The organism is Streptomyces sp. NPDC040545 (assembly GCF_055595065.1).
In genome coordinates this window covers 634836-691484 of record NZ_JBVIWA010000001.1, presented here as the reverse complement: position 1 = coordinate 691484, position 56649 = coordinate 634836, and the positions used below count along the sequence as shown (strand labels likewise).

Here is a 56649-nt window from a genome sequence, read left to right as displayed (position 1 = left end):
CAGTTCGATGATCCGGCGCTCCTGCGGGGTGAGCGGCCCGTCCTTGCGCAGCAGCCGGGTGGGGACGCCGAGTTTGCCCACGTCGTGCAGGATCCCGGCGATGCGGACCGTCTCCAGCCGGTCGTCGGCCATCCCCAGCTCCCGGGCGATCATCGCGGAGGCCTGGCCGACCCGCTCGCTGTGGCCGCGCGTGTAGCGGTCCTTGATGTCGACGGCCTGGACGAGGGCGCGGATGGTCGCCTGGTGGGCGGTGCGCTCGCGGTGGTACTGGGCGAAGACCCAGCAGGAGATGTACATCGGCAGCAGGACGAGCAGCGCGGCCGGGGGCCCGTACGGGCTGCGCCACATGACGGCCATCATCAGGCCGGCGAGGCCGTGGACGCAGTGCGGGGTGAGGGAGGAGGCCGCGAGCCCGCGCCAGGCGGTGGCGGCCGGGCGGCGTTCGGCGGTGGCCAGGATGCCGCCGTCGAGGGCGGTGAGCACCAGGCAGAAGGCGACGGCCGCGGCCGTCGCGGGAAGCAGGGCGTAGGGGAAGTCGGCCGGCCCCGCGGGAGGCCCTGAACCGGCGGAGGGGCCGCCGCCGAGGGTGGCCGGGCCGCGCAGCAGCCCGTAGGCCTGCCCCGCGACCCAGGCGGCCGTCGCCTGCTGCGCGCCGTGCCACACGCGGCGCACCCGGGCGGGCCGCTCGACGACGGTGCCCGCGAGTCCCCCGGGCAGCGCCACGAGCGCGGCGGCGGCGGGCGGCAGCAGGAAGACGGCGGCGAGCACCACGGGGAAGAAGGGGCCGATGCCCTCGGGCACGCGGCGCCCCGGCGGCGGGCAGACCTTGACGAGTTCGCAGCCGAGGTAGAGCGCGGCGAGCAGGGCCACGGCCGTCCAGGGCGTAGCGGAATCCGTGAGGGCGGGGGTGACGCACGCGACGGCCGCGAGGACGGCGCACAGGATGTATCCGCGCGCCCCCGGCGGAAGTGCCCGCATGGTGCTCTCCTCCCCTGTGCCGTGCACACCTGTGCTGAATCGAGCCAGCACCGAATGGGGAGAATAGGTGGGGCCCGGAGCGAGGTGGGCCACATTTCCGCATTGGGCCATGCGGACGCCCCCGGATTAGCACATTCGGGTGAAGGAAGTGCTCTTCCGGGGGCGGCTGTTCCATCGTCCGGCCCGTGAACGGCGCGGGTCAGCCGGGCGCGGAATTGTCGGCGGTGACGTCGGCGGTGACATCGTGGTCGGGCACCGCCTGACCGGACCTGATCAGTTCGATCCGGCCCATCACCTTCGACCGCAGGTCGGTCGGCACGTCGTCCGACCCGCAGCAGCGCTTCACCAGCTTCTTCACGGCCTGTTCGAGGCCGTACTTCTCCAGGCAGGGATTGCACTCGCCGAAATGCGTCTCGAACTTCGTGCAGTCACTGTCCGGCATCTCCTGGTCAAGGAACTCGTACAGGTGGTCCAGGACCTCAGAGCACTCTGTCTCGTGCGGCTCTCCGCAACTCATGAGTCCGAGCCTTTCCGGTCGTTCGGCTCTCCCGCGCCCGCGGGAACCAGCCCGCGCTCACGGGCATAGTCCTCCAGCATTCCGCGGAGTTGACGGCGGCCACGGTGCAGTCGGGACATGACCGTACCGATGGGTGTACCCATGATGTCCGCGATCTCCTTGTACGCAAAGCCCTCTACGTCGGCAAGGTAGACCGCGATGCGGAACTCCTCCGGAATGGCCTGCAGGGCTTCCTTCACGTCCGAATCCGGCAAGTGGTCGAGCGCCTGCGACTCGGCCGAACGCAGTCCGGTCGACATGTGCGACTCGGCGCGCGCCAGCTGCCAGTCCTCGATCTCCTCCGCCGCGCTGCGCTGCGGCTCACGCTGCTTCTTGCGGTAGGAGTTGATGAACGTGTTGGTCAGAATGCGGTAGAGCCACGCCTTCAGGTTGGTGCCCTCGCGGAACTGGTGGAAGGACGCGTACGCCTTCGCGTACGTCTCCTGGACCAGGTCCTCGGCGTCGGCCGGATTGCGCGTCATGCGCAGCGCGGCCGAGTACATCTGGTCGAGGTAGCCGAGGGCGTCCCGTTCGAAGCGCGCGTTGCGCTCCAGGGTCGTCTCCTCCGCGTGGCCTTCGTCGGTCCCAGCGACAGGACCCACCTCCTCCGACAGCGTGGCGGCTCCGAAAGCGGATCCGCTCGAATCGGAGAATAGTCGACCTTCCCGGCCCTCCGCCGCCCGAAGCGAGCTGCGCTTGGGCGCAGGCAGCACGGTCCAGTCCAGGTCAGCGGCCTGCCGACGGTTCTGGCTGATGACCTGGGTCATGCGCTCCCTCTCCTCCGACGAGTTCCCCTACGTTCCGACATCCGGGACAACAGAAGGGGCGGGCGGCGCATTCCCGGGCTCCCGGGAGTTTTCGGCTGTCGCCGGGACGCGGCCGGCGGGCCTCACACGGGGAGCCGCGCGAGCCACTCCGCCACCGCTTCGGTGATCGTCGAGAGCGCTTCCTCCTGGGTGGTGTCCGCCTTCTTCGGCACCGCGAAGCCGTGATCGGCGTACGCCACCTCCACGAGCTCGTACGGGTCCTGCCCGCCCGGCGGCGGGAACTCCTCGGGCCGCCCGAAGGGGTCCCGGCCGCCCTGGACCACGAGGGCGGGCCGGCCGGCCCCGGTGAGCTCACCGGCGCGGGACTTCTCCGGCCGGCCCGGCGGGTGCAGCGGGAAGGCCAGTGCCAGGACCCCGGCGGCCCCCAGTGCGGCGGCGGTCCGGCAGGCGACCCGGGCCCCGGCGCTGCGCCCGCCCGCGACCACCGGCAGCCCGGGCCCGACGAGCGCCGGCCACAGCCCGCGCCACCCCTCGTCCAGCACCTTGGGCGCGGCGGCGACCTTCTTCCCGGCGACCCGCCAGGGCTGTTCGACCAGGGCCACCGTGATCCCGCGGGCGGGCAGGGCGGCGGCCAGCGCCTGGAGGTCCCGGGCTTCGATGCCGCCGCCGGCGCCGTGGCTCACGGCGAGCACGAGCCGGGGCTCCGGCGCCCGGTGCCAGGTGATGCGGGCCTCGCCCGCCGGGGTGTCGACACTCTCGGTACGCGTGGTCATGCGTCCCATCCTGCCCGGGTCAGAAGAGGGTGCCCTCCTCCGGCGCGGCCAGCTCGGTCAGCAGCTCCGGGCCGTTGTTGCGCACACTGCTCACCGCCGTCGACACCGGGTAGGCCCGCATCAGTCCGCCGGGCGGCGGGGCCAGCAGCTCCCGGAGCGAGCCCTCGGTGTCGGTGTTCGCCGGGTCCAGCCAGGCGTCCCAGCGGTCCGGGGTCAGCATCAGCGGCATCCGCGGGTGGATGTCGGCGAGCGAGCGCGGCCCTTCGGCGGGGGCCACGCCCAGGGGACCGGTCTCGGCCTCCGTGGTGATCACCGAGCAGGTGACCCACCAGGAGAGCGGGTGCTCGTCGGGCAGGGTCCGGTCGCGCCAGAACTCGTATATCCCGGCCATGGCGAAGACGGAGCCGTCGGAGGGGAGCACGAAGTAGGGCTGCTTGCGGGCCCGTTTCTTCTTGCCCTCCACCTCCAGCTGCCGCTCGTCATGGGCGGTGACCCACTCGTAGTAGCCGTCGGCGGGGACGATGCAGCGGCGCTGCGCGAAGGGCCGGCGGAAGGAGGGCTTCTCGTGCAGGGTCTCGGACCGGGCGTTGATCATCCGGGCGGCGCCGTCGGGATTCTGTGCCCAGGAGGGGACCAGCCCCCATTTCAGGACGCGCAGCTGGCGAACCGGACGCGGGTGCGAGGCGTCTTTGAGGGGACGGTCGAGGACCACGTGGACCTCTTTCGTCGGCGCCACGTTGAAATCGGGGGCCAGGGCCTCCTCCGGGTCCCACCTCTCGATGCCGAAGGCCTCCACGAGGTCCTCGGGTCTACGACTCGCCGCATACCGTCCGCACATGGCTGTCACACTGCCATGCCGCCCCCAGCTACCGCTGGGTGGTGCCCCCGGAACACCACCGCAAGGAGTCCGCCACCTTATGGACAGCAGCACGACGGCCGGTCTCTGGGACCGGCTCACGGGCATACAGACCACGCCCGACCTGTGGCTGGTGATCGTGACGGGGCTCGTCGCACTGGCCGCGGTGGGGCCCCGCCCGCTGTGGCGGCTGTCGCGCAACGCCATCACCATCGCGCACGAGGGCGGGCACGGCCTGCTGGCGCTGTTCACCGGGCGCCGGCTGAGCGGGATACGCCTGCACTCCGACACCAGCGGGGTCACCGTCAGCCGGGGCAAGCCGACGGGGCTGGGGATGATCCTGACCGCTGCGGGCGGGTACACGGCGCCCTCGCTGCTCGGCCTGGGCGGGGCGGCGCTGCTGTCCGCGCACCGGATCACGCTGCTGCTGTGGGTGGCCACCGCCCTGCTGCTGGCGATGCTGGTGATGATCCGCAACGCGTACGGGGCCCTGACGGTGGTCCTGACCGGCGGAACCTTCGTTCTGGTGTCCTGGCTGGCCCCGGCCGGGGTGCAGGCCGGTTTCGCGTACCTGGTGGTGTGGTTCCTGCTGCTCGGCGGGGTCCGGCCGGTCTTCGAGCTGGGGGCCAAGCGCCGGGGCGGCGGGGCACCCGATTCCGACGCCGACCAGCTCGGCCGGCTCACGCATCTGCACCCGGTGGTGTGGCTGCTCTTCTTCCACGTCGTCGCGCTGTGTGCGCTGATCGGCGGCGCCCGCTGGCTGCTCGCCCTGTGACCGCTCCCTGAGACGGGACCGGGATCAAGATCTGGCATCGGGGGAAGCCACTAAAGTGGGGGCCATGACCGAGACCCCCGCGCTCCCTGCCCTCTGGCCCGCTCCGCTCGCCGATGGGACCGTCCACGCCACCGTCACGGTGCCGGGGTCCAAATCGGTCACCAACCGGGCCCTCGTGCTCGCCGCGCTCGCCGCCGAGCCCGGCTGGGTGCGCCGCCCGCTGCGCTCGCGCGACTCCCAGCTGATGTCCGACGCGCTGCGTGCCATGGGCGTGGGCATCGAGGAGACCGTCTCGTCCAGCTCGGCGAGTTCCACCAACGGCGCAGCGGGCGGCGAGGCCTGGCGGATCATCCCGGCGGCCCTGCACGGCCCGACGACCGTGGACGTCGGCAACGCGGGCACGGTCATGCGCTTCCTGCCGCCCGTCGCCACCCTCGCCGACGGCGACATCCGCTTCGACGGCGACCCGCGCTCCTACGAGCGCCCGCTGGGCCAGGTCATCAGCGCCCTGCGCACCCTCGGCGCCCGCATCGACGACGACGCCCGCGGCGCGCTGCCCATGACGGTCCTGGGCGGCGGGGCCCTGGAGGGCGGCGCGGTCGAGATCGACGCCAGCAACTCCTCGCAGTTCGTCTCCGCGCTGCTGCTCTCCGCCCCGCGCTTCAACCAGGGCGTCGAGGTGCGGCACGTGGGCGGGAACCTGCCGTCGATGCCGCACATCCGGATGACCGTGGAGATGCTGCGCGCGGCGGGCGCCCAGGTCGACACCCCCGAGGCGGGCGGCGAGAAGGACGTCTGGCGGGTCACGCCCGGCGCGCTGCTGGGCCGCGACATGGTCGTGGAGCCGGACCTCTCCAACGCACAGCCCTTCCTGGCCGCGGCTCTGATCACCGGCGGCACGGTCACCGTTCCGGACTGGCCGCACCGCACCACGCAGCCGGGCGACGCGCTGCGCCAGATCTTCACCGAGATGGGCGGCTCCTGCGAGCTGACCGACGCGGGCCTGGTCTTCACCGGCACCGGCAAGATCCACGGCATCGACGTGGACCTGAGCGAGGTCGGCGAGCTCACCCCGGGCATCGCGGCCGTGGCCGCGCTGGCCGACTCCGAGTCGGTGCTGCGCGGTGTCGCGCACCTGCGGCTGCACGAGACGGACCGGCTGGCCGCGCTGACCAAGGAGATCAACGCGCTCGGCGGCGATGTCACCGAGACCGCCGACGGCCTGCGCATCCGGCCGCGCCGGATGCACGGCGGCGTGTTCCACACGTACGACGACCACCGGATGGCCACCGCGGGCGCGGTGATCGGCCTGGCGGTGGAGGGCGTACAGATCGAGAACGTGGCGACGACCGCGAAGACCCTGCCGGACTTCCCGAAGATGTGGACCGACATGCTCGCCGGGGGCGCCGGTGACTCCGGGGCGCCCGGAGCGGGTGCGGGAGCGTAGGGCCCGTCATGCGCAGGTACGGCAAGCACACCGACGAGGACGACATCCGCCAGCGCCCGAACCCCAAGGGCAACCGGCCGCGGACCAGCATCCGGCCCAAGCACGAGGACGCGGCCGAGGGCTTCGTCCTCACCGTGGACCGCGGCCGGCTGACCTGCCTGGTCGAGGGCCGTTCCGTGCACGCGATGAAGGCCCGCGAACTGGGCCGCAAGGCCGCGGTGGTCGGCGACCGGGTCTGGATCGTCGGTGACCTGTCCGGCAAGAAGGACACCCTGGCCCGCATCGTGCGGATCGAGGAGCGCAGGTCCGTCCTGCGGCGCACCGCCGACGACGACGACCCGTACGAGCGGGTGGTCGTCGCCAACGCCGACCAGCTGGCCATCGTCACGGCCCTGGCCGACCCGGAGCCCCGGCCCCGGATGATCGACCGCTGTCTGGTGGCGGCGTACGACGCCGGGCTGGAGCCGCTGCTGGTGCTCACCAAGTCCGACCTGACCTCCGCGGACAAGATCCTGGAGATCTACGCGACGCTCGGCGTGAACTACGTGGTGACCAACCGCGAGGAGCTGGCCACGGGTGACGCGGCCGACCGGGTGCGCGAGCGGCTCGACGGCCGCATCACCGCCTTCGTCGGGCACTCGGGCGTCGGCAAGACCACCCTGGTGAACTCGCTGGTCGCCGAAGGCCGCCAGCGCGCCACCGGCCATGTCAACGCGGTGACCGGCCGCGGCCGGCACACGACCACCTCGGCGCTCGCGCTGCCGCTGCCGAGCGGCGACGGCTGGGTCATCGACACCCCGGGCGTGCGCTCCTTCGGCCTGCACCACGTGGACCCGTCCCGGGTGATCCTGGCCTTCCCGGACCTGGTTCCGGGCACCGAGGAGTGTCCGCGCGCGTGCAGCCACGACGAGCCGGACTGCGCGCTCGACAAGTGGGTGGAGGACGGCCACGCGGACCCGGCCCGGCTGTATTCGCTGCGCCGGCTGCTGGAGACGCGCGAGCGGCGCGAGGGCGACTGACCGTCCGGCGGCGGTGCGGCCGCGTTTGTCGAGGGCCCTGTCTGGATAAATGCATAATCGCACCAAGTGACGCGATGTCACCTGACGCGGGGAGGCATTCGACATGGCGTGGCTGCTGGTCGTGGTCGCGGGACTCCTGGAGACCGGTTTCGCGGTCTGCCTCAAGCTCTCCCACGGATTCACCCGGCTGGGGCCGACCGTCGCCTTCGCCTGTTTCGCGCTCGGCAGCTTCGGTCTGCTGACCCTGGCGCTCAAGAAGCTGGACGTGGGGCCGGCGTACGCGGTGTGGACGGGCATCGGCGCCGCCGGGACGGCGATCTACGGCATGGTCTTCCTCGGCGACCTGGTCTCCACCCTCAAACTCGTCTCGATCTCGCTGGTCATCCTGGGCGTCATCGGGCTCCAGCTGTCCGGGTCGGCGCACTGAGCAGCCTGCGCAGTTCGCCCGGCCCCGGCTCCTCCCCCGGGGCGATCACGTAGGAGAGGGCGAGGCGTACGGCGAGTTCGCAGCGCTGCGGGCCCTCGCCCGGCGTCAGCGCGGCGGCCGCCCGGTCCCGGACGGCCCGGGCCAGCTCGCCGGGCCCGGGTGCCCGGCCGCCCGCCGCGGGCAGGCCCGCGTCCCAGGCGCCGGTGAGCAGGGCCCGTACGAGGGGCTGGGCGCGCGCCGCGCGTACGATCCACTCCGCGACGGCGGCGAGCCGCTCGGCGGCCTGGGCCGGGGCGGACAGGGCCCGGTCGACCCCGTCGAGGTAGCGGTCGGCCTCGCGGCGGACCAGCGCGCGGCCCAGGCCCGCCTTGCCGCCGAACTCGTTGTAGAGGGTCTGCCGGGACACCCCGGCGGCCGCGGCCACGTCGACCATCCGCACGTCCGGCCAGGGGCGCGCCGAGAGCGCCGCTCCCGCCGCCTCCAGCAAGGACTCCCGGGCTGCCGGCATCCGCGCCTCCCCGTTCGGCTCTGTCCGGTCAGAGTTGACGGGCCGCCAGATCCTGTCAAGGGCGCATCGATGCCGCACTGTGGACAGCGTTGGTCGGGCTCCGGGAGTCTCGATACTGTTCGGACATGCCCGAGTATGACGATGACCTGCGCCTTGCCCTCGAACTCGCCGACGCGGCGGACGCCGCCACGATGGAGCGCTTCCGCGCCCTCGACCTCCAGGTCGAGACGAAGCCGGACATGACCCCGGTGAGCGAGGCGGACAAGGCTGCCGAGGAGATCATCCGGGCCGGTATCGCGTCCGCGCGGCCGGACGACGCCATCCTGGGCGAGGAGTACGGGCTCCAGGGCAGCGGTCCGCGCCGCTGGGTGGTGGACCCGATCGACGGCACGAAGAACTACGTGCGCGGGGTCCCCGTCTGGGCGACCCTGATCTCCCTGATGGCCGAGGACACCGACGGCGAGTTCCGCCCGGTGGTCGGCGTGGTGTCCGCGCCGGCGCTGGGCCGCCGCTGGTGGGCGACCAGGGGCGGGGGCGCGTACGCGGGCGGTGCGCTCGGCGAGACCGGCGCGATCGGCGTGTCCAAGGTGGGCGGGCTGGGCGACGCCTCGTTCGCGTACTCCTCGCTGAGCGGCTGGGAGGAGCAGGGCCGGCTGGCGGGGTTCCTGGACCTGACCCGGGCGTGCTGGCGGACCCGCGGCTACGGGGACTTCTGGCCGTACATGATGGTCGCGGAGGGCTCGCTGGACCTGTGCGCCGAGCCCGAACTCAACCTCTGGGACATGGCGGCCATCGCGGTCGTGGTCCAGGAGGCGGGCGGCCGCTTCACCAGCCTGGACGGTGTGGACGGGGTGCACGGCGGGAACGCCGCGGCCTCGAACGGACTGCTCCACGAGGAGATGCTGGACCTGCTGCGCCCGCGCGCCTGAGCCCGCCGAGCGCTGTCCGCGCTCCGTTGCGCGCCTTCTTGTCGGCCCTGCGGGTCCATGGGAATCTGATACTCCCCACGCTTGTGCGCTTGTGAACCGTTTCTCTTGAGGCGGCTCTCGGGCGCACCCACCCAGGCGGGGGGACTCACCCCAGGAGGTGGCTCTCTTCATGCTCGTCCGCGACGCCATGAGCACCGTGATCCTCACCCTCGGACCCGCACACACCCTCCGGCAGGCGGCCTGCCTGATGTCCGGCCGGCGCGTCGGCGCGGCCGTCGTCCTCGACCCCGACCACAGCGGAATCGGCATCCTGACCGAGCGCGACATCCTCAACTCGATCGGCGCGGGCCATGACCCGGACCGGGAGTCCGTGGGCGCGCACACCACCAACAACGTCGTGTTCTGCACCCCGGAAGCCACGGTGCAGGAAGCCGCCGAAGCGATGGCCCACGGCGGCTTCCGGCATCTGATCGTGCTGGAGCACGGCGGACCCGTCGGCATCGTGTCCGTGCGCGACGTCATCCGCTGCTGGGTCCCGGCGCGGCGCACGGTCCCCGCATGAAACGACGCCGGGCCGCAGTCCTCCGAGGAGGTCTGCGGCCCGGCGTCCTGCTACGGCAAGCGCTCCGTGTCAGCCGCGGAGGGCCTGGACCGCGGCTTCGAGCCGCTTGCCGAAGTCACCGTCCGCCTGGCGGAAGTTGTTGATCGCGCGCTCGACGATGTCGTCGCGGGAGACCTTGGCGATGAAGCCGGACAGGTTCTCGATCAGGCGGGACTTCTCGTCCTCCGAGTACAGGCGGTAGAGGTTGCCCGCCTGGACGAAGTCGTTGTCCTCCCTGTGGACGGCGGCGGCGTGGTTGCCCGTGCCACCGGTCACGCCGATGGGCTGCCACAGCGGGCGGTCCGTCTGGTGCGGGCCGCCGAAGCTGTTCGGCTCGTAGTTCTTCGCGCCCTTGTGACGGCCGTCGTACAGGTAGCCGTCGCGGGAGTTGGTGCGCGCCTCGGTGGCGTGCGGGCGGTTCACCGGCAGGTGGTCGGCGTTGATGCCGACGCGGTAGCGGTGGGCGTCACCGTAGCCGAAGAGGCGGCCCTGGAGCATCTTGTCCGGGGACGGACCGATGCCGGGGACGAAGTGCGCCGGGCTGAAGATGCTCTGCTCGACCTCGGCGAAGACGTTCTCCGGGTTGCGGTTGAGCTCCAGCTTGCCGATCTCGATCGGCGGGTAGTCCTCGTGCGGCCACACCTTGGTGAGGTCGAACGGGTTGAAGCGGTACTCGGCCGCCTCGGCCGCGGGCATGATCTGGACCTGCACGGTCCAGGTCGGGAAGTCGCCGCGCTCGATGGACTCACGCAGGTCGCGCTGGTGCGAGTCGGGGTCCTCACCGGCGAGCCGGTTGGCCTCGGCCTGGGTGAGGTTCTTGATGCCCTGGTCGGTCTTGAAGTGGTACTTGACCCAGAAGACCTCGCCGGCCTCGTTGTTCCACTGGAACGTGTGCGAGCCGTAGCCGTTCATGTGCCGGTAGGACGCCGGGATGCCGCGGTCACCGAACAGCCAGGTCACCTGGTGGGTCGACTCGGGCGACAGACCCCAGAAGTCCCAGACGTTGTCCGCCTCCTGCGAGCCCGTGTACGGGTCGCGCTTCTGGGTGTGGATGAAGTCGGGGAACTTGATGGCGTCCTTGATGAAGAACACCGGGGTGTTGTTGCCGACGAGGTCGTAGTTGCCCTCTTCGGTGTAGAACTTCAGCGCCCAGCCGCGGGGGTCGCGGACCGCGTCGGCGCTGCCGAGGTTGCCGGCGACGGTGGAGAAGCGCAGGAAGGTCTCGGTCTCCTTGCCGACCTCGGACAGGAACTTGGCCCGGGTCCACTGCGAGACGTCGCGGGTCAGCGTGAAGGTGCCGTACGCACCGGCGCCGCGGGCGTGCACCACGCGCTCCGGGATGCGCTCGCGGTTGAAGTGCGCGAGCTTCTCGAGCAGCAGCTGGTCCTGGACCAGAACGGGGCCGCCGGCGCCGGCGGTCTCGCTGTTCTGGTTGTCCGCGACCGGCGCTCCGGCCTCCGTGGTGAGCGGTCCCTGCGTCACGCGCGCCTCCTGCGTCATCCCTGCATGTCCTGTCCTTGGCGTTTGCCGTAACCGATCCTACGATGGACTTTGTCTAAGTCAAGTAAGCATCCAAGTCCGCACCGGTTCGGGAGTTACACCGAATCCCCTCACTGTTAGGCTGATGTCTATGAGTGACCTGCTGGATCGACTTCGCGGACGCGGCTGGCGCATGACGGCGCAGCGGCGTGTCGTGGCCGAGGTGCTCGACGGTGACCACGTGCACCTGACGGCCGACGAGGTGCACGCGCTCGCGGTGGCCAAGCTGCCCGAGATCTCCCGTGCGACCGTCTACAACACCCTGGGCGAACTCGTCACCCTCGGCGAGGTGCTGGAGGTCTCCACGGACCGCCGCGCCAAGCGGTACGACCCGAACGCGCACCGGCCCCACCAGCACCTGGTCTGCGCACAGTGCGGCGCGATCCGCGACGTGCACCCGGCGGGCAACCCGCTGGCCGACCTGCCGGACACGGAGCGCTTCGGCTTCGTCGTGTCGGCGGTCGAGGTGACGTACCGCGGCGTCTGCCCGAACTGCGCGGCCGCCTGAGCGCACGCACACGGAAGGGTCCGGACCCCCTCAGGGTGTTCGGACCCTTCGCGTTCACCTTCTTGCGGGCGGAAACGGATCAGGAACGACTCAGGGCCCGGATCCATTGGATCCGGGCCCTGAGTCTTCAGTAGCGGGGACAGGATTTGAACCTGCGACCTCTGGGTTATGAGCCCAGCGAGCTACCGAGCTGCTCCACCCCGCGTCGGTAAACCCAACGTTACGTGAAGGCCCACGGCAGATGCAAATCGGTTAACCGGCGAGCCCCCGGTGCAGGAGCGAGGTCAGCGTCTCCACCACCTCGTCGTCGTCGAGTCCGGCCCCGCCGGTCATGGCGGCGTACCCCAGCATCGAGATCATCGCCCCCATCGCCGCGGCGACCAGTTCGGGGTCTCCGGGCAGCTCACGGCCCTGTTCACGCATGTACGCGAGGTGCTCGCGCAGCGGCGCGGTGTCCCCGAGCAGACGCCCCCAGACCTGCCCCGAGCCGGGCGGTTCGGCCATGGACTTCTGGAAGAGGGCGACCACGACGGGCAGATGATCCCGGAAGACGCGCCAGGTGACAGCTACATGCGTCCGCAGCTGCGCCCGGTCGGCGAGATCGTGTTCGCGGACGTGATCGTGGGCGCCGACCTCCACGTCCACCTGGGCGCCCATGTCCGCGAGCAGCGCGTCCAGCAGTTCGTCCTTGCCCGCGAAGTGCTCGTAGAAGGACCCGGTGGAGCGGCCGGCGGCCTTGGTGATGTCGGCGATCTTCGTCTGCGCGTAGCCGCGCTCCAGGAAGAGTGCCCGCGCCGCCTCCTTGAGCGCCGCCTCCGTGCCGGCCGCCCGCTCCTTGCGCACTCCCACCGCGATCCCCGTTCCCACTTGACGCCGTCTTTTCGGCCTCATCATACTGAACTGAGTTTCACCGAATCAGAATTCAGTGAATGTAGATTCAGCGAAAAGGGGACGGACATGCGTGTGTCAGTCATCGGGGGCGGGGTCGCCGGAGCGGCGAGCGCGATCGCTCTGCGCCGCGCGACGGGCGCGGAAGTCACGGTCCACGAGGCGTACGAGGACCCGGCCGGACAGGTGGGTTCGTTCCTCAGCCTCGCCGTCAACGGGCTGCGGGGGCTGGACGAGCTGGGCTGCCTCGCCGAGGTCCAGGCCGCCGGGTTCCCGGTCGCCCTGCAGCGGATGTGGTCCGCCTCGGGCAAGCTCCTCGGGGAGGTGCCGCGCGGCCGGCGCGCCTGCGACACCCTGCACAGCACGACGCTGCTGCGCGGGCGGCTGGTGGAGGTGCTGCGCGCCGAGGCGGCCTCGGCCGGGGCCCGGATCGAGACGGGGCGGCGGGTGGACCCGGCGGACCTGGACGCGGACCTGGTGGTGGCGGCCGACGGCATCTGGTCCGCCACCCGCCCGGCGCTGGACCCGGCGGCGCCGCAGGTGCGGTACGCGGGGCTCTACAGCGTGTCGGGGGTCTCCGAAGGGGTGCACCTCACGCCCGGCACCTACCACTTCGTCTTCGGCCGCCGGGGGGCGTTCCTCTGCGTCCCGGCGGCGGACGGCACGGTCTGGTGGTCGGCCCAGGTGCCCGCCCCGGAGCCCCCGGACCCGGCGGAGGTCACCCGGGCCCTGCTGGCGGAGCTGTACGGCAGGGAGGAGCTGCCGCTGTCCCTGATCCGGGCGGCCACCCGCGTCGACCGCCCGATGCCGATGCACCGGCTGGCGGACGTGCCCGTCTGGCACGACGGACGCACCGTCCTGATCGGCGACGCGGCCCACCCGGTCGGGGCCGGGCAGGGCGCGTCGATGGCGATCGAGGACGCCGTCGCCCTGGCGCGGTGCGTGGCATCGGTCCCGGGCGTGGAGGCGGCCCTGGCCGAGTACACGCGGCTGCGCCGCCCCCGGGTGGCCCGGATGACCCGGGCCGCGGCGACGAACCGCGACTCGAAGACCCCGGGCACGGTGCAGCGCCGGGTCAACGACCTGCTGATGCCGCTCGCCTTCCGGCACGTCTACGCCCGCTCCACCTCCTGGCTCTACCGCTAGGGGGTGTCTTGCCGAGGCTCAGGCCGAGAGTTCCTCGGCCAGGGCCTCGCGGAGCCGGGCCGCGCGTTCCGAGACCTCGGCCGGGCCCAGTTCCATGGCGCGCACGCACCACTTCTGGCCCTCCGCGAGGTCCCCGTGACGGGCCGCGAGCAGGCCGAGGCGCAGGGCGGCGCGGCCGTGGCCCGCCACCGCGGCGCGGGTCCACCACAGGGCGGCCTCCGGCTCGCTCCCCTCGCGGGCCAGCAGCAGCCCGAGGTTGAAGGCGCCGTTGCGGGAGCCGGCCTCGGCCGCCTCCCGGTACCAGCGCGCGGCGACGGCCAGGTCGCCGCGGGCGGCGGCCAGCATGCCGACCCGCACCTGGGCCCGGCGGTGCCCCAGCTCGGCGGCCCGCTCGTACCACTCCTCGCTCTCGGTGCGCGGGGCGCCGCCCACGGGCTCGCCCAGGGCCACCGGCTCCGGCGGCGGGGCCAGCGACTCCAGCAGCGCGGCCAGGCGGAACGCCGCCTCCGCGCTGCCGCCGCCCGCCGCGCAGCGCAGGTGCCGCTCGGCCGCCCGGTCCTCGCCGTCGCGCACCAGCGCGATGCCGACCTGCAGCGCGGCATCGGTGTGTCCGGCCGAGGCGGCCCGCTCGTACCACTTCAGCGCCGTCCGGTCCTCGTCGCGGCTGGCGAAGAGGATCCCGAGGTTGAACGCGGCGTCGACGCTGCCCGCCTCGGCCGCCTTCGAGAACCAGGGCTCGGCGCCCGCCGCGTCCCCGACCTGGAGCAGCATGATCGCCAGCGCGTTGGCCGCCTCGCGGTGCCCGGCGTAGGCGGCCCGCCGGTACCACTGCTCGGCCTGCGCGGTCCGGTCCTGTGCGACGCACAGCAGAGCAAGGTTGTACGCCCCGTTCTGGTCGCCCGCGTCCATGGCGGTCCGGTACCAGCGCTCCGCGGTCTGGGTCTCGCCGCGTGCGGCGTGCAGCGCGCCCAGCGCGTTGGCGGCGTTGCCGTCGCCGTCCTGCGCGGCCCGGTGCCACCACACGGCGGCGCTCTCCTCGTCGCCGGCGTCGCGCAGCAGGAAGCCGAGCGCGCACGCCGCCCGGGCCTCCCCCTGCTTGGCGGAGGTCAGGTACCAGCGCCCGGCCTCCTTGAGCTCGCCGCGCGCCTCCAGCAGGGCGCCCAGGTGCAGGGCGGCGCGCCGGTGCCCGCGCGCGGCCGCCTGCCGGTACCACTGCTCGGCCTCGGTGGGATCGCCCTTGCGCAGGTGCCTCGCCAGCCGGTACGCGGCTTCGCGGTGCCCCTGTTCGGCGGCGGCGCGGAACCACCGCTCGACGCCCTTGTCCCCGCGGTGCTCCAGCAGGTCGGCCAGCCCGTACGCGCCCAGCGCGTGGCCGGACTCGGCGGCCTGCCGCATCCAGTACTCGGCGGCGGGCTCGTCCCCGCGCTCACGGAAGTAGCGGCCGAGGGCGTGCGCGGCGGGGGCGGACCCGGCGACGGCGGCGACCCGCCACCAGCCGGCCGCGTCCTCGGGGTAGCCCCGCTGGTGGAGGAGCACGCCGAGGTTGTTCGCGGCGGCGCGGTCCCCTTCGCCTGTGGCCCCCCGCAGGTACGGTTCGGCGCCGTCGAGGTCGCCGCGGCGCAGCAGCAGCGCGCCGAGCACGCTCATGGCTCCGGGGTCGCCCTTGTCGGCGGCCACCCGGTGCCGTGCTTCCAGCTCGGCGTCGCTCGCCGCGTCGGTCTCGGCGAACATTTCCTGCGCGAAATCCGCATCGGTCAGTGCGGTCTGCGCGTCGGCGACCGGAGCCGCCCCCTCGGCCTCTGTGTCCGTCCCGGACTCCGCCCTCACAAACCGCCCTGTCTCCAGCAGAGTTGACCTGTCCCCCATAAATCCCATCGTCGCATCACCTGCTACCCGCGTACACCTGGTATGTCGCAGCCAGTGAGGTCACTACAGCGTTTTGTCGACATGCCCACAGTGAGGCAAGTCAAACACGCTCCACCCACAAGTCACCCTCCCCGGCTACCCCGTGTCCGTCCCGGACATGACGAAGGCCCGGATCCCATGGATCCGGGCCTTCATCTTCAGTAGCGGGGACAGGATTTGAACCTGCGACCTCTGGGTTATGAGCCCAGCGAGCTACCGAGCTGCTCCACCCCGCGTCGGTGAAACCACAGTATCACGACGCGGGGTGGAACCATTACCCCTTGATCACTGGCCGGCCGGGGTGGGCGTCGTCAGCTTCGCCTCGGCCTCGATCGCCCGCTTCAGCGCGGCCTTGATCTCGTCCTGGGCCTTGCCGAAGGCCGCCCAGTCACCGGCCTGCCGGGCCTTCTCGGCATCCTCGATGGCCTTCTGCGCGTCGGCGAGCGCGGCCTTGACCGTCGGGTCCTGGGCAGTCGGCGGCGTGACGGTACCCTCGCCCGGCGGCTGCTCCGGGGGTACCGGAACGGTCGGCGCCTCGGCCCCGAAGACCACGTTCAGCGCCTTCTCAAGGGTGTCCTCGAAGGCGGTCTGGTTGCCGTAGGTCACGAGCACCTTGCGCAGCAGCGGGTACTTCAGGCCGGAGCTGCGGACGTAGACCGGCTCGACGTAGAGCATCCCGCCGTCGAGCGGCACCGCGAGCAGATTGCCGTACTCGATCTCCGAGTCGCCACCGCGCAGCAGGCGGATGGACTCGGCGATCTTCGGCTCCGACTGGAACTTGCTCTGCACCTGACCGGGGCCGTCCGGCGGCTTGCTCGTCGGCATCTTCAGAATCCGGATCTTGCCGTAGTCCGGGGTGCCCGGATCGGCGTTGACCGCCATGAAGGCACTCAGGTTGGGCCGCTCGTTCGGCGTGAACGTCGTGGTGAGCGAGAAGACCTGGTCCTTCTCCTTCTGGCCCGGCATCTTCATCGACAGGTAGTACGGCGGAACGGCCGTACCGGCCTTGGTCGTCGGGTCGTCCGGGACCGCCCACGCCTCACTGCCGCTGAGGAAGGTCTGCGGGTCGGTGACGTGGTACCGGGTCAGCAGTTCGCGCTGGACCTTGAAGAGGTCCTGCGGGTACCGCAGGTGTTCCATGAGCGGCTTGGCGATGTCGGCCTTGGGCTTCACCGTGCCCGGGAACGCCTTCATCCAGGTCTTCAGGACCGGGTCCTCGGTGTCCCACTGGTACAGGTCGACCGAGCCGTCGTATGCGTCGACGGTGGCCTTCACCGAGTTGCGGATGTAGTTGACCTGGTTCTCCTGGGCAACTACCGCGCGCTGGCTGTTGGTCAGCGAGTCCGCGGTGCTCTGGCCCAGCGTGGTGCGCGAGGCGTACGGGTAGCCGTTGGTGGTCGTGTACGCGTCGACGATCCACTTGATCCGGCCGTCGATCACGGCCGGGTAGGGCGCACCGTCGATGGTCAGCCACGGGGCGACGGCCTCGACGCGCTGCTTGGGCGTGCGGTTGTACAGGATCCGCGAGCCGTCGCCGATGGCGCCCGAGTAGAGGATCTGCGGCTCGTTGAACGTGAGCGCGTAGGCGGCGCGGTTGACCGGGTTGTCGAGATTGACGCCGGAGCCGCCCTTGTAGCTCGTCTCCTTCTCGCCCTTGTCGTCCGAGTAGTCGAGCTCCTTCTGCGGCCCGCCGACGATCGAGTACTGCTTCGTCTGCTCCCCGTAGTAGATGCGCTGCTCGAAGTCCGTGCCGAACACGCCCTTGGAGGGCAGGTCGGACTGGGTGAAGTCGGGAGCGCCCTCCTTCACGGTGGTGCCCTTGGCCGCGACCACGCCGTAACCGTGCGTGTACTTGAAGTGGTCGTTGATCCAGTTGTTCTTCGGGATGCCGCCGATGTTCAGCTCGCGCAGCCCGATGACCGTGTCCTGGCCGCTGTACCGGTCCACGGCGAGCGTGGACGGGAAGGCGTAGTAGCCCTTGACCTGCTGGAGCTGCTGGAAGGCCGGCGAGACGATGTTCGGGTCGAGGATGCGGATGCTGGCCGTGGTGTCGGCCTGCGGCCGCAGCTTGCCCCGGTCCGCCGTCTGCGGGACGCCCGGGTAGTCCGTGACCTCCGAGGCGGCGATGCCGTAGGCGTCGCGCGTGGCCTTGATGTTCTTCTGGACGTACGGGGATTCCTTGGCCTGCTCGTTCGGCTGGACCTGGAACTTCTGCACGATCGCCGGGTAGAGCCCGCCGATCAGGATCGCCGAGAGCACCATCAGGCCGAAGCCGATGACCGGCAGCTGCCAGGTGCGGCGCCACAGCGTCGCGAAGAACAGCACGGCGCAGATCGCGGCGATGGCGACGAGGATCGTCTTCGCCGGCAGGTAGGCGTTCGCGTCGACGTAGCGCAGGCCCGTCCAGTTGTCGGCGGCCTTGAAGTCGCTGGACTTCACGGCGAGCCCGTACCGGTCGAGCCAGTAGGCGACCGCCTTGAGCGTGACGAACAGGCCGAGCAGCACCGACAGGTGGCCGGTGGCGGCGGCGGTGGCCCGCGCGCCCGGGCTGGTCACGCGCAGTCCGCCGTACAGGTAGTGCACGACGGCCGCGGCGATCACCGACAGCACGACGGCGGCGAAGCCGAAGCCGAGCAGGAAGCGGTACCAGGGCAGGTCGAAGGTGTAGAAGGACACGTCCATGTGGAACTGCGGGTCCTTCGAACCGAAGGGCACCCCGTTCACGTACATGAGCCAGGTCTTCCACTGGCCGGCCGCCGAGGCGCCCGCGATCAGGCCGACGAGCACCGCGATGCCCAGGAGCAGCCACTTCTTGTACGGGGCGATGCTCATCCGGTAGCGGTCGAGGCTCTGCTGTTCCATCGACATCGCGCTGAGCGGCGGCCGCAGCCGGTGGGCCAGCCAGATGTTGAAACCGACGGCACCGGCCATCAGCAGACCGAAGACGGCGAAGAGACCGATCTTGGTCCACAGGGTGGTGGTGAAGACGGTGGAGTACTTCACGGAGCGGAACCAGAGCCAGTCAGTCCAGAAGCCCGCGAACATGATGAAGAGCATGGCCAGGACGGCCAGCACGCCCAAGGTCATCAGGAGAGTTCGGGCCCGCCGGGAGGGGCGGCCGACTCTCATCCGTGGCCCGGAAGGGCCTCCGCCGCGGTCCGGCATCTGGAAAGCCAAGGTGCGCACCTCGAAAGTCGCTGAGTCTGGTAATGAACGGGCCCCCGATCGTAGAGCCCACTCATGCAACTTACTGAGGCTTTGGTCAGTTCCCGGTAATCGATGGAAAGGAGGCAGGATGTTGCCCATGTCCAACCTTTCGCCTTCCCCCGGCACCCCCATGGCGGCCAGTCCGCTGACCCGCGCCTGCCTCGAGATCGACGAGTACGCGGCCGGCCTCGGCTGGGACAAGCCCGCGCGGCTCTTCGCCCTCGTCGACACCGCCCGGCTCAAGAAGCAGGAGCCGCGGCTGGCGAGCCAGCTCGGTCTCGACCAGGACGACGCCGGCAAGTCCTCCCTCACCCCCATCGAGCAGGACGAGGTCCCGAAGGGGACGCCGCTCGACAAGTTCCTCGGCACCATCGCCTGGCCCGACGCCGTCGTCGGCTGCGCGCTGACGGTGGAACGCCTGATGCTGCCGCCGTCCGCGGAGGCCTCCGTACCGGAGGGACTGAACGACAAGCAGCTGTCGAAGTGGGTCGCCGGGCACCCGGAGCGGCAGGAGGTGCGCCTGACCGTGGCCGTGCTGCGCGACGGATCGCGCGAGTCGGCCGTACGGCTGCGCGAGAAGGACTCCTCGACGGAGGTCCTCACCGGTGCGGGCCTGGTCCCCGGCCTGGCGGAGGCCCTGGCGGCGACCTTCTCGTAGGTCCTGCCCGTCAGGGGGACGGAGGAGCGGTCCGGGCTAGCGCGTGCACCGCGGCAGCCCGGCCGTGTCCCCCTTGCTGATCTTCTCCAGTGCCTTCGTGGCGTCGTCGATGGTGGACACCTTGACCAGGGTCAGCCCGTCGGGGACGTGGGAGGCGGCGGAGGCGCAGTTCTCGGCGGGCGTCAGGAAGTACTCTGCGCCTGCCTTGCGGGCGCCGATGGTCTTCATCTGGATGCCGCCGATCGGGCCGACCTTGCCCGCGTCGTCGATGGTGCCGGTGCCCGCGACGAACTTCCCGCCGGTCAGGTCCTCCGGGGTGAGCTTGTCGACGATGCCGAGGGCGAACATCAGCCCGGCGCTCGGGCCGCCGACGTCGGCGAGCTTGATGTCGATCGTGAACGGGAAGGCGTGGTCGGTGCCCGCCCGGATGCCGACGATGGCGTGACCGTCGCCCTCCGCCTTGCCCGCGGTGATCGTCAGCTTCGAGGTGGCGGGGTCGTTGTTGCCGGCCTTCGCCGCCTCGGCGGCCTCCTTGGCGGGCACGATCGTGAACTCCACCGGCTCACCCGGCTTGTGCTTGGTGACGAGCTTGGCCACGTCCTCGGGGGCGGTGACGGCGGTGCCGTCCACGGCCTTGACCACGTCCCCGGCGTGCAGCCGGCCCTCGGAGGGGCTGTCCTTGACCACGGTGGAGACGATCACCCGGGCGGTGACCGGGACGCCGAGCTGCTTCAGGGCCGCCACCTTGGCGCTCTGCTGCGACTGGCTGAACTCCTCGGCGTTCTCCTGGGTGGACTCCGCCTCCGTCTTCCCGTTCGGGTAGAGGTTCTCGTGCGGGACGACGATGTTGTCGCCGGCCAGCCACCCGTAGACCGCTTCCACCAGGCTCATGTCGTAGTCCGCACCCGTGACGCGGACCGTGGTCATGTTGAGGTGACCGCTGGTCGGGTACGTCTTGCGCCCCGCGATGTTGAGGACGGGCGCGCCGTGCGAGTCCCCGAGCGTGTTCACGGTCGGGCCGGGGCTCATCTCGGAGTACGGGACCTTGATGAACACCCCTGCGCAGAGCAGCGCGAACAGCACCAGGGTGGAAGCGAGCATCGTCGCGGTGCGGCGTGGCATGCATCCGACAGTACGGGACGGCCCTGGCGGGCGGCCCTCGGGGCCGGTCCGTACGGGGCCCGCACGCGAAACTCTCAGCGGAATCTCACCGACGGCGGCGGACCGGAGCAGAGCGGTCGCGGAGCGTCGAGCGGCGGCGGGCGGTCTCAGACGGCGTCGGAGGCGGCGGGGGCGGACGGGGAGGAATGGGCGTCGGCCTTCACCCTGGCCTGATCGGCATGGGCCATGGCTTCCCGGAATCGGGCGTATCCCGCGAGCTCGGATATGTCACCCTGTGTGCGGTCGCGTGCCGCCCAGCTGCCCCATATCGCCGCGCCGATCGCGGCGAACAGCGGAATCAGCAACCACGCCAAAGACGCCATGGGCGTGCCTCCCTACCCCGAAGTACGTTTCGTTGGTGGCTTCAACGCTCGTGCCCGTGGGGGGGTTACGCAAATCGAGGGCGTGTTGCGCGGCCGAACGGGTGCGAGGCTACCGCCTTCCGGGTGGCGCTCCGTGACCGGGGGTTCAGCAGGCGCCGGCCCACTCCTCCGTGCCGTCGCTGAACGACGCCCTCCTCGAAGGCCGGACTCGCACCGCTCGGCGCCCGGAGCGCCTCACGGGCTTCGCCCGGCCGCGCCGGACTCCGTCCGTCGGCCTGCGCGGCCCGGGCCTCAGCAGGCGCCGACCCACTCCTCCGTGCCGTCGCTGAACGTCTGGTGCTTCCAGATCGGGACCTCGTGCTTGAGGTCGTCGATCAGCATCCGGGCGGCCTCGAAGGCCTCGCCGCGGTGCGGACAGGACACGGCGACGACGACGGCCAGGTCGCCCACGGCCAGGTCACCGATGCGGTGCACGGCCGCCAGGGCGCGGACCGGGAACTTGGCCACGACGCGCTCGGCCACGCGGCGCATCTCGGCCTCGGCCGTCGGATGGCAGGAGTAGCCGAGCGAGTCGACGTCCGCCCCGCTGTCGTGGTTGCGCACCGTGCCGACGAAGAGCGTCGTACCGCCCGACGCGTCGTCGCCGACGGCCTGGAAGACCTCGTCGATCGACAGGGCGGTCTCGCGGATCTGGAGCAGCCGGATCGGGTTCGAAGCGGCTTGCTCACCGGGGTGGTCGAAGTGCGGTGCCATGCCTTCATCGTGCCCTAGCGGCTGACACGGCGAAATAGCAGATTCGCCCGGGGCGGGAACGCCGCCTTGGGAGCCTCCTACAGGGCGGACCCGCGGAATCCCGCGGTCCGCCCGGCCGGCCGGGCGGACCGCGGCACCGGACCGGTCAGATCCCGCGCCGCTTGCGCGCCAGGCGGACCGCGGCGGCCGCGCCCAGCAGGGCCACCGTCGCGCCGGCCGCACCGGCGGCCGTGGCGGCGTCCCTGCGGCCCAGCCGGCGGCCCGCGACCGTGTGGCGGCCCGAGACCTCCTGGAGGAGCTCGGCGAGCACCTCCTCGTTGGTCCAGCGCGGCCGCCAGCCCGCCGCGTGCAGCCCGCTGACGCTGACCACCCACGGGTGCATCGTGTAGGCGAGGTCGCCGGCCGGGGACGGGGTCAGGCCGATCCGGTGCAGCCGGGCGGCCGCTCCCAGGGCGACCGCGGAGGGGAGTTCCATGCGGCGGATGCCGCTCAGCTCCTCGACCTCCTCCTGCTCCAGCCACCCCTCGCAGCCCACGGCCAGCTCGCCCTCGACCTTCTCCAGGGCCGCGTACTCCAGGGCGCTGACCAGGTCGTCCACGTGGCAGAACTGCCAGGTGGGGCGGGATCCCGCCACCACGAGCAGCCGCGGGGACTCGAAGTACCGGGTCAGGGCGGTGTCCGTGCCGCCGACCAGGACGGCCGGGCGGATCACGGTGACGTTCAGTCCGGGGTGCGCGCGGGGGGCCCGGCGGCCCAGGCGCTCGATCTCCAGCAGGTCGCCGACGCCGGTCGCCTCGGCGGTGGCCCGCAGCTCGGAGTCCTCGGACAGCGGGATGTCGTTGTCCGGCAGGGCTCCGTAGACCATCGCCGAGGTGCAGAGCACGACCCGGTGCACACCGGCCGCGGCGGCGGCCGTCAGGACGGTCTGGGTGCCGCGCACGTTGTACGCCGTGCGGGCGGCCGGGTCGGTCTCCAGGTCGAGGTCCAGCGCGAGGTGGACCACGACGTCCGCGCCGCGCAGCTTCTCGGCGATCGCGGGGTCCCGGACGTCGAGGATGTGCCACTGCGCGGCGGCGCAGTCCCCCCGTCGCTCGTCGATGGCGACGACCTGCTTGACCTCGTCGGAGGCGGCCAGGCGGCTCACCAGGGCCGCGCCGACGCCCGAGGCGGCGCCGGTCACGGCGATCACCGGGCTGCGCCGGCGGATTCCCTCCGGGTTTCGCGGCTGGCGAACGCCGGGGGCGCTGTCACCGTGCTCGGAGCTGTTTTCGTCGTCGTGCATCGCGCGAAACTGCGGATCTGGGGAACTCACCGGGCGTCTCCAGCGGTTGTCTTCAGTAGGGACGCGTCGTGACGCGTACCCACCAGGTGATGTCCATCCTGCCGCAGCCCAGGAGCCGGCGGAGCACCGAGCCCGGATGCGGCCGCGGTGTCTACGCTGGGTGGTGTTGTCGGACCATTGCCCGTCGGCTCCCGCCGGCGGCCCTACGAGCCGAGGAAACCCGTGAGCGACACCCCATTCGGATTCGGCCTTCCGCCGGAGGAGCCGGAGAACGGCGACGATGGCAAGAAGAAGGGCAACCAGGGCGGTCAGGGCGGCCCGGCGAATCCCTTCGGGTTCCCCGGCATGGGTCTGCCGGGCGGCGCGGGCGCTCCCGGAGCGGACAACCCGTTCGCCGCGATGTTCGGTTCGATGAACCCGAACGACCTCGGTGCCGCCTTCCAGCAGCTCGGCCAGATGCTGAGCTACGAGGGCGGTCCCGTGAACTGGGACATGGCCAAGGGCATCGCCCGCCAGACCGTCGCGCAGGGCACCGCGGACGGTGTGAAGGACACGAGCGTCGGCGTCGCCGAGAAGTCCGCCGTCGAGGAGGCCGTGCGCCTCGCCGACCACTGGCTGGACGGTGTGACCTCGCTGCCCTCGGGCGCCACCACGGCCGTGGCCTGGAGCCGTGCCGAGTGGGTCGAGGCGACCCTCCCGGTGTGGAAGGAGCTCGTGGACCCGGTCGCGGAGCGGGTCGGCGCGGCCATGGGCGGCGTGCTGCCCGAGGAGATGCAGGCCGTGGCGGGCCCGCTGCTCGGCATGATGCGCTCCATGGGCGGCGCCATGTTCGGCCAGCAGATCGGCCAGGCCGTCGGCACCCTCGCGGGCGAGGTCGTCGGCTCGACGGACATCGGCCTGCCGCTGGGTCCGGCCGGGAAGGCCGCGCTGCTGCCGCTGAACATCGAGAGCTTCGGCAAGGACCTGGGCGTGCCCTCGGACGAGGTGCGGCTCTACCTGGCCCTGCGCGAGGCGGCCCACGCCCGGCTCTTCGCGCACGTGCCGTGGCTGCGCTCGCACCTGTTCGGTGCGGTCGAGGGCTACGCCCGCGGCATCAAGGTCGACACCTCGAAGCTGGAGGACGTGGTCGGCCAGCTCGACCCGTCGAACCCGGAGCAGCTGCAGGAGGCGCTCCAGGGCGGCATGTTCCAGCCGCAGGACACCCCCGAGCAGAAAGCCGCCCTGGCCCGCCTGGAGACGGCGCTCGCGCTGGTCGAGGGCTGGGTCGACGCGGTGGTGCACGAGGCCGCCAAGCCCCGGCTGACCTCGGCGGACGCGATGCGCGAGACCATGCGCCGGCGGCGCGCCTCGGGCGGCCCGGCGGAGCAGACCTTCGCGACGCTGATCGGCCTGGAGCTGCGCCCGCGCCGGCTGCGGGACGCCTCGCGGCTGTGGGCCTCGCTCACCGACGCCCGGGGCGTCGACGGCCGTGACGGCCTGTGGGAGCACCCGGACATGCTGCCGACGGCCTCCGACCTGGACGACCCGGACGGGTTCGTGCACCGCGAGCAGCTGGACTTCTCCGAGATCGACAAGATGCTCGGCGAGGCCGCCGAGAAGCGCGAGCAGGACGGCGACGAGAAGAAGTGAGCCTGCACGAAGACGCGGTCCTCGTCCTGAAGGCGTACGAGGACCAGCCGGAGCTGCGCGATCTCTACCTGGAGCACCTGGCGGCCCACCCGGACGGGGTCTACAAGCCCTGCGAGGCGGGTCACGTCACGGGCAGCGCGCTGGTGATCGACCCGGTGCGGGAGCGTGTCCTGCTGACCCTGCACAAGAAGCTCGGCATGTGGCTCCAGATGGGCGGGCACTGCGAGCCCGGTGACCGGACCCTGGCCGGGGTGGCACTGCGCGAGGCCCGTGAGGAGTCGGGCATCGCGTCGGGGCTGACCCTGCTCGAGGGCGGGCCGGTGCGCCTGGACCGGCATCCGATCCCGGCGCCGTGCAACTGGCACCTGGACGTGCAGTACGCGGCGCTGGCTCCGGCCGGCGCGGTGGCGGAGATCAGCGAGGAGTCCCTGGACCTGCGCTGGTTCCCGTACGAGGAGGTGGCGGCGGTGGCCGACACGTCCGTCGTACGGCTGCTGGAGGCGACCTTGGCCCGGCTCGGCGGCTGAGCACACCGGCGCCGCGCGTGGACGCGGCGAAGGGGCGGACCCTGGTGGGTCCGCCCCTTCGCCGTGCCGGGAACCGTCAGTTCCAGGCGTTGTTCTGGTTCTGCGCGTGGGAGCCGTGCTGGCCCATGCCGAACTGGGCGGCGACGCCCTGGCCGAGCTGGGCGTTCTGCGGCGGCAGCACCTCGCTGGGCTGCACCAGCGCGAAGCCGGTGCCGAGGAAGCTCAGCTCCCAGCCCTCGCCGGTGTTGCCGCGCCGCCGCCACACCCCGCTGGAGTGCGTCTGAGCCTGCATCTGGACCCGCAGCGAGGTGGACCAGGCCACGATCGCGTCCGCGTCGGCATTGACGTACTTGTCGGGCGTGACCTGCATCATCAGCGGCTGGCCGGAGGTCATCAGCGCGACCTTGCCGCGGCCGGAGATGTTGAGCTGGTACTTGCCCGAGCCGGAGATCCCGTACTGGCTGTCGACCGCGATGACCTCGGTGTGCAGGGTGGAGTCCAGGGCCAGCACATAGCTGCTGTCGACCGTGAGGCCGTCCTGGTCCACGTCCACGACGTGCACGTACTGGGCCAGGTTGGCCAGGTAGACCGTGCCCTGCCCGGAGCAGCGCATGAGGTCCAGGCCCTCGCCGGTGCGGCGGCGGGCGCCCCGCTGGCTGGTGGTCTGGTATTCACCGTCGAAGTCGATGAGTCCCTGGTAGGCGACCATCGCGCCCTTACGGGCGAGTACGTCGTCGGAGCCCGTCAATGAGACCCGCAGCAGCTGCGGGTTCTGGATGGCGTACCGCTCCTGGGACTGCGCCTCGGCGTGGGCGAAAAGTGCGCTCTGCATGATGTGTCCGCTCCCCCTCAGCCCCGGGCCCGGAGCCGGTCGGTGCTGTCCTCGCTGGGCTGTACGACGACGATGCCCTGGCCGGAGAAGGCCATCTGGTAGGCCTCCCCGCTGCCCCGGCCGATCATCGACGAGGCCTTGAAGCTGCGCTTTCCCTTGACCTTGAGATTCGGCGACCAGGCGACGAGCGCGTCGGGGTCGACGTACGTCTCGTCCTCGCCGCGGCCGCAGTCGACCACGATCGGGGTGCCCCGGGAGGTCAGGGCGACCCACCCGGTGCCGGCGATCTGCACGTTGAACAGGCCCTGGCCGGCGAACTTGGCGAGACCCTTGACCCGCTCCACGCCCCACTGGAGGTGCGCGTCGAAGGCGAGCAGGTTGGTGCCGTTGACCGAGAGCGAGTCGTTGTTGAGGTTGATGACGACCACGTCGGCGCCGTAGTCGGCCAGGTAGAGCAGGCCGTCGCCGGTGCACTTCATCAGCGGCGCACCTTCGCCGGTGATCCACTGGGAGGCCATCTGACGGACGGCCGGCGGGTTGGGCTCGTACTGGACGAAGCCCTCGTAGGCGACCATCGAGCCGGTGCGGGCGAAGAGGTCCTGGCCGCTCTGCATGGCGACCTTGAGCATGGCCCGGCCGTGGTTCTCCATGCGGGCCGTGACGGGGGTCGGGGCGAAGCCCGCGAGTTGCTGGTTCATTGCGTTCATGTCGGGCTCCCTCAGACCTCGTACGGCTGGACGACGATGAAGTTGCCGGGAGCGCCCCGGAACTGGAGGTTCACGGTCTCCCCGCTGTGGCCGGGGTAGGCGTTGCGCCGCAGCCGGACCTGGCTGGAAATGATCACCTGCGAGGCGGAGGACCAGGCGACGATGGCGTTGCTGTCCGCGAAGGTGGTCGGGGTGACGGGCAGGACCACCGGGACGCCGTGCGTCTTGACGATGACCGTGCCGGTGCCCTGGAACTGCATGGTGAACAGGGCGCCGCCGGGGATGCCGTGGCCCTCGATGCGGCGGACCTCGTGCTGGAGCGACTCGTCGAAGGCGAGGACGGCCTCGGCGGAGACGCAGATCCCGTCGCCCTGGAGCTCGATGGCGTGCAGGTGGGCGCCGTTCTCCGCGAGGAAGACCTGGCCGCGGCCGGTGCAGCGCATCAGCTGCATCTCCTGGCCGGTGGCGTTGCCGACGATGCGCCCGGCGAAGCCCGCGCCCTTGTAGCTGAAGTCGACCTTGCCCTGGTACAGGACCATGCTGCCCTGGCGGGCGAGGACGGCCTGGCCGCCCATCGACAGGTCGACGCGCATGAGCTGCTGGTTCTGCGGGGTCCAGCGGGTGCCGGTGGGGGCTTCCTTGTACGGCTGGAGCGCGGCGGCGAGGCCGGCCCCGGCGGCGGGTGCGCCCTGCGGGGCGTAGCCGGGCTGCTGGCCCGGGAACTGGCCGGGGGCCTGTCCGGGGACCTGTCCGTAGGAGGGCTGCTGCGGCGGCTGCCCGTAGGGCGCGGGGGCCGGCGCGGGCGGCGGCACCTGTCCGTAGGACGGCTGCTGCGGTGGCTGGCCGTACGGGGCGGGGGCCGGCGGGGCGAGCGGCGCGGCCATGGTGGGCGCGGCGTGCACCGGGGCCGGGGCCGGGGGCTGCTGGTACTGCGGCTGCGGGACGGCGCCGGGCGCGGGCACGGGCGCGCCGAAGGACGGCGCGGGGGCCGGGGCCTGCGGGGCGGGGGCCGGGGCGCCGAAGGCCGGGGCCGGGGCGGCCGCCTGCGGCGGCGGGGCGAATCCGGGCGAGGCCGCGGCCGGGGCCTGCTGCGCCGGCTGCGCGTCCTCGGCGACCTCGCCGCCGAAGTTCCGCAGCAGCGCGTCGAGCCCGCCGTCGAAGCCCTGGCCGACGGCGGCGAAGCGCCACACGTCCTTCAGGTAGAAGTCGCCGAGCATCACGGCCCGCTCGGTGGTGAACTCCGAGCCGGTGAAGGAGTACCGGACGACCTCTTCGCCGCCGGCCACGATCCGGATGTAGCCGGGGCCGATCTGCGACATCTGTCCGGCACCGTCGATGGTGGCGGTGAAGGACAGTTTGTGGATGGACGCCGGAATGCGGTCCAGCGTCACCCGGAAGGATTCGGTGTCGCCCGACTGCGCACCGAGTTGCTGAATGGACTCTTCCGGCGACTTCGGCTGATTGAAGAAGACGAAGTAACGGTCGTCCGACAGCTGCTCGTTGGCGTCGAGGCCGAAACAGCTGATGTCGAAGGCGAGTCCGGATCCGGCGATCTGGACGCCTACGTACAGATCGGTGCCCGCCGTGAGATCACTGATCTTGGCCTTGTGGCCGCGTTGGAATTCCCTGGCCATACGTACGACCGTCCCCCATCCCGACTGTGAATGCGTGGCGCTCAGGCTAACGGCAATTGCCGACATCCGGCCAAGCCGGTACCGACCCGGTACAAAACACTGCGGGCGGCACGAGGAGCGGCGGGCGGACCGGCGGACGGGCGGGCGGACGGGTCGGCGGGCTCATTCCTCGCGGGCGGCGGGGACCTTCGGCAGCCGCTCGGCGGCGACCACGCCCTCCAGGTAACCGCGGGCCCGCTCGGTGCGCGGGTAGGCCTCCAGCAGCTCCCAGAAGCGGGGGCCGTGGCCGGGTACGAGCAGGTGGGCCAGCTCGTGCAGGAGCACGTAGTCGACGACGTACTCGGGCATCCCCTGGAGCCGGTGCGAGAGCCGGATGCTGCCTTCAGCGGGGGTGCAGGAGCCCCAGCGGGTGTTCTGGTTGGTGACCCAGCGGACCGTGCGGGGGCGGGCGCGGCCGTCGAAGTACTGCTCGGACAACTGCGCGGCCCGCTCGGTGAGCTCCTCGTCCCCGAAGGTGCGCTTGCTCTCCTGGGCGGCCAGTTTGTCGAGCATGACCCCCACCCAGCGCTGCTCCTCCGCCTCGGACATCCGGGCAGGGATGAGCACGACCGTACGGTCACCCTCGCGATAGGCGGATACGGTCCTGCGGCGGCGCGCGCTCCGGCGGACTTCGACGGCGCGCTGCGGTGGGTCGGCGGACACGCCACGACGGTACCCGGTCGTGGTGGCGGAAGTCCCGCCCGTCCGCGGTTCGAACACGAGGGATTCGGGGCCGATTTCCGGAACCCCATTTCCCTTCATCTCATATGCCTAATACCTCGCACCTGTGGACAAATTCCTGCACGGATTCCGTTGGGCGGGCACTGTTGCGGAAGAGCGGGAAACGGGTGGTGCGCATGCGCACGGGATATCGAGGGGGACGGGACATGTATCCGAAGGTGAAGCCGGCGCTGGCGCGGGCGTGGCGGGATCTGCAGACGGTCCAGTTCGGGGTGACGCCCGCCCATGCGGTGGTGCTCGGCCCCGTGGACACGGCGACGGGCGCGCTGATCGACCGGATCGACGGCACCCGGGGGATGGAGCTGTTGCGGGCCGAGGCCTCGGGGATGGGACTGCCGGACGGCCGGGCCGACGAGGTGGTCAGGACGCTGGCGGGGGCCGGCCTGCTCGACGACGTCACGGCGGGCGGTCCGCGGGCCCAGGCTCTGCGGGGGCATCCGGAGACCGTGGAGCGGCTGGGACCCGACCTCGGTTCGCTGTCCTTGGTCCACCGGGAGCCGGGCGGGGACCTGCGGGGGATCGCGGCCCGCCGGGCGATACGGGTCCGGGTGCGCGGGAGCGGCCGGGTGGGAGCCGTGATCGCCGCGGTCCTGGCGGGAGCCGGCGTGGGCCGGGTGGAGGTGCTCGACGGGGGCCGGGTGGAGCCGGCGGACGTGGCACCGGGCGGGCTGGACCCCGGGAGCGTGGGCCGGCCGCGGGCCGAGTCCGCGGGCAGGCTGGTGCGCGGGTCGGCCCCGGGGCGCACCCCGCGGGCCGCGGAGGACGAGGGGGCGGAGCCGGGGCTGGCCCTGGTGGTGGTCGCGCCCCGGGACGGGCTGCACGCCTGGGCCCCGGATCCGGACACCGCGGCCGACTGGATCGCCGCGGGCGTCCCGCACCTGTACGCGGGGGTGTTGGAGGGGACGGGTCTCGTGGGGCCGCTGGTGCTGCCGGGGTCGACCGCGTGCGCGGGGTGCATGGAGCGCGACCGCGTGGACCGGGACGCGGCCTGGCCGAGGATGCTCGTGCAGTGGCGTTCGGCCCACCGCCGCCGGGCGGGTGCCGCCTGCGACCTGGGCCTGTCCACGGCGGTGGCCGGGCTGGCCGCGGCCCATGCGCTGGCCTTCCTCGACGGACAGCTGCCCGCGTCCACGGCCTCCCGCTGGGAAGCGGCCCTCCCCGCCCTGCACTGGGAATCCACGCCGGTCCACCCGCATCCCGACTGCCCCTGCGGGGCGGGCGGGTCACCGGAGGAGGATCGGGCGGAGTGCGGGCGGGAGGGCCATGACAGGATGCGCTGAGGCTGTCGGGTCGGCGGAGCCCTTCCTGAATCCGCCGTTCGCGGCGCAGCTGTCTGGGACTTGGAGGGGCTATGTCTGATCTTCCCCGGAAGGCGGTCACCCGTACCGTCAAGCTGGCCGCGCTGCCGCTCGGCATAGCGGGCCGGGCCACGTGGGGGCTGGGCAAGCGGATCGGGGGCAAGTCTGCGGAGATCGTGGCGCGCGAGCTCCAGCAGCGCACCGCCGAGCAGTTGTTCCGCACGCTCGGGGAGTTGAAGGGCGGTGCCATGAAGTTCGGGCAGGCTCTGTCGGTCTTCGAGTCGGCCCTGCCCGAGGAGGTCGCGGGGCCCTACCGGGCGGCGCTGACCAAGCTTCAGGAGGCGGCCCCGCCGCTGCCCGCGGCGACGGTGCATCAGGTGCTGACGGACCGTCTCGGCGCCGACTGGCGAGACCTGTTCGAGGAGTTCGAGGACAAGCCGGCCGCGGCCGCATCCATCGGGCAGGTGCACCGGGCGGTGTGGCACGACGGGCGGCAGGTGGCCGTCAAGGTCCAGTACCCGGGGGCAGGTGAGGCGCTGCTGTCGGATCTGAAGCAGCTGGGCCGGTTCGCGGGCCTGCTGGGGCCGCTGATCCCCGGCATGGAGATCAAGCCGCTGATCAAGGAGTTGCGCGACCGGGTCTCGGAGGAGCTCGACTACGAGCTGGAGGCCGAGGCCCAGCGGACGCACGCGGACGCCTTCGTGGACGACCCGGACGTGGTCGTGCCGGACGTCGTGCACCAGGGCGACCAGGTGCTGGTGACCGAGTGGATGGAAGGGACCCCGCTGTCGGAGGTGATAGCCGACGGGACCCAGGAGGAGCGGGACCGCGCCGGACAGCTCCTGGCCGGGTTCCTGTTCGCCGGTCCGGCGCGCACCGGCCTGCTGCACGCGGACCCGCACCCGGGCAACTTCCGGCTGATACCGGGGGCGGACGGCCGGACGAGGCTGGGCGTCCTGGACTTCGGCACGGTCGACCGGCTGCCGGGGGGCTGGCCCAAGCCCATCGGCAGGTCGCTGCGGATGACGCTGGACGGTGATGCCGAGGGGGTCTACGGGCACCTGCGCGCCGAGGGGTTCGTCAAGGAGTCCGTCGAGCTCGATCCCGACGCGGTGCTGGACTACCTGAAGCCGATCATCGAGCCCGCCGAGGCCGAGGAGTTCACCTTCACCCGGCCGTGGCTGCGCGGCCAGGCGGCGCGGATCGCCGATCCCCGCTCCCCCGCGCACCAGTTGGGCCGGCAGATCAACCTACCGCCGTCCTACCTGCTCATCCACCGCGTGACGCTGAGCACCATCGGGGTGCTGTGCCAGCTGGGCGCGACGGTGCGGCTGCGGGACGAACTGGACACCTGGCTGCCGGGGTTCGCCCCCGCCGAGACCGCGTAGGCGCGTCACCACCAGGACGAGTCGAGCCTGCCCTCGATCGACCGGAGGTTGGCGCGCGCGCAGTCGACGCAGAAGTACTGTCTGGTCCCGTTCTCCACCGAGCAGGTCCAGGTGGGTGGGATCTCGCCCGGGGCCTTGGCGCCACAGCCCGCGCAGACGACGGGCTGGGCATCGGATCCCGACGGGCCGGGGTGGGGAATCGGCTGGTCCACCTCCAGACGATATCCCCGTCGGGGCGGACAGGCCCGCGCAACGCACCGGGGGGACCGGTCCGTGCGGACCGGTCCCCCCGGGGATGCTGTTGTCAGCTCTTACTGCATGACGGCCATGGCCAGCGCACGCCGGGCGCGCATGGAGACGCGCTCGGCACGCCGCTGCATGCGGCGGGCGGCGACCAGGCGCACGGCGTGGCGCTCGGCGTCCACCTCGCGCATGCGCTCGTCCATATGGGCACGAGCCAGGGCTTCTGGGATGAGTTGCATTTCGCGGGTCCTGTTCTGACGCGAGGTGATCGCGCCGGTGGTGATGAAGTCTGCGTGGGCGGCGCCGTGGGGCTGCTCGCTCGTGGTGTAGGAGGTCATGAGGGCCTGCTTCAAGGGGTCGTGCGTCAGGGGGCGGTCGATGGTTCCGATGGCGGTCATGCCGCGACAACCGGGTTCTTGCGCGGACGGCCACGGGGACGCTTGCGGGCGACGACGACACCCTGGACGAAGAGCTCGCCACCCCAGACGCCCCAGGGCTCGCGGCGCTCGATCGCTCCGGCGAGGCAGGCCTCGACCAGCGGGCAGGTGCGGCAGAGGGACTTGGCGTACTCGACGTCGGCCGGGGACTCGGCGAAGAAGACCTCGGGGTCGAAGGTACGGCAGGGGACGGGCACGCCGAGGTTCTCGATGGCGTCGTCGAGCGCGGTCAGCGCGGTGAGCGGGGTCAAGGTGTGGTCCTCCGGGACTGCGGGCGGGGAGATCAGTTGGGTCTGCGGTACGGACGGGGCGTGCGCTTCGAGTTGCACGGTGGTTTCTTCCTCGTCTTGTTCGGCTAGTCGTTCCGGCCGGTCGGCCGGGTTCGGCTGGTACCTGGCTGCCAGTCCCGAGGCCCCTTCGCTGCGTCGCCCCTGTTCGGGACAAAACAGAAGGGCCGCGGATCCCGGGTGGGGTTCCGCGGCCCTGAAGGCGCCGGCCTGATCATGCGATCAGGCTGGATCACTCCAGGGTTCGAGCCCGCGGAAGGCCCACATCAGGTGGTGCTGCTGCTTCGTCTGCTTCTTCTGGGATCCGGCACCGGCTGCGGCAGCGAATCCATAGGCGCCATGCGTCTGCGCTTCTGCTGCCAGTACTGCCACCGATGCCTTGGTCGGTCGCTCATTGCGCTCGCTGACCGGAAGGATCGCCAGCAGGGTGGGGCGGTCGGCGGAAATCGCGGACACACCGGTACCCAGGGTGGAGACGGAACCGAGCAGGCAGGAAGCGTCGACCGAGCGATCGGTCATTTTGGTGAAGGTCATGAAGCTGGTCACTGGTCTCGCCTCCTCTCGGCGTCTCGGGGACCCGGCCCGGGGGCCTGTCCCATACGTATTCGGATAAGTACAGCACGGATCCTGGGCTTCGGAGAAGCCACCGTTTCCGTTGCTAAGAACCTATGGGTCTTCGCTGGGCATGTGCAAACTATTTTTCCGACGAGTTTCTACGCGTCGTCAGGATGCCCGGCCCCAACGTCCTGACCTGCGCAGATGGCCAGGACCTCAGCTCCGTACCGGTCAAGCTTACGGCCGCCCACTCCGGAGATCATCGCGAGCTCCCCCTCCTCGGACGGCGCGGCCTCCGCGATGGCCATCAGCGTCTTGTCCGTGAAGACGCAGTAGGCGGGCAGGCCTTGCTCCTTCGACTGGGCCGCGCGCCACTCCCGCAGCCGCTCGTAGAGGCCCTCGTCCATGTCGGACGGGCAGTCCTCACAGCGCATCAGCTTCAGCTCGCCGGCCTCGGTCAGGGTCTTGCCGCAGACCCGGCACAGCGCGGGACCGCGGCGCGGGCGCTTGCGCACCCCTCGCTCGGCCGCGGAGCCCGCTCCGGCGCCCCGGGCCGCGGAGCCCGGCCGCAGGCCGTTCAGGAAGCGGCTGGGGCGCCTGGAGGCCCGGCCGCCGGGGGCGCGGGAGAGCGCCCAGGACAGGCTCAGGTGGATCCGGGCCCGGGTGACGCCGACGTAGAGCAGCCGCCGTTCCTCCTCGACCTGCTCGTCGGTCTTCGCATAGGTGATCGGCATCATGCCGTCGGTGAGGCCGACGAGGAACACGGCGTCCCACTCCAGGCCCTTCGCCGCGTGCAGCGAGGCCAGGGTGACGCCCTGGACGGTCGGGGCGTGCTGGGCGGCCTTGCGCTCGTCCAGCTCGACCGTGAGGTCCGCCAGGGTGGCCCCGGGCCGGGCACGGGCGAAGTCCTCGGCGAGCCGGACCAGCGCGGCCAGGGATTCCCACTGGTCGCGCACGGCGCCGGAGCCGGCGGGCGGCTCGGTGCTCCAGCCGGTGGAGCTGAGCACCGCGCGGACCTGGGAGCCCAGTTCCACGACGTCGTCGAGCAGCGGGTCGTTCCCGCCGGAGCGGGCGGCTCCGCGCAGCGCGAGGATCGCCCTCTGGACCTCCTGGCGCTCGAAGAAGCGCTCGGCTCCGCGCAGCTGATAGGGGACCCCGGCGTCGGCGAGGGCCTGCTCGTAGACCTCGGACTGGGCGTTGATGCGGTAGAGCACGGCGATCTCGCCCGCGGGGACACCCGCGGCGATCAGGTCCCGGATCCGGTGGGCGACGCCCTCGGCCTCGGCGGGCTCGTCCGCGTACTCGGTGTGGACGGGGTCGGGGCCGGTCTCGCGCTGCGAGATCAGCTCCAGCCGGTGCTCGGCGGCCCGGCCCTTGGCCTGGTTCAGGAGCCCGTTGGCCAGATGGACCACCTGGGGGGTGGAGCGGTAGTCGCGGACCAGCTTGACCACCGTGGCCTGCGGGTAGCGGGTGCGGAAGTTCAGCAGGTGGTCGGGGGTGGCGCCGGTGAAGGAGTAGATGGTCTGGCTGGCGTCACCGACGACGCAGAGGCTGTCGCGCTCGCCGAGCCACAGGTCCAGCAGCCGCTGCTGGAGCGGGCTGACGTCCTGGTACTCGTCGACGACGAAGTGCTGGTACTGGGTGCGGATCTGCTCGGCGATGTCGTGGCGGTCCTGGAGGATGCCGACGGTCAGGAGCAGCACGTCCTCGAAGTCGATCATGCCGCGGTCGCGCTTGAGCTGCTCGTACGTCCCGTAGATCTGGGCGATCTCGGCCAGGTCCCGGGGGGCCTCGCGGCCCGACTTGAGGGCGGCCACCGGGTAGTCGGCGGGCACGGTCTGGGTGACCTTCGCCCATTCGATCTCGCCCGTGACGTCGCGCAGCTCGTTGCGGTCGAGCCGGATGCGGCAGCGCGCGCCCGCCTCGGCGACGAACTGGATCTTGCGCTCGAGCAGCCGGGGTACCTCGCCGCCGACCGCCTTGGGCCAGAAGTACTGGAGCTGGCGCAGGGCGGCGGAGTGGAAGGTGCGGGCCTGGACCCCGCCCGCGCCCAGGGTGCGCAGGCGTCCGCGCATCTCGCCCGCGGCGCGGTTGGTGAAGGTGACGGCGAGCACACTGGCCGGCATGAGCTGCCCGGACCGGACGCCGTAGGCGATGCGGTGGGTGATCGCGCGGGTCTTGCCGGTGCCGGCGCCCGCCAGCACGCACACCGGCCCGCGCAGGCTCGTCGCGACCTCGCGCTGCTCCGGGTCGAGGCCCAGGAGCACCGCGTCGGCCGAGTCGGCGGAGGCGGGGCCACCCGGGAACGATGAGGAGTGCGTTGCTGCTGTCACCCCGCCATGCTGCCAGGTCTGGTGAGCCGGACGGGAAAATTGTCCACAGGCAGCACGTATCAGTCGTATCAGTCACACCGGGTGCGCGGGGGCGACCGTACGGGAATGGCCGCCGGGTCCCGTACGTTCGACTACTCGGACCACCGAGCCCTCACGAAGGAGAGCGCAGCATGCAGGACACGGGCACCGTCACGATGTACAGCACGACCTGGTGCGGCTACTGCCGTCGGCTGAAGACCCAGCTGGACCGGGAAGGCATCGCGTACAACGAGATCAACATCGAGCTCGACCCGGAGTCCGCCGCGTTCGTGGAGAAGGCCAACGGCGGCAACCAGACGGTTCCCACCGTGCTCGTGAAGTCCGCCGCGGGCAGTGAGTCCGTCATGACGAACCCGAGCCTGGCCCAGGTCAAGCAGGCCCTCGCCGTCTGACCGGCCGCGAGGACCGGGCGAGACCGGAGCACGACGGAGGGCCCCCGCCGAGGCGGGGGCCCTCCGTCGTCATGAGGCCTGTCACGAGGCGACGGGGCGGGGAAGTGACGAAGGTTACGCGGCCGCCTTCGGCAGCGGCTCGCCGTACCAGAGCTCGACCAGCCGGGCGGCGATGGAGATGCCCGACGGGGGCAGCACCTCGCCCGACGCGAACGCCGCGCGCAGCTCCTCGCGGGAGAACCAGCGGGCCTCCTCGATCTCCTCGCCGTCCACCGTGATCTCCGAGGTGGTGGCGCGGGCCGTGAAGCCCAGCATGAGGCTGTACGGGAAGGGCCACGGCTGGCTGGCCACGTACTCGACCTCGCCGACCCGCACGCCCGCCTCCTCCCACACCTCGCGGATGACGGACTGCTCTATGGACTCGCCCGGCTCCACGAACCCCGCCAGCGTGGAGAAGCGGCCCTCCGGCCAGTGCACCTGGCGGCCCAGCAGCGCACGGTCGTGCTCGTCCGTGACCAGCATGATCACGGCCGGGTCGGTGCGCGGGTAGTGCTCGGCGCCGCAGCCCGGGCAGCGGCGGATGTGCCCGGCGGCCGCGACCACCGTGCGCTCGCCGCAGCGCGAGCAGAAGCGGTGCATCCGCTGCCAGTTCTCGAGCGCCACCGCGTGCACCATCAGCCCGGCGTCGCGCGGGGACAGCAGCAGTCCGGCCTCGCGCAGGCCGGCCGGGCGGGCCGACTGGTCCATGCGGCCGGGCAGCGCGTCCTTCTGCAGCGCGAAGTACCGTACGCCGTCCTCGTCGGTGCCCAGGAAGTAGCGGTGGGTCTCGGTGACCGGGGCCTCGAAGGCCGGGGTCATCACGATGCCGGAACCGCCGTCGGGGGTGTCGTCGATCAGGACCTGGCCGCCGGAGACGACGAAGACGCGCGTCGTCGGGTGGCTCCAGGCCGCGGCCAGCCACGCCTCGTCGAGGCGGTGGTGCGCGGCGCGGTCGATCCCGCTGGGCGCGGCGAGCGAAAGAGGGCGCTCGGTGAGAGGGCGCTCGGTATGGGTGCTCACAGGTACTTCCAACTCCCCCGGTGGTGGGACAGGCAGGCTCGGTACGGCAGGTGTGTGCGTCGGGTTGGGGTGTCAGGCGGTGGTCCGGTGGTGGACGGCCAGGTCTCCCCAGAGGTACGCGGTCGTCTCGGCACCCTTGAGCAGGAGGTCCAGCTCGACCTTCTCGTTCGGCGAGTGCCAGCCGTCGGACGGTACCGAGATGCCGAGGAAGAGGACGGGCGCGTCCAGGACGTCCTGGAGGTCCGCCGCGGGGCCGGAGCCGCCCTCCCGCGTGAAGCGGATCTTCTCGCCGAAGGCGCGGCCCATGGACCGGACGACCGACTGCAGGGCCGGGTGGTCCAGCGGGGTCAGGCACGGGCGGGTGGGTGCTCCGAAGGTGATGGAGTGGCGGATCCCGTCCGGGATGCCGGCCGCGACCCAGTCCCTGACGGCCGCCTCGATCTCGTACGGGTCCTGCCCGGACACCAGGCGGAACGACAGCTTCAGGTGGGCGGAGGCGGGCACGATCGTCTTGCCGCCGGGGCCCTGGTAGCCGCCGCCGATGCCGTTGACCTCGGCCGTGGGGCGGGCCCAGACGCGCTCCAGGGTGGAGTACCCGGCCTCGCCCGCGGCCGCGTGGGACTTGGCCGTACGCAGCCACTCGGACTCGTCGAAGGGCAGCTCGGCGATCAGCGCGCGCTCCGCGTCCGTCAGCTCGGCGATGTTGTCGTAGAAGCCGGGGATCGTGACCCGCCCGTCGGCGTCGTGGAGCGCCGCGACCAGGCGGGCGGCGACGGTGGCCGGATTGGGCACGGCCCCGCCGAAGGCGCCGGAGTGGATGTCCTGGTCCGGCCCGTGGAAGTCGATCTCGCAGTCGGCGACGCCGCGCATGCCGGTGCAGACGGTGGGGGTGGTCTCGGACCACATGCCGGTGTCGGAGACGATCACGACGTCGGCGGCGAGCTCGGCGGCGCGGGCCTCGACGAGGGCGCGGAAGTTCGGGGAGCCGGACTCCTCCTCGCCCTCGATGAGGAGCTTGAGGTGGACGGCGGGGGCGGCGGCGCCGGTGGCCGCCAGGTGCGCGCGTACCCCGAGGGTGTGGAAGAACACCTGCCCCTTGTCGTCGGCGGCGCCGCGCCCGTACATGCGGCCGTCCTGGACCACCGGCTCGAACGGGTCGGTGTGCCAGCCGTCGGCGAGGGCGGCGGGCTGCACGTCGTGGTGCCCGTACACGAGGACGGTCGGGGCGTGCGGGTCCTCGCTCGGCCAGTGCGCGAAGACGGCGGGCGCGCCGGGGCCGGTTTTCGCATCAGAAGGGGTCCACACCTCGGCGACCGGGAAGCCGGTCTCCTTGAGCTTCGCCGCGAGCCATTCGGCGCTGCGGCGTACGTCGCCCGCGTGCTCGGGCTGGGCCGAGACGGAGGGAATGCGGAGCCACTCGGCGAGGTCGTCGAGGAAGGCGGCGCGGTGGGTGTCGATGTACGTGCGGACGACGCTGTCCGGCGGGGTGTCGCTCATGCCCACGAGCCTAGCTGTCCGCCTGATGGTCACCCTCCGGGTCCGATCCGCCTTGGAGGATCCGCTCAAGGCGGGCCCGGTCCGGGAGGTTGCGGGGGCGGATCACGCGGCCGCTGCGGACGTGCAGGAAGGCGGCGGAGACCCGGTCGAGCGGGGTGTTCGTGGCCTCGGCCCAGGCCACGCGGTAGACGGCGAGCTGGAGCGGGTCGGCCTCGGTGGTGCGGCCGGTCTTCCAGTCGACGATCTCGTACGAGCCGTCCGGGTTGCGGTAGACGGCGTCGATCCGGCCGCGCACGACCCGGCCGGCGAGGGTGAGCTGGACCGGGGCCTCCATGCGGTGGGGGGGCCGGTCCGCGTACGGGCTGCGTTCGAAGGCGGCCTTGAGGGAGTCGAGGTCAGCCTCGTCGGCGATCTCCTGGTCGGAGCCCGCGCCGGGGAGGTCGGTGACGGGGTCGAGGACGTCGAGGAACGGCAGCGGCAGCTCGTCGAACCGGGACTCGACCCAGGCGTGGAACCGGGTGCCCTGGCGGGCGGCGGGCTGCGGGGGCCGCGGCATGGGGCGGGCGAGGTCGCGTACGAAGCCCTGCTCGTCGGCGGCGAGCCGGAGCAGCTGGCTGGCGGACAGGGCGGAGGGCAGCTCGACGTCACGGACGGCTGCGCGGGCACGGCGCAGCTCGCCCTCCAGGGCGTCGAGATCGCGGTCCCAGGAGGCGACGGCGCGGGCCTCCTCGGGAACGAGGCCGTCTCCTGCGGGGGCGGCCGCTCCCGCGGCGGGCGGGGCCTCTGCGGCCCAGAGATCGTCGAGCGGCTCGGCGGGGGCGGCCGCCGGCTCCGGGGCCCAGGCGCCGTCGGCGGGGTCCGGTTCCCAGGGGTCCTCGTCCGGCCACGGCTCGTCGCAGTCCGGGGGCCAGAGGTACGCGTCCTCCTCCGGGGGCGGGGCCGCGAGGTAGGACTCCACCAGGGCGGCGGCAGCGCGGCGCAGGGTGAGGGAGTACGGGTCGAGCGGGAGGGGCCAGGAGTGGTCCGCGGTGGACTCGCCGGACAGCGCCGGGTTCTCGGCGGTGGGGTCGGGCTCGTCCGCCCAGGCCTCGATCTCGCCGAAACCGGCCGCGCAGTGCTCGTACAGGGCTTCGAGGAACGGCGACGGGCCGCGGCGCTTCTTCTGGCTCGGGCCCCACCAGTGGCCGGAGGCCAGCAGCAGGGAGCGCGGCCGGGTGAAGGTCACGTAGCCGAGGCGGAGCTCCTCCACCGACTTGTGGTCCTTGAGCGCGGTCTTGAAGGCCTTCAGTCCCGCCGAGGTCCAGGCCGGGTCCCCGGGCAGGGTGGGGGCGTCGCCCCGCAGCGCGTACGGGAGCACCTTCGCGTACGAGGTCCAGGCCTCCGGCGGCTTCTGCTTCGGGAAGGCTCCGGCGCACAGGTCCGGGACCACCACCACGTCCCATTCCAGACCCTTGGACTTGTGGGCGGTGAGCACCTTGACGGTGTTCTCGCCGCCGGGCAGCGCGTGGTCCAGTCCCTTCTCGTACTGGGCGGCCGTGCGCAGGAACGCCAGGAAGGCCAGCAGGGTGGCCTCGCCGTCCAGGGCGGCGAAACCGGCCGCCACGTCCATGAAGTTCGACAGGGTCTCGCGGCGGCGGGCCGCCAGCGCGTGCGGGGAGGCCGACAACTCCACCTCCAGGCCGGTGGCGGTCAGCACCCGGTGCAGGACGTCCATCAGCGGGTCGGCGAGGGAGCGCCGCAGGTCGCGCAGTTCCTGGGCGAGGTGCGCGAAGCGGATCCGGGCCTCCGCCGAGAAGGGGAGGTCGTCCGGGGCCTGTCCGGCGCCGTCGAGGAAGGTCTCGAGGGCGTCGGCCAGCGACACGATCTCCGCGGGGTCCACGCCCTCCACGGCCGCGGCGAGCCGTTCGTCCGGGTCGGACCCGGCGGGCGCCCGGCTCACCAGCAGTCGCGCCCGGCGACCCAGCAGGGCCAGGTCGCGCGCGCCGATCCGCCAGCGCGGGCCGATCAGGAGCCGGACCAGGGAGGCGTTGGCGCCGGGGTCCTGCAGGACCTCGCAGACGGCGACGAGGTCGGCGACCTCGGGCAGGTGCAGCAGCCCGGAGAGGCCGACGACCTCGACGGGCACGTCCCGGTCCACCAGCACGGCCTGGATCTGCGCGAAGTCCCCGGCGGAGCGGCACAGTACGGCGATCTCGCGCGGCTCCGTCCCGGTGCGGACGAGGTGGGCGACGGAGTCGGCGAGCCAGTCGAGCTCCTGCGCGTGGGTCTCCAGCAGGGCGCAGCGGACCTGCCCGGCGGCTTCCGCCCCCGGCGCCGGGCGCAAAGCCTCCACGCCCTCGTGCATGGCGCGCAGCGGGGCGGCGAGTCCGTTGGCCAGGTCCAGCAGGCGGCCGCCGCTGCGCCGGTTCTCGCTGAGGGAGAGCCGGGTGGCGGGGCTTCCGTCGGCGTGCGGGAAGTGCTCCGGGAAGTCGTCGAGGTTGGCGACGGAGGCCCCGCGCCAGCCGTAGATGGCCTGGCAGGGGTCGCCGACGGCGGTCACGGCGTGGCCGGAGCCCGCGCCGAAGAGTCCGGACAGCAGCAGCCGCTGGGCGACGGAGGTGTCCTGGTACTCGTCGAGCAGGACCACCCGGAACTCCTCGCGCAGCAGCGCCCCCACCTCGGGCCGGGTGGTGGCGAGCTGCGCGGAGAGGGCTATCTGGTCGCTGAAGTCGAAGAGGTCGCGGGAGCGTTTGGCGGCGCGGTAGCGGACGACCAGTTCCAGCAGTTCGAGGCGGCCGCGCACGGCCTCCGGGACCTTGCGGAGGTCCTCGTTGGTGAGCTTGGTGCCGGCGAGCACGTCCAGCAGGCCGGTGTCGTGCAGGCGCAGCCGCTCGGGCTCGACCAGGTGCTCGGAGAGTTCCCCGTCGAGCGCGAGGAGGTCGCCGACCAGGTCGGGGACCGATTTGGTGAGCGAGGGGTACGGGCCGGGGGCCTCGCGCAGCACTTTCGCGGCGAGCTGGAAGCGGGTGGCGTCGGCGAGCAGCCGGGAGCTGGGCTCCAGGCCGATGCGCAGGCCGTGGTCCTTCAGGAGCTGTCCGGCGAAGGCGTGGTAGGTGGAGATGCGGGGCTCGCCGCCGGCCGCGTCCGCGTCGGCCGGGGAGGGGTCCGGGTCAGTGATGCCGGCCCGCGCGAGGGCCTTGCGCACGCGCTCGGACAGTTCACCGGCGGCCTTGTTGGTGAAGGTCAGGCCGAGCACCTGCTCGGGCGCGACCGCACCCGTACCGACGAGCCAGACGACGCGGGCGGCCATGACGGTGGTCTTGCCGGAGCCGGCGCCCGCGACGACGACCTGCGGGGCGGGCGGGGCGGTGACACAGGCCATCTGCTCGGGCGTGAAGGGGATCCCGAGGAGCTCCTTGAGCTGCTCGGGGTCGGAGAGGGCGGGCGGACGCGCGGGCACGTAAAAAGGCTAGCCGCCCCCACCGACAGTCCCGACCGGCAAGACACCCCCTGGCGCTCCGGCCGCCGGGCTCACTCGACGGTCTGGCGGCCCTCCGGGCGGGCGCTGCACGAGCTGCGGAAGGAGCAGTGGTCGCAGTGGCGGCCGGCGGCGGGCGCGAAGCGCTCGTCGAGGACCCGGCCGGCGGCGGTGGCGAGCAGGTCGCCGACCCACTCCCCGTCGAGCGGCTGCTGGGCCTGCACCTTGGGCACCGCGTCGCCGCCCTCGCGGATCGCGGCGCCCTGGCGGAGCTGGACGAGCTCGGCGCCGCCGGGCTCGGGGCGCAGGCCGTCGAAGACCTCGTCGACGGCTCCCTCGCGCACGGCGAGCTGGTAGACGGCGAGCTGGGGGTGGCGGGCCACCTCGTCCTTGGTGGGCGCGGATCTGCCGGTCTTGAAGTCGACGACGTACGCACGCCCCTGCGGGTCCGATTCGACCCGGTCCATGGAACCGCGGATGCGGACGGCGACCTCACCGGCTTCGAGTGTGACGTCGAACTCGTGCTCCGTGGCCACGGCCTCGCGGCCGCCGCGGTCGGTGGTGTGCCAGCGCAGGAACCGCTCCAGGGCGGCGCGGGCGTTGTCCTTCTCCTGGCGGGACTTCCAGGGTGCGTCGAAGGCGAGGGCGTCCCACACCGAGTCGAGGCGTTCCATGAGGACGGCCAGGTCGGCGGGGGTACGGCCGGAGGCGACCTCGTCGGCGAGGACGTGGACGACGTTGCCGAAGCCCTGGGCGGCGGTGGAGGGGGTGTCGGCCTTGACCTCGCGGCCGAGGAACCACTGGAGGGAGCAGGTGTTGGCGAGCTGTTCCAGGGCGCTGCCGGACAGGGCGACGGGCCGGTCCCGGTCGCGGAGGGGGACGCTGCTGCGGGTGGGCTCGTACAGGCCCCACCAGCGCTGCGGGTGCGCGGCGGGGACCAGGGGGCGGTCCTCGTCGTCGGTGAGCGCGGCGAGGCGGGCGAGGCGGCGGGCGGCCGCGTCGCGCAGGGCGGGCGAGGCCTCGGGGTCGACGGTGGTGGCGCGCAGCTCGGCGACGAGCGCGGCGACGGCGAGGGGGCGCCGGGGGCGGCCGGTGATGTCGCGCGGGGGGACGCCGAGCTCGGTGAGGAAGCGGGAGGGCTGGTCACCGTCGTCGGCGGGGGCCTTGACGGCGGTGACGACGAGGCGGTCGCGGGCGCGGGTGGCGGCGACGTAGAAGAGCCGGCGCTCCTCGGCGAGCAGGGCGCCGGGGGTGAGGGGCTCGGCGAGGCCGTCGCGGCCGATGCGGTCGGCCTCCAGGAGGGAGCCTCGGCGGCGGAGGTCGGGCCACAGGCCCTCCTGGACGCCGGCGACGACGACGAGGGACCACTCCAGTCCCTTGGAGCGGTGGGCCGTCATCAGCCGGACGGCGTCGGAGCGGGTGGCGCGGGCCGTCAACGTGTCCGCGGCGATGTCCTCCGCCTCGAGTTGTTCGAGGAAGTTGAGCGCGCCGCGGCCGCCGGTGCGTTCCTCGGCGCGGGCGGCGGTGTCGAAGAGGGCGCAGACGGCGTCGAGGTCGCGGTCGGCGTTGCGGCCGGCCGTGCCGCCGCGGCGGGCCTGGCGTTCCAGCCGGTCGGGCCAGGGGGTGCCGTCCCAGAGGACCCAGAGGGCCTCCTCGGCGGTGCCGCCGCCCTGGAGCAGTTCACGGGCCTTGCGCAGGAGCAGGCCGAGGCGTTGCGCGCCGCGGGCGTACGCGGGGTCGTGCGCGGTGAGCCGCTCGGGCTCGGCGAGGGCGCGGGCGAGCAGTACGTCGGAGGGCGCGGGCACCTTGACGCCGGCGGCGCGCTCCTCGTCACGCAGGGCGCGGCCGAGCCGGCGCAGGTCGGTGGCGTCCATCCCGCCGAGGGGGGAGGCGAGCAGGGTGAGGGCGGCCTCGACGGTGATGCCGCCGGCCGCGTCCCCTCCGGCGGGGTCGGCCGGGCTCGCGGGGCCCGGCCCCGGGCCCGCTTCGGCGGCGTCGGGCCCGTCTCCGGCGGGGGAGGTGCCGTCGGGGGCGTCGGCCGGCGCCGGGGCGTCGGGGTGCGCCGGATCGGCGGCAGGCGGCAGCGCCGGGTCCGCTTCGGCGGCGTCAGCCGGGTCGGTGGTGGCAGAGGCGGCAGAGGCGGCAGAGGTGGCCGAGGTGGCCGAGGCGCGGAGGGCCGTCAGGAGGGGGGCGACCGCCGGTTCGTGGCGCAGGGGGGTGTCCGCGCCGTCCGTCTCGACCGGGACTCCCGCCGAGATCAGGGCGCGGCGCATCGCCGGGAGGGTGCGGCCGCCCGCGCGGACCAGGACGGCCATGTCCTGCCAGGGCACCCCGTCCTCCAGGTGGGCCCGCCGCAGGATGTCGGCGATGTTGTCCAGCTCCGCGCCCGCCGTCGGGTACGTGAAGACCTCCACCAGCCCGCCCTCCCGCACCGGCGCGAGGTTCCGGTGGGCGCGGACCGCCTCGGACGGCAGCCGCGGGACCGGCATCCGGGTGGTGAGCAGCCGGGTGGCCGCCAGCAGGGCCGCGCCGGAGCGGCGGCCGACGGTGAGGGCCTTGACCCGCGCGCCGGGGAAGGCCGTCTCGAAGTCCAGGACGTTGTTGATGTCGGCGCCGCGGAAGGCGTAGATCGACTGGTCGGGATCGCCGAAGGCGACCAGCGTGCCGCCCGGGCCGGTCAGGGCGCGCAGCAGCCGCAGCTGCGAGGCGTCCGTGTCCTGGTACTCGTCGACGAAGATCGCGTCGTAGGCGGAGGCGAGGGACGGCGTGCGTTCCGCGAGGAGCACCGCCCGGTGCAGGAGTTCCGCGTAGTCCAGCGTGCCCTGCATGTCGAGGACGTCGAGGTACTCGGAGAGGAAGGCCGCCGCCGCCTTCCAGTCCGGGCGGCCGATGCGGTCGGCGAACGAGGAGAGGGCCTGCGGCCCGAGGCCCAGCTCGCGGGCGCGGGCGAGCACCGCCCGGACCTCGTCGGCGAACCCGCGCGTGGTCAGCGCGGCCCGCAGGTCGTCCGGCCAGCGGATGGAGCGGATGCGGCGCTGGCCCTCCAGGAGCGTGCGGACCATCACGTCCTGCTCGGGGCCGGACAGCAGCCGCAGCGGGTCGGCGAAGAGGTCGGTGTCCTGGTGGGCGCGGACGAGTCCGTAGCAGAAGGAGTGGAAGGTGGTGGCCTGCGGAGCGCGGGCGCCGCCGAGGCGCAGGGCGGCCCGGTCGCGAAGCTCCACCGCCGCCTTGCGGCTGAAGGTGAGGATGAGGATCCGGGCGGGGTCGGTGCCCGCTTCCACGCGGGCGGTGACGGCTTCGACCAGCGTGGTCGTCTTCCCGGTGCCCGGTCCGGCGAGGACCAGCAGCGGCCCGCCGGTGTGGTCAACCACCGACCGCTGCGCTGCGTCCAGCACAGGGGGATCCACCCGTTCCGGCCCGGTGCGCACGAGGCGGTACGCGTCGGGGGTCCGCGTACGCCGCCGTTCGGTGCGGTCGGAGGAAGAGGTGATCACGTGGGGTGCCGGTCCTGGTGGGTCTGCGGGGTGTGGCGGTGTTGCCGTGACGGCTCGCGCGGAAGCCGCCGCGGAAGCCGAAGAGGCAACGCTACGGCAACCGGCCGACGCCGCGCAGTCCCCCGGGGTACCCCGTACGGGCGTTCGGGCCGTCGCCCGATCGCCCGTACGGGCCGCACATGGCCGAAGCTGTCAGGTGTGAGTCTCGTCGCGTGTGCCGTCCTGTCCGCCATCCTGCCCGGGGGACCCGTCCCAGCGCGCCCGGCGCATGTCCAGCCGCGGCTCGCCGCCCGCCGTCAGGCGCAGCGGGGTGGCCTCGGTCCGGTAGTGCTCCAGGGCGCGCACCTCGTGGCCGGGCAGCGGCAGGCCGTCCGCCCGCACCACGCGCCACCAGGGCACGGCTCCCCCGTACAGGGCCATGACACGCCCGACTTGGCGCGGTCCTCCCTCGCCGAGCCACTCGGCGACGTCCCCGTACGTCATCACCCGGCCGGGCGGAATACGCTCGGCCACCTCCAGTACGCGCTCCGCGTACGCGGGCAGCTCCTCACTCATTCAGCACATGGTGCAGTACGTCGGCCGCGCTCCGGCGGAGGTCTCGCTTCCGCACCGGCGCGCACCCTGATGCCCCGCTGGCCCGTCGGTCCGTGCCACCATCTTCCGGGCGGTGACTGGTGATACGTGATCAAGAAGAGACGGATGTGACGACGAAGGAGCAGGGTGTGAGCCCTCCGGACGGCGCGGCGACCGACGACGGCGCACGCCCTGACGACGGCCGCGCCGCCCGCCCCGAACCCGTCCCCGAGCCCCGCCCGGAGCCCCCGCGCCCCGGTGGCCGGACCGGCCGCACGGGCAAGGCCGAGGCTGCCGGTGAAGCCGAGGCCAAGGCCACGGCCGACGAGACCAAGGCAGGCGAGACCAAGGCAGGCGAAGCCGAGGCCGAGGCAGCCGAAGCCGAGCCCGCCGACGCCAAGGCCGCCGGGGCACGGGCCAGGGCCACCGCGGCCACCGCGGGCCCGCACGGTCACGCCGCCACGGAAGCCGACCGGGTCGAGGTCGACGAACCGCTGCTCGCCGCCCGCGTGCACCGGCCGTCCGACCTCGTACGCCTGCTCGTCGGCATCCTCGGCATCGCCGTCCTCCTCGGCATCGCCGCCTTCGCCCACGGCACCACCGTGGGTCTGGAGGAGGACATCAGCAAGGGCACCGGCCAGGCGCCCGCCCTGCTGATCAAGGTCGCCGCGCTGGTGTCCAGCATCGCGGTGCTGCTGCTGCCCGTCGCCTTCGCCATCGAGCGGCTGATCAAACGCGACGGGCTGCGCATCGCCGACGGCGTGCTCGCGGCCGTCCTCGCGCACGGCGTCACCCTCGCCACCGACCTCTGGGTCTCGCAGGCCGCCCCCGACACCATCCAGGACGCCCTCACCCGCCCCGCGGCCGGCGGGACGCTGACCGACCCGGTCCACGGCTACCTCGCGCCCGTCATCGCGTACATGACCGCGGTCGGGATGACCCGCCGACCCCACTGGCGGGTCGCCCTGTGGGTGGTCCTGCTGCTCAACGCCCTGGCCATGCTGGTCAACGGGTACACCACCCCCTTCTCGATCATCCTCACCGTGCTGATCGGCTGGAGCGTCGCCTACGGCACCCTGTACGCCGTCGGCTCGCCCAACGTGCGGCCCACCGGGCAGCACCTCCTCGCCGGACTGCGCCGGGTCGGCTTCCAGCCGGTCAGCGCGATGCGCGCGGAGATGCCCGAGGGCCCCGAGCCCTCCGAGGCCAACGACCGGGGCCGCCGGTACCACGTGACCCTGGAGGACGGGCCGCCGCTCGACGTCACGATCGTCGACCGCGAGCAGCAGGCCCACGGCTTCTTCTACCGGGTCTGGCGCCGGCTCACGCTGCGCGGCATCACCACGGGGCGCAGCCTGCAGTCGCTGCGCCAAGCGCTGGAGCAGGAGGCGCTCCTCGCGTACGCGGCCATCGCGGCCGGGGCGAACGCGCCGAAGCTGATCGCCACCTCCGAGCTCGGCCCGGACGCGGTGATGCTCGTGTACGAGCACCTGGACGTCCGGGCCCTCGACGCCCTCGCCGACGAGGAGATCACCGACGAGCTGATCCACCACACGTGGAAGCAGGTACGGGCCCTCCAGTCGCGGCGGATCGCACACCGCAGGCTCACCGGCGACGCCCTCGTGGTGGATCGTTCCGGCAACGTCATCCTGACCGACCTGCGCGGCGGCGAGATCGCCGCCGGCGACCTGGTGCTCCGCATGGACATCGCCCAGCTGCTGACCACGCTCGGCCTGCGGGTCGGCGCCGAGCGCGCGGTGGCCTCGGCCGTGTCGGTGCTCGGCCCGGACGCGGTGGCGGACTGTCTGCCGCTGCTCCAGCCGATCGCGCTGAGCCGTTCCACCCGGGCGACGCTGCGCAAGCTGGCCCGGGAGCGGGCGGAGCGGCAGCGGGAGGCCGTGCTGGAGTCCTCGCGGGCGGCGAAGGCGGCGCGCGAGGCGGAATCCACGGCTTCCGCGACCCCCGTCTCCGCCTCGGCCGCAGCCGACCGCAAGGCCGAGAAGAAGGCCCTGGAGGACGCGCTGGACGGGGCCCGCGAGGAGGATCTGCTGACCCAGATCCGCCACCAGGTGCTGCTGATCCGGCCGCAGGCGCCGGTGGAGCCGGCCCGGCTGGAGCGGATCCGGCCGCGCACGCTGGTGTCGTTCATCGCGGGCGCGTTCGGTGCGTACTTCCTGCTCACGCAGCTCGCCCACGTGGACTTCGCGACCATCATCGGCGAGGCGCAGTGGGGCTGGGTCGGGGCGGCGCTGGCCTTCTCGGCGCTGACGTACTTCGCGGCGGCGATGAGCCTGCTGGGCTTCGTGCCCGAGCGGGTGTCGTTCCTGCGGACGGTGGTCGCGCAGGTGGCCGGGTCGTTCGTGAAGCTGGTGGCCCCGGCGGCCGTCGGCGGTGTCGCGCTGAACACGCGGTTCCTGCAGCGGGCGGGGGTCCGGCCGGGGCTGGCGGTCGCGAGCGTGGGCGCCTCCCAGCTGTTCGGGCTGGCCAGCCACATCGTGCTGCTGCTGTCCTTCGGCTATCTGACCGGCACCGAGAAGACCCCGGAGATGACCCCGTCCCGGGCGGTCATCGCGGGTCTGCTGACGGTGGCCGTCCTGGTGCTGGTGGTGACGGCCGTCCCGTTCATGCGGAAGTTCGTGGTGACGCGGGTCCGGGCGCTGTTCGCGGGCGTGGTGCCGCGCATGCTGGACGTGCTCCAGCGGCCGAAGAAGCTGGTGACCGGCATCGGCGGGATGCTGCTGCTGACGGGCTGCTTCGTGATGTGCCTGGACGCGTCGATCCGCGCGTTCGGGGGCGGCGAGGCCATCAGCTACGCGAGCATCGCGGTGGTGTTCCTGGCGGGCAACGCGCTGGGGTCGGCGGCGCCGACGCCGGGTGGTATGGGCGCGGTGGAGACCACGCTGACCCTCGGGCTGATCGCGGCGGGCCTGGAGAAGGAGGTCGCGATCTCGGCGGTGCTGCTGTTCCGTCTGATGACCTTCTGGCTGCCGGTGCTGCCGGGGTGGATCTCGTTCAACTTCCTGACCCGCAAGGAAGCCATCTAGTGCTGTGACCGGGAAGGTTCACCCGGCCACAGCACTAACCTCCGGCCCGGTCGGCGGATTCGGCTCCGGCCGGCGGCTGCGGCACCGGGCGCTCCCGTACCCGCTACGGCGCTTCGCGCCCGCGCCTCGAACGCCGGCGTGGCTGGAAGTTCCGGCCGGCGGGGGCGATGTCCGAGGCGGGTGGCAGCATGCGTCCATGAGTGAAGACCTGGACAGCCGCTGCCCGTTCGACGATCCGGCCGCGGTGCTGCGCGCGGACCGGGCGGCCCTGCGGGGCGGGGCCGCCGGTCAAGGGGGCATCGGGCGGGAGGTGTTCACCCAGGCCGAGGCCGTCTTCGGGCGGGCCGACGTGGGGCGGGCGGAGTTCGCCTCCTGGCTGCATTTCGCCGCGACCGTGCTCGGGCACCACGACTACGCCGCCCGCGTCGCGGAGGCCGAACCGGGGCTGCCCTGGCGGACGGTGTGGGCCTGGTGGCGGCCCGTCGGCGCCTACGTGGCGGAGCCGAACCTCAGCGGGGACCACACCGCCGAGGTGTACGACCTCGACGGGGGCGCGGCCGTGAAGGTGTGGGCCCTGTGGTGCGAGGACGCCTGGTTCGACCTGGACACGGGACGCCGGCTGCCCGCTCCGGCCGACGGCGAGGCCGCCCCGCGGGAGACGGAGGAGCCGGACGGCCCTTGGCTGTTCGACGCGGAGGACGAGGGCTGGGCCTTGCACTGCCCCGGCACCTGGGAGGAGCCGGTCGTGCTCGGCGGCGGCCGCTACCTGTACGCGGAGGACCGCGGGATCGTGGTGGTGGAGGAGAACGCCGCCGCGCTCGCCGACCGGCCCCGGGGCGGCGCCGACACCTCCTCCTGGGAATCCGCCGGGGACACCCCGTGGTTCCGCCCGGGCACGCGCGGCTCCGGTCCGCTCACCGCGGCCGGGCTCGCCCGGACCTTCGGCGGCGCGTGGGTCACCCGCGTCCCCGTCGACGAGCTCCCGGACGCGCTGGAGCACCCGGCCACCCGGGAGTTCCTGAGCGGGGTCGGGCTGCCGCGCCACTGGGCCGCGGGCGTCAGCTCGTTCGAGGTCGCCCCACAGTTGCTGCGGCCGCTGACCGCGTCGGCCCCGGCGGCGGGCGACGAGGACCTCCTGCACCTCGGGACCTTCGACTTCGGGTACACGGACCCGGGTCTGGTGGGCGTCCACCGCCTCACTGGAGCGGTGCACATGTACCAGGAGTCCGCCATCCCGCTGGCCCGGGACGTGGCGGCCTTCGTCGGGTTCCTCGACGGCGTGCGCCGGTACATGGGCGCCTGCTGGTCCCCGTACCCGGCCGAGGACGGCACCGGGGCCTTCCTCGAGGCGATGGAGGCCCTGGATCCCGGTGCGCTGGCCGGCGGCTCGCCCTCCGCCGCGACCTGGGAGCACCTGTTCGCCGCGATCACGGAGCTGAGCGTGTACGGCTACTGACCTGCGGGCGGGCATGCCCCCCGTTCGGGTCAGCGCACGGGCGGGGTAGGGGCGGGGCGCACAGGATGGGGACATGCCGACACACGCCTGGCGGGTCACCGCCGCCGCCACGCTCGCCGCCGGGCTGCTCGCCACGGCCGCCTGTTCCGGGGACGGCGACGGGAAGAAGACGACGGCCGACGGCTCTCCGGAGGTCAAGCCCCTGAAATGGGGCGACTGCGAGGCCCCGACCGCCGCCCAGGGCGGTGGCCAGGCCCCGCCCAAGGACTGGCAGTGCGCCACCCTCGACGTCCCGCTCGACTACGCGAAGCCCGAGGGCAAGACGATCCCGATCGCCCTGATCCGGGCCAAGGCGCGGGACCAGAAGAACCGCCTGGGCTCACTGGTCTTCAACTTCGGCGGCCCCGGCGGCTCCGGGATCAGCACGCTGCCGGGCTCCGCGAAGGAGTACGAGGCCCTGCGCGCCCGGTACGACCTGGTGAGCTTCGACCCGCGCGGGGTGGGCGGCAGCGATCCGGTCCTGTGCCAGAACGACAAGCAGCTGGACCAGTACTTCGGCGAGGACTCCTCCCCCGAGACCCCGGAGGAGGAGAAGGCCTTCATCGAGAACATCCGGAAGTACCAGGAGGCCTGTGAGAAGAACTCCGCCGAGCTGCTCCCCCACGTCGGCACGGAGAACGCCGCCCGCGACCTGGACCGGATCCGCCAGGCCCTCGGGGACAAGAAGCTGAACTACTTCGGCATCTCCTACGGCACCGAACTGGGCGGGGTCTACGCCCACCTCTTCCCCAAGAACGTCGGCCGGGCCGTCTTCGACGCCGTCGTGGACCCGACCAAGACCGCCGAGGGGAGCGCCCTGGGCCAGGCCAGGGGATTCCAGCTCGCGCTCGGCAACTTCGCGCAGGACTGCGTGGACCGCGGGGACGAGTGCCGGCTCCAGGGCAGCACGCCCAAGGAGATCGAGGCCGACATCATCAAGCTGCAGAAGGCGCTGGCCGCCAAGCCCATCCCGGGCATCGGGGACCGGATGCTCACCGAGACCCAGGCGACCAACGGCATCGCGCAGGCCCTGTACTCGAAGGAGTTGTGGCCGCTGCTGGAACAGGGCCTCGACGAGGCGGAGGGCGGCCAGGGGCAACTGCTGATGGCCCTGTCCGACGCGCTCAACGGACGTGATCAGCAAGGGCGTTACAGCAACATCGGCGCGGCCAACACCGCCATCAACTGCGTGGACGACAAGGACCGCTACACCCTGGAGCAGACGAAGGCCAAGCTCGCGCAGTTCCGCGCCGCCTCGCCGGTCTTCGGGGACCTCCTCGGCTGGGCCATGATGTCGTGCACCGGCTGGCCGGTGGCCGGCACCTGGGAGACCCCCGACGTCTCGGCGCCGGGCTCCGACCCGATCCTGGTGATCGGCAACACCGGCGACCCGGCCACCCCGTACGAGGGCGCCCGCAACATGGTGGAGCGGCTCGGTCCGGGCGTGGGCGTGGAGCTCACCTACAAGGGCGAGGGGCACGGCGCGTACAACAGCGGCGACCCGTGCGTGCAGAAGGCGGTCGACACCTATCTGCTGGACGGGAAGGCGCCGGCCTCGGGCACCGTCTGTACCGCGGCTCCGAACCCGACGCCGCCGCCCGAGGCGCCGGAGTCGTCGGCCGCCTGATCCGGTCCGGGTTCGCGGGACGGGACGCCGAAGGGGCCGTACCCCGTCGCGGGGTACGGCCTCTTCGGGCCACTGCTGGTGGACCGGCCTAGTAGACCGGCTTCTCGGGCTCGATCTGGTGGACCCAGCCGATCACGCCGCCGCCGACGTGCACCGCGTCCGCGAAGCCCGCGGACTTCAGGACCGCGAGGACTTCCGCACTGCGGACACCCGTCTTGCAGTGCAGGACGATGCGCTTGTCCTGCGGCAGGTCCTGGAGGGCGGTGCCCATCAGGAAGTCGCCCTTGGGGATCAGCTTCGCGCCGGGGATCGAGACGATCTCGTACTCGTTCTTCTCACGGACGTCGATGATCTCGATGGGCTCGTCGGTGTCGATCCACTCCTTGAGCTGCTTGGGAGTGATCGTCGAACCGGCGGCCGCCTCCTGGGCCTCCTCCGACACGACGCCGCAGAAGGCCTCGTAGTCGATGAGCTCGGTGACGGTCGCGTTCGGACCGCAGACCGCGCAGTCGGGGTCCTTGCGGACCTTGACCTGGCGGTACTGCATCTCCAGGGCGTCGTAGATCATCAGGCGGCCGACCAGCGGCTCGCCGACACCCGTGAGGACCTTGATGGCCTCGGTGACCTGGATCGACCCGATGGACGCGCAGAGCACGCCCAGCACGCCGCCCTCGGCGCAGCTCGGGACCATGCCCGGCGGCGGGGGCTCCGGGTAGAGGCAGCGGTAGCACGGGCCGTGCTCGGACCAGAAGACCGAGGCCTGGCCGTCGAAGCGGTAGATCGAGCCCCACACGTACGGCTTGTTCAGCAGCACGCAGGCGTCGTTCACCAGGTAGCGCGTGGCGAAGTTGTCCGTGCCGTCGACGATGAGGTCGTACTGGCTGAAGATCTCCATCACGTTCTCGGCTTCGAGCCGCTCTTCGTGAAGGACCACGTTCACGTACGGGTTGATGCCCAGCACGCTGTCGCGGGCCGACTCGGCCTTGGAACGGCCGATGTCCGCCTGGCTGTGGATGATCTGGCGCTGCAGGTTCGACTCGTCGACCTCGTCGAACTCCACGATGCCCAGCGTGCCGACACCGGCCGCGGCGAGGTACATGAGGGCGGGCGAACCGAGACCGCCGGCACCCACGGCCAGCACCTTGGCGTTCTTCAGGCGCTTCTGGCCGTCCATCCCGACATCCGGGATGATCAGGTGCCGCGAATACCGACGGACCTCGTCAACGGTGAGCTCAGCTGCTGGCTCGACCAGCGGTGGCAGCGACACGGGCACTCCGAAGATGGGAGCATCCCCGCAGGTGCAGGGAGCAAACTGATGGTTGTCCTCCCAGTAACACTGCCACGCCCGTCTTCATTCCAAGACACCTGTCCCGACCCTTGAGACGATTTCGTCCCAGTACGCGGGCATGGAAGCCCATGGGTCGCTGCCGCGCGTCCCGAGCCGGTCGGTGAACCAGATCGTGCCCGCCCCCTGCCAGCGGGCGATCCGCATCGCCTCCTCCAGATGCGCGCGCGGCACCCCGTGGACGAGGTGGCAGAACCGCTCCGCCGGATGGTCCGCCGTCCACTCGGCCACCTGCGACCAGCGGTAGTCCGACCAGGCTCCGGAGAAGGTGACCAGCTGGTCGGCGGCCTCCGCATAGCCCTCGTACGGGTGCGTGCCGTGCCCGAGCACGATCCGCAGGTCCTCGCCGAGGCCCCGCAGGGAGTCCACGACCCGGCTCACCGAGGCCAGCTCCGCCTTGCCGGCCGGGGCCCCGGCCAGGTAGAAACCGCCGACCCCGTACCAGTCGCGGAAACGGTGGGCGTCGGAGATCAGCTCTCCGAAGGACCGCGCTCCGTCCCGCATCGCGAGATGACCGAGGATCATGCCGCCGGCGCGGCGCAGCTTCGCGGCCGCCTCCGTGCAGTGCGGGTCGGGCCGCCCGCCCGGGCCGTCCGCGATGTTGAGCACGGCCCAGTGCAGCGGGGTGCCGGGGCGGGTCAGCTCGGCCCACTCGACGGGGGCGAGGAGCGGGTGCGCGTAGCCGGGGATGCCGAGGCCGAGGCGGCCGGCCTCGGTCGCGGCGGCGGTCATGGCCCCGGGCGGCGTCGTCAGATGCGGCACGCCGCCTCCATCCAGATGTCCGCGAGGGATTCCTCCAGGTTGATCCGGGGCCGCCAGCCGAGCCGGTCCCGGGCGGTACGGACATCCGCCTGCTGCCAGGCTCCGCAGCCGTCCGGGTAGGGGTACGGCTGGGGGGCCGCGGCGGCCATCTGTTCGGCGGTGGCCTCGGAGCGCGGGGAGCCGATGGTGGCCAGTCCGACCGGGCGGCCGGGGTGCCCGTGCACCTGCTGGGGTCCGCCGTGCGGGACGTCCAGCTCGTGCAGGGCTCCCCCGTACCCGGCGACCCGGGCCAGGACCGCGGCCGCGTCGCGCAGCCGGACCGCACGGCCGGTGCCGATGTTGACCACGCCCTGGGCGGCGGAGAGCGAGGCGGCGTGCACGGCCCGCGCCACGTCCCGTACGTCGACGAAGTCGCGCTGCACGCCGAGCCCGCTGAGCTTCAGCTCGCCGTCGCCCGCCTGCATCGCGCGGCGCATGGCCTCGGCGAGCCGGCCGAGCGGGGATCCGGCGGGGGTGCCCGGGCCGACGGGCGAGAAGATCCGCAGCACGACGGCGTCCAGCCCGGAGCCCAGGACCAGCTCGGTGGCGGCCAGTTTGCTCACGCCGTACGGCCCACCCGGTCTCGGCACGGCGTCCTCGGCCGTGGACGAGCCGGGCTGGCTGGGCCCGTATTCGGCGGCGCAGCCGAGCTGCACCAGGCGGGCCCCGCAGCCGCTTCGGCGCAGCGACTCGCAGATCGTCGCGACGGCGACGGTGTTGTGCCGGGTGAGTTCCCGGGCCCCGCCCCGGGTGGCTCCGGCGCAGTTGATGACGACGCCCGGGTGGACGGCGTCGAGGAAGCGCGTGAGCGCGCCGGGGCTGCCGGTGGCGAGGTCGAAGCGGACGTCGGCGTCGTCTCCGCGGCCGAGCGCGGTGAGCTGGACGGCGGGGTCGGCGAGCAGCCGGTCGGCGACGTAGCGGCCGAGGTATCCGTTGGCTCCGATCAGCAGCACCCTCATCGCGTGACCCCTTGGTTGGTTGGCTGGCCGGTCATGTCTGTTTCTCCTTGCGGACGGATGGACGGATGGGTGGGCGGGGTACGGGTAAAGCGCCTCGGGGTCGGCTCCGAAGGTCTGGGGACGTCCCGGGGGACGTCAGGGCCGCGCATGCGCGGAGGCGCGGGCCAGGGCGAGCACGGCGTGTACGAGGAGTCCGGCCGCGGCGGCGAGAGCCGCCGCCGGGACGGGGACCAGGGCGAGGGCGAGAGCCGCGCCGACGGGTGCGCGGTGGGCTCCGTGCCGCAGCAGGAGCCGGGTCAGGAAGAGCAGCAGGGCGAGGGGCACGGCCACCGGGAGCGGTGTTCCGGCGAGCACGGCGGCCGCGGCGGCGGCCCCGGTGAACAGCGCGACGGCCGTCAGCAGCAGCGGACGCGCCCGGTCGGCGAAGTCCTCCAGGGCGCGGCTCCCGTCGAGCCGGGCCCGCGCCCCGGCGGCGAAGGCGACGGCGGCCAGGTGCCCGGGGACGACGGCCAGCGCGAGGCCGACGGCGAGGGCGGTGCCGTGCCGGTGCACGGCCCAGCCGGCGACGGCCGCGGCCAGCAGGTGCGCGACGTAGGGGAACCGGCCCCCGGCGGCCCGTCCGGGCCACACCAGCGCGGCGGCGACGGCGGCCACGGCGGCAACCCCGGCCCAGGCCTGCCCGGCGGCGGCCGCGGCACAGGCGAGGGCCCCGGGCAGCAGCGCGTGGCCGAAGCCGCGGAAGGCGGCGGGGCCGGCCGGGACCAGGGCGGGCGCGGCGGCGGTGACCTCCTCGTGGGGGCTGCGCGCGTACAGCTCCTCGGCGAGCGAGAAGACGTCCCGGTGCCGGAACCGCGCGGCGGTGCGGTCGGTGATGCCGTGGGCTTCCAGCCCGGCGGCGATCTCCAGCGGGTCCACGGCGCGTTCGCACAGCTGCCGGTGCCGGTGCAGCAGCGCCTTGACGGGATCCCCGCCGAGCCGCCGCCGAACCGTCCGCGCAGCCGGTTCAGCCTCGCGTCGGGCCAATTCCGTCTCGCCGGGGGCACTTTCAGCCTCGCCGGGGGGGGGGGGGGGGGGGGGGGGGGGGGGGGGGAGAGGGGGGGGAGGGGGGGGGGGGGGGGGGAGGGTGGGGGGGGGGGGGGGGGGGGGGGGGGGGGGGGGGGGGAAGGGGGAGGGGGGGGGGGGGGGAGGGGGGGCAGAATCGATGGTGATCG

At 72.6% G+C, this 56649-nt stretch carries 49 protein-coding genes and 2 tRNA genes (1 of these 51 cut by a window edge); 17 read left to right on the top strand and 34 right to left on the bottom strand.

The window, feature by feature from the left end:
* The 5 genes from ACZ573_RS03355 to ACZ573_RS03335 form a co-directional block, all read right to left on the bottom strand.
* Positions 1-978, bottom strand: partial view of an HD-GYP domain-containing protein gene (locus tag ACZ573_RS03355; protein ID WP_471298324.1) — the 5' portion only. 531 nt of this gene lie to the left of the window's left edge; the window shows 978 of its 1509 coding nt (coding positions 1-978); it begins with the start codon at positions 976-978; its stop codon lies beyond the left edge, outside the window.
* A gap of 199 nt (positions 979-1177) precedes the next feature.
* Positions 1178-1495, bottom strand: a complete 318-nt coding sequence (gene rsrA, locus ACZ573_RS03350) for a mycothiol system anti-sigma-R factor (protein WP_471298321.1) — start codon at positions 1493-1495, stop codon at positions 1178-1180.
* Positions 1492-2136: a sigma-70 family RNA polymerase sigma factor gene (locus tag ACZ573_RS03345; protein ID WP_327388486.1), complete on the bottom strand. Its 645-nt coding sequence runs from the start codon at positions 2134-2136 to the stop codon at positions 1492-1494. Before ACZ573_RS03345 ends, rsrA begins: the two co-directional genes overlap by 4 nt.
* Before the next feature lie 287 nt (positions 2137-2423).
* Positions 2424-3074, bottom strand: a complete 651-nt coding sequence (locus ACZ573_RS03340; protein WP_471298318.1) for an alpha/beta hydrolase family protein — start codon at positions 3072-3074, stop codon at positions 2424-2426.
* Between the two features lie 19 nt (positions 3075-3093).
* Positions 3094-3912 carry an SOS response-associated peptidase gene (locus ACZ573_RS03335; RefSeq protein WP_471298315.1) on the bottom strand — a complete coding sequence of 273 codons (819 nt, stop codon included), beginning with the start codon at positions 3910-3912 and terminating at the stop codon, positions 3094-3096.
* 79 nt (positions 3913-3991) lie between these two features.
* Between ACZ573_RS03335 and ACZ573_RS03330 the strand changes: the two genes are divergently transcribed.
* The 4 genes from ACZ573_RS03330 to ACZ573_RS03315 all read left to right on the top strand — a co-directional run bounded on the left by ACZ573_RS03330 (position 3992) and on the right by ACZ573_RS03315 (position 7598).
* Positions 3992-4705, top strand: a complete 714-nt coding sequence (locus ACZ573_RS03330; protein WP_471298312.1) for a M50 family metallopeptidase — start codon at positions 3992-3994, stop codon at positions 4703-4705.
* A 64-nt stretch (positions 4706-4769) separates the two neighbouring features.
* On the top strand, positions 4770-6152 hold the full coding sequence (aroA, locus tag ACZ573_RS03325) for a 3-phosphoshikimate 1-carboxyvinyltransferase (RefSeq protein WP_471298309.1): 1383 nt from the start codon (positions 4770-4772) through the stop codon (positions 6150-6152).
* An 8-nt stretch (positions 6153-6160) separates the two neighbouring features.
* Complete coding sequence (gene rsgA / locus ACZ573_RS03320) at positions 6161-7171, top strand: ribosome small subunit-dependent GTPase A (RefSeq protein WP_189732642.1); 1011 nt, start codon at positions 6161-6163, stop codon at positions 7169-7171.
* A 103-nt stretch (positions 7172-7274) separates the two neighbouring features.
* On the top strand, positions 7275-7598 hold the full coding sequence (locus tag ACZ573_RS03315) for a DMT family transporter (protein WP_301366561.1): 324 nt from the start codon (positions 7275-7277) through the stop codon (positions 7596-7598).
* Here the strand turns inward: ACZ573_RS03315 and ACZ573_RS03310 are convergent.
* The gene (locus ACZ573_RS03310; protein ID WP_351153882.1) at positions 7564-8106 is read right to left on the bottom strand and encodes a TetR/AcrR family transcriptional regulator; all 543 of its coding nucleotides are present in this window, start codon (positions 8104-8106) and stop codon (positions 7564-7566) included. The two genes, ACZ573_RS03315 and ACZ573_RS03310, sit on opposite strands and share 35 nt — an antisense overlap.
* A 125-nt stretch (positions 8107-8231) precedes the next feature.
* Between ACZ573_RS03310 and hisN the strand changes: the two genes are divergently transcribed.
* Both hisN and ACZ573_RS03300 read left to right on the top strand, forming a co-directional pair.
* Positions 8232-9035 (top strand): histidinol-phosphatase, encoded by an 804-nt coding sequence (gene hisN / locus ACZ573_RS03305; RefSeq protein WP_471298304.1) that lies wholly within the window; start codon positions 8232-8234, stop codon positions 9033-9035.
* 169 nt (positions 9036-9204) lie between these two features.
* Positions 9205-9597 (top strand): CBS domain-containing protein, encoded by a 393-nt coding sequence (locus ACZ573_RS03300; RefSeq protein WP_030385946.1) that lies wholly within the window; start codon positions 9205-9207, stop codon positions 9595-9597.
* A 69-nt stretch (positions 9598-9666) separates the two neighbouring features.
* On the opposite strand, the gene ACZ573_RS03295 is transcribed toward ACZ573_RS03300, so the two are convergent.
* Positions 9667-11136, bottom strand: a complete 1470-nt coding sequence (locus ACZ573_RS03295) for a catalase (protein ID WP_471298302.1) — start codon at positions 11134-11136, stop codon at positions 9667-9669.
* Positions 11137-11266: 130 nt separating this feature from the next.
* On the opposite strand from ACZ573_RS03295, the gene ACZ573_RS03290 reads away from it, so the two are divergent.
* Positions 11267-11683 (top strand): Fur family transcriptional regulator, encoded by a 417-nt coding sequence (locus ACZ573_RS03290; RefSeq protein ID WP_266380203.1) that lies wholly within the window; start codon positions 11267-11269, stop codon positions 11681-11683.
* Positions 11684-11814: 131 nt separating this feature from the next.
* Here ACZ573_RS03290 and ACZ573_RS03285 read toward each other — a convergent pair.
* Both ACZ573_RS03285 and ACZ573_RS03280 read right to left on the bottom strand, forming a co-directional pair.
* Positions 11815-11888: transfer RNA gene (locus tag ACZ573_RS03285), tRNA-Met, on the bottom strand.
* A 47-nt stretch (positions 11889-11935) separates the two neighbouring features.
* Entirely contained in the window at positions 11936-12550 is a 615-nt protein-coding gene (locus ACZ573_RS03280) for a TetR/AcrR family transcriptional regulator (protein WP_471298299.1), read from the bottom strand.
* A gap of 90 nt (positions 12551-12640) precedes the next feature.
* Between ACZ573_RS03280 and ACZ573_RS03275 the strand changes: the two genes are divergently transcribed.
* On the top strand, positions 12641-13717 hold the full coding sequence (locus tag ACZ573_RS03275) for an FAD-dependent oxidoreductase (protein WP_471298296.1): 1077 nt from the start codon (positions 12641-12643) through the stop codon (positions 13715-13717).
* An 18-nt stretch (positions 13718-13735) separates the two neighbouring features.
* Here the strand turns inward: ACZ573_RS03275 and ACZ573_RS03270 are convergent, their stop codons facing one another.
* From ACZ573_RS03270 to ACZ573_RS03260, 3 genes are all read right to left on the bottom strand, one after another.
* Positions 13736-15592 carry a tetratricopeptide repeat protein gene (locus ACZ573_RS03270; RefSeq protein WP_471298294.1) on the bottom strand — a complete coding sequence of 619 codons (1857 nt, stop codon included), beginning with the start codon at positions 15590-15592 and terminating at the stop codon, positions 13736-13738.
* A gap of 192 nt (positions 15593-15784) precedes the next feature.
* Positions 15785-15858, bottom strand: a tRNA-Met gene (locus ACZ573_RS03265).
* A 49-nt stretch (positions 15859-15907) separates the two neighbouring features.
* Positions 15908-18787 (bottom strand): UPF0182 family membrane protein, encoded by a 2880-nt coding sequence (locus ACZ573_RS03260; protein WP_471299049.1) that lies wholly within the window; start codon positions 18785-18787, stop codon positions 15908-15910.
* Positions 18788-18917: 130 nt separating this feature from the next.
* Here ACZ573_RS03260 and ACZ573_RS03255 point away from each other — a divergent pair, with 130 nt between their 5' ends.
* Positions 18918-19487, top strand: a complete 570-nt coding sequence (locus ACZ573_RS03255; RefSeq protein ID WP_030385939.1) for a PPA1309 family protein — start codon at positions 18918-18920, stop codon at positions 19485-19487.
* A gap of 36 nt (positions 19488-19523) precedes the next feature.
* On the opposite strand, the gene ACZ573_RS03250 is transcribed toward ACZ573_RS03255, so the two are convergent.
* The 4 genes from ACZ573_RS03250 to ACZ573_RS03235 form a co-directional block, all read right to left on the bottom strand.
* The gene (locus tag ACZ573_RS03250; RefSeq protein WP_471298291.1) at positions 19524-20609 is read right to left on the bottom strand and encodes a YlbL family protein; all 1086 of its coding nucleotides are present in this window, start codon (positions 20607-20609) and stop codon (positions 19524-19526) included.
* A gap of 146 nt (positions 20610-20755) precedes the next feature.
* Positions 20756-20971 carry a hypothetical protein gene (locus ACZ573_RS03245; RefSeq protein WP_471298289.1) on the bottom strand — a complete coding sequence of 72 codons (216 nt, stop codon included), beginning with the start codon at positions 20969-20971 and terminating at the stop codon, positions 20756-20758.
* Between the two features lie 291 nt (positions 20972-21262).
* Complete coding sequence (locus ACZ573_RS03240; protein WP_471298286.1) at positions 21263-21724, bottom strand: molybdenum cofactor biosynthesis protein MoaE; 462 nt, start codon at positions 21722-21724, stop codon at positions 21263-21265.
* Between the two features lie 145 nt (positions 21725-21869).
* Entirely contained in the window at positions 21870-23036 is a 1167-nt protein-coding gene (locus tag ACZ573_RS03235) for an SDR family oxidoreductase (RefSeq protein WP_301366578.1), read from the bottom strand.
* Positions 23037-23228: 192 nt separating this feature from the next.
* On the opposite strand from ACZ573_RS03235, the gene ACZ573_RS03230 reads away from it, so the two are divergent.
* Both ACZ573_RS03230 and ACZ573_RS03225 read left to right on the top strand, forming a co-directional pair.
* The gene (locus ACZ573_RS03230; RefSeq protein WP_471298282.1) at positions 23229-24635 is read left to right on the top strand and encodes a zinc-dependent metalloprotease; all 1407 of its coding nucleotides are present in this window, start codon (positions 23229-23231) and stop codon (positions 24633-24635) included.
* Positions 24632-25162, top strand: a complete 531-nt coding sequence (locus ACZ573_RS03225; protein ID WP_471298279.1) for an NUDIX hydrolase — start codon at positions 24632-24634, stop codon at positions 25160-25162. The genes ACZ573_RS03230 and ACZ573_RS03225 overlap by 4 nt, the downstream gene beginning before the upstream one ends.
* A 76-nt stretch (positions 25163-25238) precedes the next feature.
* Here ACZ573_RS03225 and ACZ573_RS03220 read toward each other — a convergent pair whose 3' ends face one another.
* The 4 genes from ACZ573_RS03220 to ACZ573_RS03205 all read right to left on the bottom strand — a co-directional run bounded on the left by ACZ573_RS03220 (position 25239) and on the right by ACZ573_RS03205 (position 29136).
* The gene (locus ACZ573_RS03220) at positions 25239-25994 is read right to left on the bottom strand and encodes an AIM24 family protein (protein WP_382539928.1); all 756 of its coding nucleotides are present in this window, start codon (positions 25992-25994) and stop codon (positions 25239-25241) included.
* Between the two features lie 17 nt (positions 25995-26011).
* Positions 26012-26692 (bottom strand): AIM24 family protein, encoded by a 681-nt coding sequence (locus tag ACZ573_RS03215; protein ID WP_030011152.1) that lies wholly within the window; start codon positions 26690-26692, stop codon positions 26012-26014.
* Between the two features lie 20 nt (positions 26693-26712).
* Entirely contained in the window at positions 26713-28335 is a 1623-nt protein-coding gene (locus tag ACZ573_RS03210; RefSeq protein WP_471298276.1) for a TerD family protein, read from the bottom strand.
* A gap of 162 nt (positions 28336-28497) precedes the next feature.
* A complete protein-coding gene (locus ACZ573_RS03205; RefSeq protein ID WP_471298273.1) occupies positions 28498-29136 on the bottom strand; it encodes a M48 metallopeptidase family protein in 639 nt (212 codons plus the stop codon).
* 125 nt (positions 29137-29261) lie between these two features.
* Between ACZ573_RS03205 and ACZ573_RS03200 the strand changes: the two genes are divergently transcribed.
* Positions 29262-30395 (top strand): ThiF family adenylyltransferase, encoded by a 1134-nt coding sequence (locus tag ACZ573_RS03200; protein WP_471298270.1) that lies wholly within the window; start codon positions 29262-29264, stop codon positions 30393-30395.
* Positions 30396-30466: 71 nt separating this feature from the next.
* Positions 30467-31801 (top strand): ABC1 kinase family protein, encoded by a 1335-nt coding sequence (locus tag ACZ573_RS03195; RefSeq protein ID WP_471298268.1) that lies wholly within the window; start codon positions 30467-30469, stop codon positions 31799-31801.
* Positions 31802-31806: 5 nt separating this feature from the next.
* Here ACZ573_RS03195 and ACZ573_RS03190 read toward each other — a convergent pair whose 3' ends face one another.
* From ACZ573_RS03190 to ACZ573_RS03170, 5 genes are all read right to left on the bottom strand, one after another.
* Entirely contained in the window at positions 31807-32013 is a 207-nt protein-coding gene (locus ACZ573_RS03190) for a hypothetical protein (protein WP_382550555.1), read from the bottom strand.
* A gap of 99 nt (positions 32014-32112) precedes the next feature.
* Positions 32113-32442 carry a hypothetical protein gene (locus tag ACZ573_RS03185; RefSeq protein ID WP_150259124.1) on the bottom strand — a complete coding sequence of 110 codons (330 nt, stop codon included), beginning with the start codon at positions 32440-32442 and terminating at the stop codon, positions 32113-32115.
* Entirely contained in the window at positions 32439-32810 is a 372-nt protein-coding gene (locus ACZ573_RS03180; RefSeq protein WP_202199827.1) for a WhiB family transcriptional regulator, read from the bottom strand. The genes ACZ573_RS03185 and ACZ573_RS03180 overlap by 4 nt, the downstream gene beginning before the upstream one ends.
* Before the next feature lie 180 nt (positions 32811-32990).
* Positions 32991-33302 carry a hypothetical protein gene (locus tag ACZ573_RS03175; RefSeq protein WP_471299046.1) on the bottom strand — a complete coding sequence of 104 codons (312 nt, stop codon included), beginning with the start codon at positions 33300-33302 and terminating at the stop codon, positions 32991-32993.
* Between the two features lie 179 nt (positions 33303-33481).
* The gene (locus ACZ573_RS03170; protein WP_471299044.1) at positions 33482-35716 is read right to left on the bottom strand and encodes an ATP-dependent DNA helicase UvrD2; all 2235 of its coding nucleotides are present in this window, start codon (positions 35714-35716) and stop codon (positions 33482-33484) included.
* 110 nt (positions 35717-35826) lie between these two features.
* Here ACZ573_RS03170 and ACZ573_RS03165 point away from each other — a divergent pair, with 110 nt between their 5' ends.
* Entirely contained in the window at positions 35827-36087 is a 261-nt protein-coding gene (locus ACZ573_RS03165; protein WP_030011087.1) for a mycoredoxin, read from the top strand.
* 114 nt (positions 36088-36201) lie between these two features.
* Here ACZ573_RS03165 and nudC read toward each other — a convergent pair whose 3' ends face one another.
* From nudC to ACZ573_RS03140, 5 genes are all read right to left on the bottom strand, one after another.
* A complete protein-coding gene (gene nudC / locus ACZ573_RS03160; protein ID WP_189732695.1) occupies positions 36202-37158 on the bottom strand; it encodes an NAD(+) diphosphatase in 957 nt (318 codons plus the stop codon).
* A gap of 60 nt (positions 37159-37218) precedes the next feature.
* A complete protein-coding gene (locus ACZ573_RS03155) occupies positions 37219-38643 on the bottom strand; it encodes a dipeptidase (protein ID WP_471298262.1) in 1425 nt (474 codons plus the stop codon).
* A 10-nt stretch (positions 38644-38653) separates the two neighbouring features.
* Positions 38654-42082, bottom strand: coding sequence for a UvrD-helicase domain-containing protein (locus tag ACZ573_RS03150; protein ID WP_471298260.1), 3429 nt, complete (start codon positions 42080-42082; stop codon positions 38654-38656).
* A 71-nt stretch (positions 42083-42153) separates the two neighbouring features.
* Positions 42154-45594 (bottom strand): ATP-dependent helicase, encoded by a 3441-nt coding sequence (locus ACZ573_RS03145; protein WP_471298257.1) that lies wholly within the window; start codon positions 45592-45594, stop codon positions 42154-42156.
* Positions 45595-45786: 192 nt separating this feature from the next.
* On the bottom strand, positions 45787-46149 hold the full coding sequence (locus ACZ573_RS03140) for an MGMT family protein (protein WP_471298255.1): 363 nt from the start codon (positions 46147-46149) through the stop codon (positions 45787-45789).
* Between the two features lie 167 nt (positions 46150-46316).
* Here ACZ573_RS03140 and ACZ573_RS03135 point away from each other — a divergent pair, with 167 nt between their 5' ends.
* The 3 genes from ACZ573_RS03135 (at position 46317) to ACZ573_RS03125 (ending at position 52333) form a co-directional block, all read left to right on the top strand.
* A complete protein-coding gene (locus ACZ573_RS03135; protein ID WP_471298252.1) occupies positions 46317-49211 on the top strand; it encodes a lysylphosphatidylglycerol synthase transmembrane domain-containing protein in 2895 nt (964 codons plus the stop codon).
* 196 nt (positions 49212-49407) lie between these two features.
* The gene (locus ACZ573_RS03130; protein WP_471298249.1) at positions 49408-50667 is read left to right on the top strand and encodes an SUKH-4 family immunity protein; all 1260 of its coding nucleotides are present in this window, start codon (positions 49408-49410) and stop codon (positions 50665-50667) included.
* A gap of 73 nt (positions 50668-50740) precedes the next feature.
* Positions 50741-52333 carry an alpha/beta hydrolase gene (locus ACZ573_RS03125; protein WP_471298246.1) on the top strand — a complete coding sequence of 531 codons (1593 nt, stop codon included), beginning with the start codon at positions 50741-50743 and terminating at the stop codon, positions 52331-52333.
* Positions 52334-52421: 88 nt separating this feature from the next.
* Here the strand turns inward: ACZ573_RS03125 and moeZ are convergent, their stop codons facing one another.
* From moeZ to ACZ573_RS03105, 4 genes are all read right to left on the bottom strand, one after another.
* Positions 52422-53600 carry an adenylyltransferase/sulfurtransferase MoeZ gene (moeZ, locus tag ACZ573_RS03120; RefSeq protein WP_471298243.1) on the bottom strand — a complete coding sequence of 393 codons (1179 nt, stop codon included), beginning with the start codon at positions 53598-53600 and terminating at the stop codon, positions 52422-52424.
* A gap of 84 nt (positions 53601-53684) precedes the next feature.
* The gene (locus ACZ573_RS03115) at positions 53685-54440 is read right to left on the bottom strand and encodes a spherulation-specific family 4 protein (RefSeq protein ID WP_471298241.1); all 756 of its coding nucleotides are present in this window, start codon (positions 54438-54440) and stop codon (positions 53685-53687) included.
* Positions 54428-55438, bottom strand: a complete 1011-nt coding sequence (locus ACZ573_RS03110) for an NAD-dependent epimerase/dehydratase (protein WP_471298237.1) — start codon at positions 55436-55438, stop codon at positions 54428-54430. Before ACZ573_RS03110 ends, ACZ573_RS03115 begins: the two co-directional genes overlap by 13 nt.
* Positions 55439-55573: 135 nt before the next feature.
* Positions 55574-56461, bottom strand: coding sequence for a hypothetical protein (locus ACZ573_RS03105; protein ID WP_471298234.1), 888 nt, complete (start codon positions 56459-56461; stop codon positions 55574-55576).
* Between the last annotated feature and the right edge of the window lie 188 nt (positions 56462-56649).

Bases quoted from the DNA above. Each gene is read 5' to 3' on its own strand.
- rsrA (WP_471298321.1), bottom strand. From the start codon at position 1,495: ATGAGTTGCGGAGAGCCGCACGAGACAGAGTGCTCTGAGGTCCTGGAC.
- ACZ573_RS03340 (WP_471298318.1), bottom strand. From the start codon at position 3,074: ATGACCACGCGTACCGAGAGTGTCGACACCCCGGCGGGCGAGGCCCGC.
- ACZ573_RS03335 (WP_471298315.1), bottom strand. From the start codon at position 3,912: ATGTGCGGACGGTATGCGGCGAGTCGTAGACCCGAGGACCTCGTGGAG.
- ACZ573_RS03330 (WP_471298312.1), top strand. From the start codon at position 3,992: ATGGACAGCAGCACGACGGCCGGTCTCTGGGACCGGCTCACGGGCATA.
- aroA (WP_471298309.1), top strand. From the start codon at position 4,770: ATGACCGAGACCCCCGCGCTCCCTGCCCTCTGGCCCGCTCCGCTCGCC.
- rsgA (WP_189732642.1), top strand. From the start codon at position 6,161: ATGCGCAGGTACGGCAAGCACACCGACGAGGACGACATCCGCCAGCGC.
- ACZ573_RS03315 (WP_301366561.1), top strand. From the start codon at position 7,275: ATGGCGTGGCTGCTGGTCGTGGTCGCGGGACTCCTGGAGACCGGTTTC.
- ACZ573_RS03310 (WP_351153882.1), bottom strand. From the start codon at position 8,106: ATGCCGGCAGCCCGGGAGTCCTTGCTGGAGGCGGCGGGAGCGGCGCTC.
- hisN (WP_471298304.1), top strand. From the start codon at position 8,232: ATGCCCGAGTATGACGATGACCTGCGCCTTGCCCTCGAACTCGCCGAC.
- ACZ573_RS03300 (WP_030385946.1), top strand. From the start codon at position 9,205: ATGCTCGTCCGCGACGCCATGAGCACCGTGATCCTCACCCTCGGACCC.
- ACZ573_RS03295 (WP_471298302.1), bottom strand. From the start codon at position 11,136: ATGACGCAGGAGGCGCGCGTGACGCAGGGACCGCTCACCACGGAGGCC.
- ACZ573_RS03290 (WP_266380203.1), top strand. From the start codon at position 11,267: ATGAGTGACCTGCTGGATCGACTTCGCGGACGCGGCTGGCGCATGACG.
- ACZ573_RS03275 (WP_471298296.1), top strand. From the start codon at position 12,641: ATGCGTGTGTCAGTCATCGGGGGCGGGGTCGCCGGAGCGGCGAGCGCG.
- ACZ573_RS03270 (WP_471298294.1), bottom strand. From the start codon at position 15,592: ATGGGATTTATGGGGGACAGGTCAACTCTGCTGGAGACAGGGCGGTTT.
- ACZ573_RS03260 (WP_471299049.1), bottom strand. From the start codon at position 18,787: ATGCCGGACCGCGGCGGAGGCCCTTCCGGGCCACGGATGAGAGTCGGC.
- ACZ573_RS03255 (WP_030385939.1), top strand. From the start codon at position 18,918: ATGTTGCCCATGTCCAACCTTTCGCCTTCCCCCGGCACCCCCATGGCG.
- ACZ573_RS03250 (WP_471298291.1), bottom strand. From the start codon at position 20,609: ATGCCACGCCGCACCGCGACGATGCTCGCTTCCACCCTGGTGCTGTTC.
- ACZ573_RS03245 (WP_471298289.1), bottom strand. From the start codon at position 20,971: ATGGCGTCTTTGGCGTGGTTGCTGATTCCGCTGTTCGCCGCGATCGGC.
- ACZ573_RS03240 (WP_471298286.1), bottom strand. From the start codon at position 21,724: ATGGCACCGCACTTCGACCACCCCGGTGAGCAAGCCGCTTCGAACCCG.
- ACZ573_RS03220 (WP_382539928.1), bottom strand. From the start codon at position 25,994: ATGCAGAGCGCACTTTTCGCCCACGCCGAGGCGCAGTCCCAGGAGCGG.
- ACZ573_RS03215 (WP_030011152.1), bottom strand. From the start codon at position 26,692: ATGAACCAGCAACTCGCGGGCTTCGCCCCGACCCCCGTCACGGCCCGC.
- ACZ573_RS03210 (WP_471298276.1), bottom strand. From the start codon at position 28,335: ATGGCCAGGGAATTCCAACGCGGCCACAAGGCCAAGATCAGTGATCTC.
- ACZ573_RS03205 (WP_471298273.1), bottom strand. From the start codon at position 29,136: ATGAAGGGAAATGGGGTTCCGGAAATCGGCCCCGAATCCCTCGTGTTC.
- ACZ573_RS03200 (WP_471298270.1), top strand. From the start codon at position 29,262: ATGTATCCGAAGGTGAAGCCGGCGCTGGCGCGGGCGTGGCGGGATCTG.
- ACZ573_RS03195 (WP_471298268.1), top strand. From the start codon at position 30,467: ATGTCTGATCTTCCCCGGAAGGCGGTCACCCGTACCGTCAAGCTGGCC.
- ACZ573_RS03185 (WP_150259124.1), bottom strand. From the start codon at position 32,442: ATGACCGCCATCGGAACCATCGACCGCCCCCTGACGCACGACCCCTTG.
- ACZ573_RS03175 (WP_471299046.1), bottom strand. From the start codon at position 33,302: ATGACCTTCACCAAAATGACCGATCGCTCGGTCGACGCTTCCTGCCTG.
- ACZ573_RS03165 (WP_030011087.1), top strand. From the start codon at position 35,827: ATGCAGGACACGGGCACCGTCACGATGTACAGCACGACCTGGTGCGGC.
- ACZ573_RS03155 (WP_471298262.1), bottom strand. From the start codon at position 38,643: ATGAGCGACACCCCGCCGGACAGCGTCGTCCGCACGTACATCGACACC.
- ACZ573_RS03140 (WP_471298255.1), bottom strand. From the start codon at position 46,149: ATGAGTGAGGAGCTGCCCGCGTACGCGGAGCGCGTACTGGAGGTGGCC.
- ACZ573_RS03130 (WP_471298249.1), top strand. From the start codon at position 49,408: ATGAGTGAAGACCTGGACAGCCGCTGCCCGTTCGACGATCCGGCCGCG.
- ACZ573_RS03125 (WP_471298246.1), top strand. From the start codon at position 50,741: ATGCCGACACACGCCTGGCGGGTCACCGCCGCCGCCACGCTCGCCGCC.
- ACZ573_RS03110 (WP_471298237.1), bottom strand. From the start codon at position 55,438: ATGAGGGTGCTGCTGATCGGAGCCAACGGATACCTCGGCCGCTACGTC.